We start from the raw sequence: 57,671 nt of genomic DNA, 5'->3' as shown, positions 1-57,671 counted from the left end.
ATTTCTTTTTCTTTTATAAGAATTAACTATTAAGCACTGTAATCTTCTTTACCAATTTCAAAATTTGATCAAACTGTTCTTGGAGTGTTAGATTAGAATTATCTATTTTAATAGCGTCGCTTGCTTTTCGAAGAGGGGAATCCTTTCTAGTACTATCTATATGATCTCTATTGACAACATTTTTTAGAACATCTTCATAGGTTACCTCTTCTCCCCTTTCTTTAAGTTCTAAGAATCTACGTTCTGCACGATCTTTTGCAGTAGCTGTCATAAATAATTTAAGCTCTGCATTAGGAAAAACAACAGTTCCAATATCCCTACCATCCATTACTATCCCTTTATTTATACCCATTTTTTGTTGCTGCTCAACTAGTTTTTTACGAACCTTAGAAACAGCAGCTATTTTACTTACATACCTAGAAACAGCCAATGTCCTTATTTCATTCTCTATATTCTCTTCATTAAGTAACACTTCTGCTAATCCAGTTTTAGGATTAATCATAAACTGAAGATCAATATTAATAAGGTTTTCTTCGAGTTTTTCTATATCAAAATAATCTTCATTAATGTAACCATTACGCATAGCATATAACGAGACAGCCCTATACATTGCTCCTGTATCTACATAAATATACCCTAACTTTTTAGCCAATTGTTTTGCGACTGTGCTTTTTCCTGTCGAGGAATGCCCGTCAATAGCGATTATGATTTTTTTATCTTCCAAATTTATATAAAATAGTACCTTATAGTATATCCCAAAAATACAGTAAACAATCTGGAAAATACTGATTGTTTAAAAAAAGTTATATGTCATAATAGTATATCATACCCAAAATATATCCCATAACATCATTGATTCTATAAGAAAACATATCAAAATCTTATAACACACACAATATTTACGTTTTATCGAAGTTATTTACCTTTAAACCTCTATTGCATGAATATAAGTTACTTTAGTATATCCTAAATCAACATACATTAACCGAAGTAAACACATATCATGGGCTTTTTTGATTTTTTAAACCAAAAAATTGCAATAGATCTTGGCACCTCGAATACACTTATTGCTTATAAAGGAAAGATAGTAATTGACAATCCTTCTATCATTACAATACATCAGATTACGGGAAAAATTATTGCTGTAGGTAAAGAAGCAGGTATGATGAGAGGAAAAGTCAATAAAGATATCAGAACAATCCATCCTTTTAATAATGGTGTTATTTCTAATTTTGATGCTACTAATAAAATGCTAAAGACTTTTATTAAACAGTTATCCTATTTTAATACTACCGTTTTTTCTGCTTCCTATAATATGATTATCTCTATACCTTGTGGAAGTACAGAAGTAGAAATGAGAGCTGTACAGGAGTCTGCAAAACAACTTAATGCAAAAAATATTTTCTTAATACACGAACCTGTTGCAGCAGCCATAGGTGGAGGTATTAATGTATTAGAACCTAAGGGTAATATGATTATAGATATTGGTGGAGGAACTACAGAAATAGCTGTAATTTCTTTAGGAAAAATCATTAGTGGGCAATCTTTAAAGATTGCAGGAAATACCTTTAATGAGGATATCATTCAATCTGTCAGAGAGTCTCGTAACTTACATATAGGAGAATCTATGGCAGAAAAAATTAAAATTAAAATTGGTTCTGCAATAGATAATTTAAAATTTCCTCCTAAAAAAATGAAAGTTGAAGGGAGAGATATCCTTACCGGAAAACCAAAACAAATACAATTATCATATCAAGAAATTGAAAAAAGTTTAAGCAAATCTATTTTACAAATAGAAAATGCTATCATAGAAACACTTTCAGAAATCCCTCCCGAAATTTCTGCAGATATTTATAATTCGGGGATTTATTTAACTGGTGGCGGATCTTTGCTAAGAGGATTAGATGAACGGTTATCTAGAGCTACAGAGTTACCTATACACTTAGGAGATCAACCATTAAAAACAGTAGTAAAAGGTAGCGATATTGTTTTAAAAAATCTAGATTTATATAACGATGTACTTGTTAAAAAAAGGAAATAGCATATCTATAAAAACAAAAATATGGAAGGTCTAAACCCTCCATATTCTTAACTTACATAGTTAGTAAGATATTCCTAGAATCCTAATGATTAGGTTCTATCATCATTTAACTTTTACTTTTTCTAATTTCTTTGCATTCTTAACCTTAGTATTGGTTATTGCTATTTTGAGAACATCTTCCATTTCCTTTACATAATGGAACGTAAGTCCTTTTAGATATTCTGATTTAATTTCATCAATATCTCGTTTATTATCCTCACAAAGTAAAATTTCTTTTATATGTGCTCGCTTAGCTGCAAGAATCTTTTCTTTGATTCCACCAACAGGTAATACTTTTCCTCTCAATGTTATTTCACCTGTCATTGCTAAACTTTTCTTCACCTTACGTTGTGTAAATAATGATACTAAAGAAGTAAGCATAGTTACTCCTGCACTTGGTCCATCTTTTGGTGTAGCCCCCTCAGGAACATGTATATGTACATTATATGCATCCAAAATATCAGGATTAATACCTAGCTCCTCTGCATTAGCTTTAATATATTCCATAGCTATCGTAGCAGATTCTTTCATTACTTTTCCTAAGTTACCTGTAATCGTAAGGTTTCCTTTTCCTTTAGAAAGAATAGACTCTATAAATAAGATATCCCCACCTACACTAGTCCATGCTAAACCAGTTACAACACCTGCTACATCATTATTTTCGTATTTATCACGCTCTAACTTAGGAGTACCTAAAATTTCTATAATATCATCATTACTGATTTTTTCATTATACTCTTCTTCCATTGCAATATTCTTAGCTACATAACGTACCGTTTTAGCTATTTGCTTTTCGAGACCTCGTACTCCTGATTCTCTAGTATATCCTTCAACTATTTTTTCAAGTTGTGGTTTCCCTATCTTAATATGAGATTTATCTAAACCATGCTCTTCTAACTGTTTTGGTAACAAATGTTGCTTAGCAATCTCTACTTTTTCTTCAATAGTATACCCTGTTACATTAATGATCTCCATTCGATCCCGCAATGCAGGTTGGATTGTTCCTAGACTATTTGAAGTAGCTACAAACATAACTTTAGAAAGATCAAATCCCATTTCAAGAAAATTATCATGAAATTCAGAATTCTGTTCAGGATCTAAAACTTCTAATAAAGCAGAAGATGGATCTCCTTGACTACCTATTGATAATTTATCTATTTCATCCAATACAAATACAGGATTACTAGTTCCTGCTTTTTTAAGGCTCTGGATTATTCTTCCTGGCATTGCTCCTATATAAGTCTTTCTGTGCCCACGTATTTCTGCTTCATCACGTAATCCTCCTAACGATATTCTTACATACTCCCTACCTAGTGCCTCTGCTATAGATTTTCCTAATGAGGTTTTACCTACTCCAGGAGGGCCATACAGACATAGTATTGGGGATTTCATATCATTCCGTAATTTTAATACCGCAAGATATTCTATAATACGGCGCTTTACTTCATCTAACCCATAATGATCTCTATCTAAGATTTTTTTTGCTCTTTTTAAATCAAATTTATCTGTACTAAACTCATTCCATGGTAGATCTAAAAATAAGTCTAGGTAATTACGTTGTATAGAATATTCTGCCACCTGTGGATTCATGCGCTGCATTTTGGAAAGTTCTTTATCAAAATGACCTTTCACCTTTTCATCCCACTTTTTATCTTTACTACGCAAACGCATTTCTTCAATTTCGTCTTCGTGTGAAACTCCTCCAAGTTCTTCCTGAATGGTTTTCATTTGCTGATGTAAGAAATATTCTCTCTGTTGCTGGCTCATATCATGCTGAACCTTACTTTGAATAACATTCTTTAGCTCCAACTTTTGAAATTCTACATTCATATATTTCAATGTTGCTAAAGCTCTTTTCTTTAGATCATTAATTTCTAGCAGTTTTTGCTTTTCTTCTACAGGTAAATTTAAATTAGACGATACAAAATTTATAAGAAAAGAATTACTCTCTATATTTTTAATGGCAAATGAAGCTTCAGATGGTATCGTTGGACTTTCTTTTATGATTTCTAAAGCTAAATCCTTTATTGAATCTATTATAGCACTAAACTCCTTATTCTCTTTTGCTGGTCTTGCTTCAGGAACTTCTCTAACTCTTGCTTTAATATAAGGTACTTCTTCTACGACTTCATCTATATTAAATCGTTTTTTACCTTGCAAGATTACAGTAGTATTACCATCAGGCATTTTTAAAACTCTCAGAATACGAGCCACTACACCTACTCCATTAATGTCTTTTAAAGATGGATTCTCAATACTTTCTTCTTTTTGAGAAACTACGCCTATTGTTTTATTACCATTATTAGCCTCATTAAGAAGTTTTATTGATTTATCTCTACCAGCTGTAATAGGAATAACAACACCAGGAAATAACACTGTATTTCTTAAAGGTAAAATTGGTAATATATCAGGTAAATCTTCTTTAGCTATTTCTTCTTCATCTTCTGGGGTCATTAGAGGAATCAATTCTGCGTCTTCATCTATTCCTTGAAATGACAAACTGTCAAGTGTTGTAAATTTGGTTTTCGTCATAAGTATATATCAAAAGTCATTTTGTCATCACAACAAAACTACATTCTTTTTTTTAATTCATTTAAACTAGTTAAAACCTTATAAATCCTAATGATAGAAAGGGTTTATTATAGGTTCTTAATTTACATTTCAATTGTTATGCCATAAGTTCTAAAAAAAATATTCTAAAACTGTAACAAAGTATAGCAATGCATATCTTTATATAAAAGTAAATTATATTTTTTGTCACTAAGCGAATTAAATACAGAACAACTAATAGCTAAATGTCGAGAGCAAGATCAAAATGCGCAGCTCGAAACATATAACCGATACTATAAAGCAATGTATAATACGGCATTGAGAATCATAAAAGATACTGTAAAAGCAGAAGATATTATGCAAGAAGCATTTTTGACAGCATTTACAAAATTAGCAATGCTAGAAAATAATGCTATGTTTGGTGCTTGGTTAAAAAGGATAGTAATCAACGCTAGTTTAACAGAATCTCGTAAAAGAGATATCCATCGCGAAGTAGCTATAGAAACTATTGAATATACGCTTACAGAAGGTAATGGAATTATAGAAGAAGATTTAGCAGCCATAAAAGTAAACACTGTAATAAATACATTAAAACAGTTAAAAGATAGTTATAGCACTGCATTATCACTACACTATATAGAAGGATATGATTATGAAGAAATCTGTCAGATTATGGATATCTCATATTCTAATTGCCGAACACTTATTTCACGTGCAAAAGAAAGTTTACGAAAAAAATTACAACCTGTATGAAAACGAATGAAATAGAAAAGGTGTTTGAACACATGAAAGGAAAATTAGACATACATGAACCCTCTAATGATCATAAAGTAAAGTTTTTAGAAAAATTACAACAACAAAATAAAGTTGTAACAGTACAACAACCTAAAAAAATAAACTGGTATAAATCATTAGCAATAGCAGCTTCAATTGCACTATTGTTAGGAATAACAGTAATGACATATACTTTTAATCCAAAACAAGAGACAGAACTAGCTAATGTTTCTTTGCAAATGCAAGAAACTCAAAGTTTTTTCACCTCTGCCATTCAGGCGCAACTTGAAGAAATTGATAAGGCTTCATCTACAGAAACTAGAGAATTGGTATTAGATGCAATGAATCAATTAAAAAAATTAGAATCTGATTATGAAACACTAAAAAAAGATCTTTTTCATAGTGGAAATGATAAACGTGTAATTAGTGCCATGATTAAAAATTTTCAAAAACGTGCTACCTTATTAGAAGAAGTACTTGAAAAAATGAATACTATTAATGAATTTAAATTACCGAAAAATGAAAACCAAATACTATAATATAATACTCTTACTTCTAATTTCTACTACAATATTTGCTAATAATGGAAACCTAAAAGGGAAATATACAAAAGAAAAAACGTTGAAAAAAAATTTTGTAGTCACTCCTAATGCATTATTAAAAATTAATAATGATTATGGAAACCTTGATATTACTTCTTGGAATGAGGATAGAATTGCTATAGAAGTTAACATTAAAGTAAGTGGTAATAATGAAGAAAGAACTCTTAAAAAACTAGAATCTATAGATGTAGAATTTAGCTCCTCTCCACAACTGGTAAGTGCTAAAACTATTTTTAATAAAAGTAATAGCTCTTGGTGGGACAAATGGACTAACTGGAATGAAGGTGTAAACATGAAAATCAATTATACGATCAAGATGCCAATAACTAATCATATAGATCTTAATAATGATTACGGGAGTATTACTCTTGATAAGATAAAAGGTAATGCAAAAATTAATTGTGATTATGGGCAAATTATTTTAGGAGAATTATTAGGTGACAACAACTATATCAATATCGATTATACCAATAATAGCACAATAGCATATATAAAAAATGGTAAAATTAATGCTGACTACTCTAATTTTGAGGTAGCTAATAGCGAACATATAGATCTTATTGCAGATTATACACAATCTAAATTTAAATCTATAAATACTATAAATTATAACTGTGATTATGGTGGGATTCGTATAGAAAATGGAACTAAAATAACTGGAGATTCTGATTATGTAAATACTAAAATCGGAAATGTATCTAAAGAATTAAGTATAAACTCTGATTATGGATCTATCGATATTCGCTCTTTGCAACCATCTTTTAAAAATGTAACTATAAAAACAGATTATACAGGTCTTACTATTGGATATGAAAATGAATGCACTTTTGATTTTGCTATTAAAAATTCTTATGGAGGTATCAAACTAGATGAAAGTATCAATATCAAAACAAAATATATCAAGGGTTCTAAAAAAGATTACCTAGGGCATTATGGTAATAATACTAGTGGAAATACAATTAACATTACTTCTAGTTACGGGGGAATTAAATTAAGAAAAAATTAATAGCATTAAGAAATCTTAAGCACATCCATCATCCATAGAATTAGTCATTTTCCTTTGTAGAAATAACTATTAACAAATACAACTGTTTATTAATTTACAATATAATGTTACTTAATATAAGAGTTATTTACATTTATAAATCTGTATAGCCCTTAAAAAGATATTAAAGAGTATATATAAAATATCATAAAATTATATGATTATCAGTCAAATTACGTTAATAAATCAATACAAAAATAAAAGTTAGTGCTTATTTAACTATATTAGTTTCTCGCCATTTGTCAGAATTTAATATTTTATAAAATGCATTTACACTACTTTATTGCTTTTTTCTTCTTTTTTATTGGCAATTCATATAGTTTTCAGCAAAAAAAGGAGTTCTTAGAAAAAAATCAAATAGAAACAACTTTAGATTCTATAGAATATTGGATAGAAAATGATTATCTAAAAAATGCTATGGAGATAATTGATAGCACTGAAAGAATAGTTTTAGATAGTAATAATGATAAATATATTGCCCGTATATATCGATTAAAAAGTGCATTATCTCTTTATCTGAGTGAAATAGATGAGTTTAAATCATACCTAGATAAAGCATCTGACTGGCAGAAAAAAGTTAATGATCAATATGGAGCTATCTTTATAAATAACCTCAAAGGAATATATCATGTTGCAATCGAAAATGATTTAGATCAAGCTATTATATACTATACTAAAGCAATTGATCTAGGGAAAAATATTAAAGATGAACAAAAAATGATTGATATTTATTACAATCTTTCAAGTTCTTACTACACAAAAAAGGATTGGGAATCCTGTTATACTACTTCTTTAAAAGGAATTTATCTAGCAAAAAAATATCAAAAAAACTCTAGATTGATGCGACTTTATTATTTCTGTGGCATGTCTAGTGCCAATCTTAAAGAATATGATACTGCTATTGAAATTTTAGAGAGAGCAAGTAAAATCCCAACAATAAAAAATGGTCCTACAAAAATCTCTTATACTCCTATATCACCTATATACCTAGAAGGGCTCGCCCGTGTATATGGACAAAAAAATCAGCATGAAATCTCTAATTCTTATTATAGAAAATATACATCTATATTATCTAAGACGTATAAAGATTTTCTAGATAAATACACTAATAGCCTAAAATACTATAAAGACGTACAAATAAAAGAAAGCGAAAATGAAAAAATCCGTATAGAAAATGAATATCAAAAAAAACAATTAATACTTAATAACTACCTGATACTAGCTGGAACAGCTATCATTTTAGCACTAATTTTTGTAGTTTTCTTACAATACAACAACTCAAAACTCAAAACAGAAAACAACAATTTATTAAAACAAAAAAACGATGAGCTCTTTAATGCAAAAAAAGAAATAGAAGATGCTTATAACCAAAAAATACTATTTATAAATAATATAACTCATGAACTTAGAACTCCTCTACATGCAGTTACAGGAATATCTCATTTATTAAACAGCGAAAAATCTACTCCAGAAGAACAAAAAAAACAAATAAAAATGTTACAGTTCTCAGGAAGGTATCTATTAAGATATATTAATGACATTATAGAAATGAATACATCAGGTAGCTATAATGAAGCTATATTAAAAAAAGGAGATTTTAATCTTACCTCCCTAATAAATGATATTAAAGAGTCTATTGATTTTTTTATTATAGAAAAAAACAACAATACTTTTAGATTTTCTGCTAATGATAATTTACCACAGAATCTCATAGGAGATCCCGAATGTTTATCCCGAATAATAATCAGTTTAATGTCCGGAGTTTCGGATTATTTAAATAACGAAGAAATATGGTTTTCGGTAAAAAATCTAGGAATAGAAAATTCTAAAAACAAAGTTTTATTCTCTTTAAAAAATAAAAAGACACAATTTTCTGATAAAAAATTAAATGAGTTAAGGTATCTACTAAAAGAAAAAGATCCTTCTATTATTTTTAAAGCTATATCAGATAAAAATAGTAATACATCTTTAAAATTTTTAGTAACTAATAAGCTATTATATAAATATCATAGTCATTTACGAATCAACTCTAAAGAAAAAGGGATGGTTTTTGATTTTGAAATAGCTTTTGATGTAGAACCGAATAAAAATATAGAAGTTTATGAAAAGGAGGAAACAGATAAAAGTAACATACGTATTCTAATTGTAGAAGATGATAAAGTCAACCAGCTAATTGTATACAAAATTATTACAGGATTTGGTTATGCTTGTGAAATAGCTTCTGATGGGTATGAGGCAATAAAGAAAAATAAGAAAAATCAATATGATCTTATTTTTATGGATATAATGATGGATGGTATAGATGGCTTTGAAACAACTCGTAGGATTAGAAAATTAGGTATCAAATCACCTATTATTGCTCTTACCGCAATTTCTGAATCTGAAAACAAACATTTTTTTAACGAAGTAGGTATCTTACGAATCGTAAATAAGCCTTTTGAACCTAAAATGCTTTTAAAAGAAATTGAAAATTCACTAGTATAAATATAAAATTATATATACTTACTTAAGTTCAATAATCACAAACTCTATCAAAAAAAAGACTGTCAAAATATTTTGACAGTCTTTTTTTTATAACATATATTATATTTATTCTCCCATTGCCTCTGCTATGGCAGCAGACATACGTTTATATGTTCCATTTTCTAATCTTTCTCGTATCGCAGAAAATGCATTTAATGTTTCTTCTATATCTTCCATAGTATGAGAAGCTGTAGGGATTAATCGTAATAATATTAACCCTTTAGGTATTACTGGATATACTACAATAGAACAAAAAATCCCATGATTTTCTCTAAGATCTTTTACTAAAGCCATAGCTTCTGGAATACTTCCTTTTAAATATACTGGTGTTACACAACTTTGTGTAGTACCTAAATCAAAACCTCGTTCTTTTAAGCCATTTTGTAATGCATTAACATTATCCCATAGTTTAGCTTTTAATTCTGGCATTGTTCTAAGCATATCTAAACGCTTAAGAGCCCCTACAACAAGTTGCATCTGAAGAGATTTAGCAAACATCTGAGAGCGGAGGTTGTACTTTAAATAATCTATAATCTCCTTATCTGCTGCTATAAATGCTCCTGTACTCGCCATAGATTTAGCAAATGTGGCAAAATATACATCTATCTGATCTTGGATACCTTGCTCCTCTCCTGTACCTGCTCCAGTTGCTCCTAATGTCCCAAATCCATGAGCATCATCAACAAATAATCTAAAATTATATTTTTCTTTTAACTCTACAATCTCTTTTAATCTTCCTTGTTCACCACGCATACCAAAAACACCCTCAGAAATCAATAAAATCCCTCCTCCTGTTTTTTCTGCCATTTTTGTGGCTCTCATCAAGTTTTTATCAATACTTTCTATATTATTATGCCTATACGTATAACGTTGTCCTTGGTGTAGTCGAACTCCATCTATAATACAAGCATGCGCATCTACATCATATACGATAATATCATCTTTACTTACCAGTGCATCTATTGTAGACACCATTCCTTGATACCCAAAATTTAATAGATATGATGCTTCTTTATTAACAAATTTTGCTAATTCATCTTGTAATTGCTCATGTAAATCTGTATGCCCGCTCATCATTCTAGCTCCCATTGGATATGCAGAACCATAGGCTTTAGCTGCTTCGGCATCTACTTTACGAATTTCTTCTTTATTGGCTAGTCCCAAATAGTCATTGATACTCCAGGTAATAACTTCTCTGCCTTGAAACCTCATTCTATTTGATATAGGACCTTCTAACTTAGGAAAAACAAAATATCCTTCTGCTCGATCTGCCCATTTTCCTAATGGTCCTTTGTCTTTATAAATTTTATCAAATAAATCTCTCATTTATCAAAAAATTGTTTCTTATAAGTGTGCGAAAATACGTAAAATTGATTTGATGACATAATTATATCTTGTTTGACTTTTAGAAAGTTCTATTTTAACAAAAGAAAAACTTATAACAAATAATTTTGCATCTATTATGTTAAAAAAGAATCGAAATCAAAAACTATTAACCAAAAAAAAGTTCAGTAAGCGTTAGCTTTTTGAACTTTTTTTTATAATTATCATAATAACTATATCTTTTTTTTAGAAATAGTCATTATTTGTTTTCTATTTTATGAATTGTACATCTGTAGCATCAATTTCATTCTTACTATCAAAAAAGCCTTGCTCTGACATCCAATCATCACTAAATACCTTACTCATATATCTTGATCCATGATCAGGAAGAATTACAATAACATTACTATCACTATCAAATTCTCCTTGTTCGGCAAGCTGTTTTATTCCTTGTAAGGCTGCTCCACTTGTATATCCTAAAAACATACCTTCTTTCTTAACTAACTCTCTAGCAGTGTGAGCACTATCTTCGTCACTTACTTTTTCAAACTTATCAATAACATCAAAATCTGTTGCTGATGGAATGAGGTTTTTCCCTAAACCTTCTATTCTATATGGATAAATCTCATCTTTATCTAATTCTCTTGTTTCATGATACTTTTTTAGAACAGAACCATAAGCATCAATTCCTAAAACGCGTATATCCTTATTTTTTTCCTTTAAGTATCTAGCAGTACCCGAAATAGTTCCTCCTGTTCCACAGCATGCTATAAAATGGGTAAGCTTACCATTAGTTTGATTCCAAATTTCTGGTCCTGTAGAATTATAATGTGCATCAATATTTAATTCATTAAAATATTGATTTATGTATACCGATCCTTTTGTTTCTTCATGAAGTCTTTTTGCCACCTGATAGTAAGACCTTGGGTCATCTGCACTTACATGTGCTGGACACACATATACTTTGGCTCCCATATTTTTCAACATTGCGATCTTATCCTTTGAAGATTTAGAACTGACTGCAAGAATACATTCATAACCTTTTATTACACTCACCATTGCTAGACTAAAACCAGTATTACCACTAGTTGTTTCTATAATAGTATCTCCTGGCTTAAGAATGCCTTTTTTTTCAGCTTGTTCTATAATGTAAAGTGCTATTCTATCTTTAGTGGAGTGTCCTGGATTAAAAGATTCTATTTTAGCATAATAATTACCAGGAAAACCTTTCATTATTCTATTTAGCTTTACTAAAGGAGTATCGCCAATAAGCTCTAAAATATTATTATAAGCTTTAATATCTTCTCTCATATAGTTACTTATGTTTTACAGATTTATGAGATCATAAACTCACTAACTGCTACAAAAACGGTACGAAGTTACACTATTTTTTTTAATTACTCTTCTATACGTTCTAAATCTAATAAAAATGCATATTCTTCTGCTACTTCTTTAAGAGCCTCAAACCTCCCCGAAGCTCCTCCATGACCAGTTTCCATATTAGTTTGTAATAACAATATATTATCATCAGTCTTTAATTCTCTAAGCTTGGCTACCCATTTTGCAGGTTCCCAATATTGTACTTGAGAATCGTGTAACCCTGTAGTCACCAGCATGTTTGGATATTCTTGCGGAACTACATTATCATAAGGAGAATAGGATTTCATATAGGTATAATATTTCTCATCATTAGGATTTCCCCACTCGTCATACTCTCCTGTTGTTAGAGGAATACTATCATCTAGCATTGTAGTAATTACATCTACAAAAGGTACCGAAGCTACTACTCCATTATACAATTCTGGAGCCATATTAACTATTGCTCCCATCAATAGACCTCCCGCAGAACCTCCCATAGCGTATAAATGATCTGAAGAAGTATATCCTTGTTCTATAAGAAACTTGGAACATGCTATGAAATCAGTAAATGTATTTTTCTTTTTAAGTAGTTTCCCTTCGTCATACCAAGATCTTCCTAAATACTCACTACCTCGTATATGTGCTATTGCATATATAAAACCTCTATCTAGCAAACTTAATCTTACTGTAGAGAAATATGGATCTATTGTTGATCCATATGATCCATAGCCATATTGTAACAATGGATTTTTACCATCTTTTTTGATTCCTTTTTTATACACTAAAGAAACAGGTATTTTTGCACCATCTTCTGCTATTGCCCATACTCTTTCTGATATATAATTATTCTTATCAAATTCACCTCCGAGTACTTCTTGTTCCTTTTTTATTTCTTTTTCCTTCGTTTCCATATCAAAATCGATTACAGAATTAGGAGTTGTTAAAGAATTATAGGAATATCTAAGAAGTTTAGTATCAAAATCTGGATTAGTACTTACATAAGCCGTATAGGTCTCATTATCAAATGGGAGATAATAATCTGCAGTACCGTCCCATCTTTTTATATTAATTTTATTAAGTCCATTATCTCGCTCACTAATCACTAAGTAATCTTTAAATATTTCTACATCTTCAAGCAATACATGTTCTCGATGTGGTATAACATCTTTCCAGTTTTCTTTGACTGTATTACCTTCAGAAACCTTCATTAGCTTAAAGTTAGTGGCTTTATCCGCATTCGTCAATACATAAAAAGAATCTTCATAATGTGCTATACCATAATCTAGCCCTCTTATTCTTGGTTGAAAAACTGTAAACTCGCCTGTAGGATCGTCAGCTCTTAAAATTCTATATTCAGAAGTAAGTGTACTACTAGATCCAATAACTATATATTTTTTTGATTTAGTTTTATAAACAAATGTGTGAAAAGTATCATCTACTTCATTAAAAACTTCTACATCTTCTGATACTGGGGTTCCTAAGGTATGTCTAAAAATCTTATCTGAACGTAATGTTTCATCGTCTTTAGTAGTATAAAACAAAGTCTTACTATCTGCTGCCCATGTACTTCCTCCTGTAGTAGTTTCTATTGTTTCTGGATATACAACTCCTGTCTCTAGGTTTTTTATTCGTATTGTGTACTTACGCCTACTAATTGTATCTACACCAAATGCTACAAGTTTATTATCTGGGCTAATATTAAGTCCTGATAGCTTAAAATAGCTATGCCCTTCTGCCTCTATATTACAATCAAAAATAATTTCTTCCTTGGCATCTAAAGTTTCTTTTTTTCTAGAATATATAGGGTAATCTTTTCCTTTTTCATAACGAGTTAAGTACCAATACCCATTTAGTTTATATGGAACCGAAGAATCATCTTCTTTTATACGACTCTTCATTTCTTCAAAAAGAACTTTCTGAAATCCTTTTGTATGAGCAGTCATCTTATCATTATAATCATTTTCACGCTCTAAATAGTCAATTACTTCTGGGTTTTCTCGATCATTTAGCCAAAAATAATTATCAACACGTAGATCATTATGTTTTTTGAGATTTGTTGGTTTTTTATCAGCAATAGGAGTTTGAACTTTAGTATTCAATGTCGTCATGGTCTTATTTTTACACGAAGCTGTAAAAATAAGAGATATTAAGAATATAATATAACGTGTTTTCATAATAATCTTGTTAGTTTATTAACAACCAAAATACTAATTTTGTTTTTATAAATTTTAAAAAATATACTATGTTTGGAGACATGATGGGAATGATGGGTAAATTAAAAGAAACTCAGCAAAAAGTAGAAGAAACTAAAAAAAGGTTAACTACTATTATTGTAGATCAAGAAAGTCCTGATGGTTTATTAAAAATCTCACTAACCGCAAATCGAGAAATCAAAAATATCACTATAGCTGATCAATTGCTAGAAGATAAAGAACAGTTAGAGGATTATCTAGTTTTAACTTTAAATAAAGCTATTGCTAAAGCTACGCATGTTAATGAAACAGAATTAGCTGCTGTAGCTAAGGAGGGTATGCCTAATATCCCTGGGTTAGATAAATTTATGGAATAATTATTGTTTAATAAAAAAGTAAAAAATATAATGAACAAAATTTTTATAATTTTTAGTTTTTTAAGTTGTATCGGTTTTTCTCAGGAAACTCAAAAAGAAGATATATGGTTATATGATTTAGAATTAGCTAAACAAGAAGCTAAAATTGGTAAAAAATCAATTCTATTATATTTTAGTGGAAGTGATTGGTGTGCGCCCTGTAAGATGTTAAAAGAAGATTTTTTTGATCATAAAAAATTTAAAAATTATAAAAATTCTTTTGTTCCACTTTTTATCGATATTCCTAGAAATAAGGATCTTCTTACGGATAAGCAAAAAAAACATAATAATGAATTATTAAACAAATATAATAAGAACAAGTCTTTTCCTTTACTTATTGTTTTATCTCCAAAAGGTAAAATTCTTGATAAAATATCTGGTTATAGTTCTCTTAGAGATCCTAAGTTTCATTTTGAATTATTAGATAAATTTTCTAAATAAAAAAATAAAGAGGTTGTGCTTATTAGTACAACCTCTTTGTATTTAGACTATCCTTACTTTTTTATTGAATTAATCTAAATTCTGTTCTTCGATTAGCTGCATGCTCTCTTTCTGTACATGTTACACCATCTGCACATCTATTTTTAAGTCTTGATTCTCCGTATCCATTAGCTACTAAACGGCTTGAATTAACTCCTTTAGAAATTAAGTATGTTACCACCGATTGAGCTCTTCGGTCTGATAAATCCTTATTACTAGTCTTAGATCCTCTCGCATCAGTATGAGAAGCTATTTCCATTTTAGCCCCAGCATTATTTGCTAATACAGGCATTAATCTTGTGTCTATTAAACTTTTTGCTTTAGAAGTTAAAGTAGCACTCCCTAAATTCCAATTAATTGGTAAAGCAGAATATTCTACAAGAGAGCACTCTACTTCTTTCCATGTAGTTAAACCTCCTTTTTGGGTCAATACTTCTTTAGTAACATCTTCAAATGTAGCTGGGATTATTTCTTCTTCTGTATATGCATCTTTAACAAGAACTGTCTTAGTTATTGTTCCATATTCTGCAGGAATAACTTCTTCAATAATTTTTGCTGGTTCGACAACAACTCTCTTTGTATAAGTTCCATTTTGTTCTGATATAGGACTGCTTTGTGTTGATGCATCTGAGCTTAATGTTTTTACAGGAATAGTTGTAAATTCTGCAGGGTATCCCTTATAACACCAGTAACGACAATCATCTGGGTTTCCTGAAGCACAATCAGGAGCTGGTGCACCTAACTCCCATTGAGCAAAAGCGGGCTTTATTTCTACTGTTTCAGAATCATTCCCTAATTTTGCTGAAATAACTTTTAATGCAGAAGCTTTCTGTTTTTTTATAAAAGTTACTGTTGTAGTTTTATATTTTGCAGGAACAACTTTTATTTTTTTTGACTCTTCTTTAATAATTACTTTCTCAGTAATCGTCTTATATTGAGCAGGGAAAGTTTTAAGTTTTTTATACTCTGGAGTAATTTTTACTTGTATTGTTTTATTTTCATAAACATCTGGAGTGGTGCAACGAACATAGCATTTTCCTGGTTTTGGGTTTTCTGGCAAGTCTTGCTGAGCATACAAATTAGCTCCCAAAAAAATTAGGATTGCTCCTAAAGTAATCTTTTTCATAGTTAAAAGGTTTTAAGTTAAATTTATGTGAATTTACTGAATTTAACATTTAATTACGAAATTATATAGTTTTAAAATAAAATGTTTTTTGCGTACATTAAAGAGTTTTATTTTTTCGATAATTTGTAATTTTAATCGATAAAATACCTAGTGATTTTATAATTATAAGAATACTCTAGGTTTTTGTTTTTTCCATTTAATTATATATTTTTAGCAAAAGCGAAAAAATTAATTAAAAACCTTATAGTATGTTTGAACTCAAAAATAAAGAAGGGTCTAGTTATCATTTTACTTTAAAAGCAAAAAATGGGCAAGTAATCTTAAGTAGTGAAGTTTACAATAGTAAATCAGCAGCAGAAAATGGAATATCTTCAATTAAGAAAAATGCTTCTGATGATAATAAATATGAACGAAAAACTGCAAAAAACGGAAAATTCTATTTTAATCTAAAGGCTGGTAACGGGCAAGTAATAGGTAGTAGTCAAATGTATACTTCTGAGTCAGGGATGGAAAATGGAATCAATTCTGTTAAAGAAAATGCTCCTGATGCTAGCACAAAAGAAATTTAATTTTTAAGAAAAGGAAAAAATCTTTAAAAACTATATTTTATAGACAAGGCTCTACATTTGATAGAGCTTTGTTAATTTATTTTTTTCGTAAAATATTAAAAATATTCGTTGTTTAATATATCTAAAAAATATTCATGCATTTCTTGAGTATAGTCTAAATGTGTAACAAACCTTAGTTTTCCTTGCCCCATACTGTAAAAGTGGCAATTTTTTGTAGCCATTTTGGATATAAAATTCATTTCATCTCCATTTATCTTAAAAATAATGATATTCGTATCTATAGGTTCTACTGATTCTACAAAATGTAAGTTTTCTAAAACTTTGCCTATTTCTTTAGCTCTTCTATGATCTTCTGCTAGCCTCGTAATATGATGCTCTAGTGCATATAATCCTGCGGCAGCCAAGTATCCAACCTGACGCATCCCTCCTCCTAAAATTTTTCTTATTCGAATTGCCTTTTCCATAATTGCAGCATCTCCTACTAGAACAGATCCTATTGGTGCTCCTAACCCTTTACTTAAACATACAGAAATCGTGTCAAAAACCTCTCCATATTGTTTAGCTTTCTCTCCTCTTGCTACTAAGGCATTCCATAACCTTGCACCATCTAGATGATACCCTAAATTATGATCGTTACATACTTGTTTTATTTTTTTGATCTCTTCAAAATCATAACAGGCTCCTCCTCCTTTATTAGTTGTATTCTCTATGCACACCAAACTAGTCAGCGGACTGTGATAAAAATCCGGAGGATTAACCGCTTCTTTTACCTGAGATGCAGTAAGCATACCTCTATGACCATTTAATAATTTACACGAGACTCCACTATTAAAAGATACTCCTCCCCCTTCATAATTATACACATGAGCATAGTGATCTGCTATTAATTGTTCCCCTGGTTGTGTATGAAGTTTTATAGCTGCTTGATTCGCCATACTACCTGATGGAAAAAATAAAGCACTATCCTTACCAAACATATCTGCTATCTTTTCCTCCAATACATTCACAGAAAGATCTTCTTTATATACATCATCCCCTACCTCAGCACTCATCATAGCAGCTAACATTTGGGAAGTAGGTTTTGTTATCGTATCACTTCTAAGATCTATTTTCATATTACTTCTAAATATTCTGTTTTATAGTATAATCAACTGAACTGATAAAAATAATCTATTTTAGCAGACGTTATTCATTTATCATCCAAAAAATGGATCTTTTGATATAAAGTTTTATTATGTTTAAATTCTTTTGTTTTTTACCACTACTTCTTTTTACATATTCTTCTTTAATAGCTCAGGTCGAAACCGATTCTTTACAACAAAAGTCATACGATGAGCTTCTAAATTTATATAATCATTACTATGAAACAGATTCATACCTATCAAAAAAAATGATTATTAAATATTTAAAAAAAGCAAAAAAAAACAGAGACACTTTTCATATTGCCGAAGCCTATTATCATTTGTATAATACTACAGATAACCAGTACAAATTAAACTATGCGGATAGTATTATTGATCTCACTAAATTTACACAAAACAAAGATTTTCCGGCAAGAGGTTATTTTAGAAAGGCTCAATTTTTCTTATTCGAAAAAAGAGATATTAAACAAGCATTACTTTTTTTAAATACATCTCGAGAACTTGCCAAAAAAAATTCTAATACAAAACTATTATATAGAATCGAATATTATATTGGGATTATACAAAGCGAACACCTCGATGAGAAAGAAAAAGCAATACAAATTTTTAAAAAATGTGCCAATTTTTATCACAATAAAACTGAAGGCAAATATGCTTCTAGATACTTATACACATTATATGCTATAGCAGAAACCTATATTGGGCTTAAAAAATATGATTCTGCTACATATTATAATATGAGTGGCTACGATAAAGCTTTTAAAAGCACAAACCCTAATCTAAATTCAATAAAAACATACTTCACTCTTTGTGAAGGTATTAATCAATACAACCAAGAGAACTACGCTGCTACTATAGATAGTATTGATATAGCTCTACCAAAAATAGTAGAGGATAAAGATAAATCCAATACTATCGACAGTTATTTCTATTTAGGGAAATCATATTATAATCTTAATAATAAAGAAAAAGCAATCTTCTATTTTAAAAAAACAGATTCTATACTCGAAACTTTAAATTCTATCCCTCAATATAAACATATAAAAACGTATGAGTATTTAAAAGAATATTACAAAAAGATTGATGATATACAAAATCAAAATATATATCTAAATAAGCTAAACTCTGTTCTTGATCAGTATTTAAAAGATCGAGTTTTTATTAGCAGAAAAGTAAAAGAAGATTATGATATTCCTCTTTTATTAGAGGAACAAGAAAAACTTATTAAAAAATTAAATAAAAAAGAAGAAACCTATATCTCTAGTATAATCTTATTAGGTATCATATTAATAATATCAATTGGTCTGATATATTATCAGTATAGAAAAAAAAGAGTATATCGTTCTCGTTTTGAAAAATTAATAAAAAAACAAACTACTATAATCAAAACAACTAATGATATTAAAGTTGTCTCTTCTGATAAAACAATACAAGTACCTGAAAAACATATTACAGATATTATAACTAAATTAAAAGAGTTCGAAACTCAACAACGTTATCTTACACCTGGCATTAGTTCACAATCATTAGCTAATGAAATGAATACTAATGTCAAATATTTATCTAGAGTGATTAATCATTATAAAAATAAAACATTTACATCTTACCTAAATGAATTACGAGTTACTTACGCCATAAATGAGTTAAAAGAAAATCAAACTCTTCGTAAATATACTATTAAAGCAATTGCTCATGAAATGGGATACAAGAGTGCTGAAACATTTTCTAATGCTTTTTATAGACAAGTAGGGATCAAACCTTCATACTATATAAAAAATATTGAAAAAACAGATAAAGTGTAATAACCTAGAAAAAAGAATCTTAAAATTTTATAGAAACACGAAATTCCAGAATTTCGATTAGCAACCTATAAATCTCCATAGTAAAGCTTTCTGTTTTTTATACTTTGCACCTCATTAATTCTTAACTTTAAAAAAGTCATAATGAAAAAACATCCAAAAAAATTAACACTTAAAAAACTAAAAATTTCTAAACTTAATCAGCTAAATACAATATTTGGTGGTGGAGAACCTATAAGAGGAACAAGATCTGATAATGCTATCAATAGTAGTTGTATTTCTATGAATAATTGTACAATAAAACCAAACAATCCTTTTACAAGACCTAATAGAGGTATTTAATTAATAAAAAAGTAAATTATACTCCTAACGCTTTATATTAAAAAATCATTAGGGGTATTTTTTTAAGAAACGAAAGCATTTATAAAGAAACATGTGTGTTTTCAGAATCCAAAACATCTATTAATTGGGATAGTATCAAAAAGTTACATCCTCGATATTTTTTGTGACACACTTAATGAGATAATATCATTCTTGACACTATCTGATATTTTACTTGCATATTTCACAAAATAACATTGTGTCTATTTTTTCTTCATTAAACCGCCACAGCAACACTGGGCATATTAACCTCTGTAAGTTCTCTATTCTGTAATGCTAATACTTGATCCGCCATAGCAATAGTATCTGGTCTATGCGCTACAATAATTCTGGTAATATTTAATTTTTTTACGGTATCATTAACTACAGATTCTAATCCTACATCTAGATGTGAGGTGGCTTCATCCAAAAATAATATTTTTGGTTTCTTATATAGTGCTCTAGCTAATAACAATCGCTGTTTTTGCCCTCCAGACAAACTACTCCCCATATCACCTATTAGTGTATGATACCCCATAGGCATTACGATAATATCTTGATGTATCGCTGCCATCTGTGCACATTGTTCTATCCATTGCTGATCAAACTCTGGGTCAAAAAAACAAATGTTATCTGCTATACTTCCTGATAATAACTGATCACTCTGCATTACTGTACCAATTAAGTTTCGATACGACCGCAGCCCTACCTTACGTACATCATATCCATCTATTTGTATAGAACCTGTTTCTGGGGTAAGTAGTCCTAGCATTATTTTCATTAAAGTAGTTTTTCCACAACCTGAAGTGCCTATTATTGCCACAGAAGTTCCTTGCGCAATTGTATAGTTAAGATTTTTAAACAAATAAGGTTCGTTATCAGAGTATCTAAAACTAATATTTTCTAAACTAAGTTCTCCTTTTACTTGTAGTAATTGTCTCTGACTATCAATATCTTTTTCTTGTTGGGTAAGAATAATATCGCCCAAGCGTTCCATATGTAAAGAAAGCATTTTAAATTGTATGAATTTATTAACCAATGCAGAAGCTTTTTCTGTAAACTGACTTTTATAAGACATAAAAGCATACAGCATACCGATAGTCATCAAACTATCCATCACCAAAGAAGCTGCTAGATAAATTACTACAATATTTTCTACTCCAAATAAAAACCCATTAATAAAGGTATACCCTATGTCTAGTTTTCCTATCCGGATTCCGGTATTCATAGCATCTGCATAATAATTATGCCATACTGTTTGCCGTTGACTTTCATTACCAAATAATTTAACACTCTGGATACCTCGAACAGTTTCCATAAAATTAGAATTCTGCTTAGCATCCGCTACAATGGCTTCTTCTTTTAATTGTCTGTAAGGTCTATACAAAACGAGTCTTACTATACTATACAATGCTACTGCCACTACTACAATAAACCCTAGTGTACTACTATATATAAACATCATCACTAGGAGTCCTATCGCCATAATACCATCTACAATTGCTTCGATAAGCCCTGTAGTCAATAATTGCTTTACATCTTCTAATGACCCAAATCTAGAAATGATATCCCCTATGTGTCTTTTTTCAAAATAATCAATTGGCAATTTTAGCAAGTGCCGTAATAAGTTAGCTGCCATCTGGATATTAAGCTGTGTACTCATATACAGGATCACTACTCCTCGTAGTGCGGTTACAGCCAGACTAATAATTTTCATCAAACCAAAACCTAGTGCTAATATCAATAATAAATCAAAATCTCTACTGATGATAACATCATCAACTGCTAATTGCATATAAAAAGGTGATGCAATAGCAAAAACCTGTAGCAATAAGGATAATACTAAGATTTGTATCAATATTCTTTTTAACCCTGTGATTCTACTCCAAAAATCAGAGAGCTTTGCTTTTTTTATATCTTTTTCGGGTTTAAAGTCCGGTGTTGGAGTTAGTTCTAGAGCTACCCCAGTAAAATGTTTTGAGACCTCAGCCAGTTTTAGTGTTCGGACTCCAACTGCTGGATCATGAATCGTAACTTTATTCCCTTTTACAGATTTAAGCACTACAAAATGGTTCAGATCCCAATGTAGTATACAAGGTTTCTTTAATTGAGAAAGCTCTTCGAGTTCTAAGCGTAATGGTCTGGAACTAAACTGTAAACTATCAGCCAATTTAATCAATCCCTGTAATGTAGCTCCTTTGGAAGATATAGAAAACTTACGCCGTAATCCATTAAGATCTAATCGATGTCCATAATAATTAGCTACCATTGCTATAGAAGCTAATCCGCACTCTGCTACTTCTGTTTGTATGATAACGGGAACTCTTTTTTTCCAACCATACTGTAATAAATCGATAGGGTTTTCCATATTCTTATAATTTTCCTTTTAAACTATAAATTGGTTCTAACAACCATTCTCCTAAACTTCGTTCTTCTAAAATGATATCTGCTGCTATAGACATCCCTGACTGTAATGGGATTTTTTTACCATAAGCATTGATCGATTGTTCTCCCAAAGCTACTTTGACACGATATACAGGTTCTTTTATAGGCATTGGTATCGCTATCTCATTAGGCATAATTACAGTCTCTGCTATTTGTATAACTTTACCCTGATATAAACCATATCGCTGATAAGGGAAAGCATCATAACGAATCAATACTTCTTGTTTTTTTTTTATGAAACCAATAGCCCTAGATGGTAAAAATAATTCTGCATATAGGGTTGTATTTTCTGGGATAATGGTAAGCACTGGCACTATTGAAGATACCTGTTGCCCAATCGTAACTTGGCTAGATGTGATACGTCCATTAACTGGAGCTTTGATAGTATAGGATCTACTATTTTTTAATTCTATAAGACGTTCTTCTAGTTGTGTATATTGATTTTGTAATTCTTTTAAACGGTTGTTTTTTCGAAATGGAGATTGTTCTACTTGTTTCTGTGTGTTTGTAATTTCTGTTTTCTTACTAATTTGCATCCTTTTTGTGGCATTAAAAGATGCCTTAGTACTAAAATAAATGTTTCTTTTGTTACTAAGGTCATCATCAGAAACTAGCCCTCTTAATTTAAGTCCTTTATAGATATTCCATTGCTTTTTAGCAAGTTGTGTTTGTTCTTTTTGATTTTGTAATTGTTGATTGATTTGATAATACTCACTGGTATAATTCGTTAGAATTGCAGATAAGCGACTACCTTCACTATCTAGCACCAATGTTTCATCTTTTATTCGTTGTTGTAGGCTTATGATTTGATCTTCTAATCGATTGATTAATTGCTGATTAACACTAATACTATCTTTAGTTCCTCGTTCTGTAGTAATTTCTAACAAGTTTTGTCCTTTACTTACTTTTTGACCATCTGTGTTATGTTTTTGCTCAATAATTCCATTAAAAGGAGCATATACACGTACTACTCCTTTATCAGGTATTAAATAGCCTGTTACCATTTCCTTACGAGCAAATGTACCAAAAGCTAAAAAAGCCCCCACTATGAGTACGATCATTGTTATGGCTATTATAAATATCCAAAAAGACATTGGTCGTATTAACAGAACATCTCCTAATAACCGTTGTGTATTACTTTGTATCGCTTCTTTTCTAAATAGTGAGGAACTCATATGGTTTATTTTTTTATCTTGTTTTAAACGTTTTATTAGGACCTCCATTTACTACTGGAAAGCAAATACTTCGATCACTTTTTTCTATATTACAAGTCGGAATACAAGAATCCTTTACTCCTCCGGTAACTTGTCTTAATTGAAGATTAGAAATTGTGCTTTTTTTAAGACTCAGTTTTTTTTTATTGTTTTTCATAATGTCTAGTTTTTAAATTAAAAAATGAACAAACAAACTATCTATTTGTAAATAGATAGTTTGCTCATATTCATAACCAACTACTTCTGATTACATCCTTTTTTACTATGGATGTGCTTCGATTTAGCCGCTTGGTCTTGTGCTCCTGCAATAGCACCTGCTGTAACTGCTATTAAAGCAATATCAACAAGAACTGTAGCTATAATAATAGGTATTACACCTCCATTTACTTCCTCTACTTCATTGTTTTTTAAAACTCTCATATTTTTTATATTTTAAATTTTTGAATACAATTATTTTTTACAATCATGATTTCCTTCATGTATTCTTTGTGCTGCTTCACCTGCTACTTTTCCTACAGCATAACCTCCTGTTATAGCTGCACCAACTAGTGCTCCTACCGCAGCAACTGCTTTAACTAAAGGAGGAATAACCAATACTATTGGACCTCCTGATATAGAATCTATTTCTTCAATTTTTAAATTTCTCATTTTTGTAAATTTTAATTATTAAACTTATAATCAATTCTTAGATAAAATTGTATTACTCTGATTTACATGAATACCCAGTTGTAGAGACTGATTTTACATTTTCTTTACCTCCACAAGCTTTTATCGCTGTTTTTGTATTTGCCCTTATTGTTGCAATATCACCATCTCCTCCTCTTACATTTTGTACTTCTTTTACTTCTAAATTTTTCATTTTTGTAAATTTTAATTATTATAGAATATTACCTTCTGATTTCTACTTACATTCGTAACCTTTAGTTGTAACAGACTTAACATTTCCTTGTCCGCATGTTTCTTCTGCTATTTTTGTAATCTCCTTTATTGTGGCTACTTCTCCATCTCCACCTTTTACTTCTAATACTTCTTCAATTTTTAAATTTCTCATTTTGTAAATTTTAATTATTAAACTTATTTGTTTTATCAAAGCGCTTTGACATCAACAAACATAGAACAACAAGTAATTGAAAAACAAATGATTACACTCAGTATTCTGGAATTTCTATTGTTTTTCCAGAATTTCGAGTTTGTTTTTAAAGAAAAAATGAAAAGAAAATATTTTGTCTTTTTTTTTTGTAAAAAAATGATGCTTTTATTAAACTTAAAAATATCTTTTTGACTAGCTGATCATAAGAATTAAGGTTGTATTTCTCAAAAATGATGTTTTTGATTGTGATAAAATAGTCTTCGATATACTGTAGTACATATTATTTTATCCGAATGCAAATCAAAGTTCTTTGGATGTATTTCGTAACTGTTTAGATGCGAATGAATCTTCTTTGGATACGCTTCGCAACTGTTTAGATGCAATTCGTAATTTCTTTGATGCGAATGAATCTTCTTTAGATACGCTTCGCAACTGTTTGGATGCAGTTCATAATTTCTTTGATGCAGATAAACTTTCTTTAGATACGCTTCGCAACTGTTTGGATACAGTTCATAATTTCTTTGATGTAGATAAACCTTCTTTAGATACGCTTCACAACTATTTGGATGAAGTTCATAATTTCTTTGATGTAGATAAATCTTCTTTAGATACAGTTCATAATCACCTAAATTAAATGACTGTTATTGTTTTATAAAATTTTAAAAAAATCATGTTATAAAAAAAACGTCTGAAAATGAATTTTCAGACGTTTTACTATAAACCCTTAATATTAGTCAATTCATCAATTGATTGAGAATCTTGTTAATGTTTTAGTTTAAACACAATATACACAACTAGTAGGTGTATCAGAATAACAGGCACCTCCTCCTCCAACGGGCTGTTCTGAAGGGCGTTTTCCTATATTTAGAAATGGATTGTCGATATTTCCTCCTTTAATAGTACTTAATTGCGTGACATTCATTTTAGTAAGGCTTAACTTCTTTTTGTTTTTCATGATATATGATTTTAAATTAGATAAATATCAAGCGCTTTGATAGCAACAAACATAGTATAATCAACTTGTTTCATACAAATAGAAGTAGTTAGTATTCTGGAATTTCTATTGTTTTTCGAGAATTTCGAGTGTTATTTTCACAAAAAACTTAACGAATCAGTAAACACTCCTCCCACTTTGTATCAAAAGGAGCTAAATAAGAGATGATAGACAATCCAACTCCTGCCACTCCTTCTAATAAACTTATTTCCTTTTTCCATTCTTCGACTTTCGCTCCTCTCCATGCCATATAACCAGCATATCCTTGTTCATGTGTTGCCATAGTAAGTGCCTGCATAGCCCAAAAATCTGAAGCTTCTTTAAACACTGTTTCTTTTGTTTTTCTATATAAAAAATTATAGATAAGAAGTATTCCGTATGCTCCATGACATAATCCTGCATCCATAATACTTGCCTCTTCTAAATCTCTTCGCTTAGTAGAATGTTTTAAAACTATTATTGCTTCTTCATAAAGTTGTGGATCTTCCAACACTTCTCCTGCTCGTAACAAGGATATTCCAATTCCTAAATCTCCATAACACCAACCTAATCTAGATGTTTCTTCTGTTGTTTCTTTATCATTAACAACCCAACTAGGAAACATAGAAGTCACTGAATTATCTTTAAACTTACAACTTAATACATAACGTACAGTTTGTTCTAACAATTCCTGAACTACATCACGAAAATCATCATGCTTCACTACCCTAGAGAAGAAATTAATCATACTAGAAATTCCGTGAGATAAACTTAGGTTACATCCTCTAATCTCTTTTTCTTTTCTTAAATCAGATTCCCACCAAGTACCTCTCTCATCATTTTTAGAAGATTTTTTGAGTGCTAGAATTAACTCTTCTATATATAGTGCATATTCCTTTTTTAGTTTCTCTGAAGTCGTATTCTCATATCGTTTTAAAAAATAATATCCATACCCTATTGCTCCATGTAGAAAATCATAATTTTCTTCTTGTACAGCCCCTCGCATAGCTTCTAATAAATATGGATCCAAATCTGATGATAAAAAATCATCTTCTAACTCTACAAAATCTTCTTCTTTAAGAATTTCTAGTGCCCAACATGCCCCAGCTATTCCTACACAAAAAGTAGGATATGAAAAACCATCATTGATATACTCTACAATCTTAGTAATACTTTCTACCCCTTTATCTGCATGAATATCATCATCTAAAAATTTTGAATAATAAAATTGAAATAAAGCGATTCCTGAAACACCTGACAAAACCCCTACTTCATTATTCTCTGCATCTTCTGTATCTAAAATTTTACTTATTTCTTGTAATTTATTCCTTAACTGAAGTTGTATATCCATCTTGATTTCTTATATGATTATAGCTAATTATCTAAGAGCAAGCTCGCAAAGCATTCCTTTAAATTTAGAGGTTAGCCTCAGAGCATTAGAATCTCGTTTAATGAGTAAATATAAAAAGGAAATCAGTACTTCTTATAGTAACAGCAGTCTAAATTCTAGAATATATAGCAATGTAAATCAAAAATATGATCAAAAATCATCATTGTTTTCTAAAAATCACAGCTATAACTACCAATAGGTGAACCATCTGGGATTTTAGGAGTAATTATGAGTTTAAATTTTTCTGGGCTTTCTAAAAATGCAGTGATTTTATCCACAAAATGCTTGTTATATACATTATCTATACCTTCTTCTTTTGATTTTTTAAGAAAAATAGCTAAATCTTTAATTTTAGCATTTGCAATAGCATTAACTTGGGGATACACTTTTTTATGGACACTTAAATTCATTAAGTATTTTAGAATAGTAGTCCGTACCATATATTGAATCTCTTTATGATAACTATTTTTTATTTTAGTCTCAAAAGAAAATTTAAGCAATTGATCTATTGTTTCTACCAATCCTAATTGATTATGATCTAAACTCTTTTGTTGTACTAATCGCGATGCTCTTTCTGGATGTAATAATAAAGATAAACTCATATCACTTGCTGTAGTAGCTGCGCTTAATGCATCAAAACCAACACCAGTCTTTCCTTTAAAAGACTCTCTAGTCCTATTATACCCAAAAGCTCTTGGTGGAAATAGCTTTAATTTATTCTCAGGAATAGCCAAAACTTCAGGAGCTAATGTTTGTAAAACCTGTGTTAGTGCTTTTTTTTGTTTTTTGGGATCAACTGTCTCTATTATTGTTTGTTGATCTCCTTTAACCGCATAATTATAATTTAATCCTCCAATGAGTTTTACTGTAGCTTCTGTTTGATATCGATGAAAAAAATACAATGGGACAAAAACATCTTCCAAAACTGAATATGGCTCATCATTTCTAATATTATTTGCAGAAAAGTTACGTATAGCAACTTCCCTGATCTTCAATACATTCTCTAATTCTTCTGCCGCACTCTTACCATTATCCCATAAATGTGCTAATTCGTGTGCACCTCCTTTTGGTCTTGCATCACCATCCGAAATAAAACGAAGACCTGATTGATAGGCCATTTTCAAAATTTTATTAAGTGCTTCTTTTTCATTAGCTCCCTTATCAAATTCTGAATAACTATAAGCTACTGTTACCTTATCCCACTCCCCAATATTGGTGTCATAGGCATTTGACAGATCTATTTTATCATTTGCAAGAGCAATTGTTGGATGAGGATAATCCATTACTGATGCTCTATCTTTCGTACTAGCAGCAAAATTATGTGCAAAACCAATAGTATGCCCTACTTCATGAGCTGATAACTGACGGATACGTGCCAATGCCATCTCTAACATAGGTTGATACGTATCGTTTTTTTCTTTAAAAGGCTGATCTAATAACGCTTGTGCTATCAAAAAATCCTGACGTATTCTTAGACTTCCTAAACTCACATGTCCTTTAAGAATCTCTCCTGTTCTGGGATCTATTACAGTCGCTCCATAACTCCAACCTCTGGTAGAGCGATGTACCCATTGTATTACATTATATCTTAAATCCATAGGATCAGCTTCTGGTGGTAACATTTTTACCTGAAATGCATTTTTAAAACCAATAGCCTCATATGCCTGATTCCACCACTTTGCTCCATCTAATAATGCAGATCGTACTGGTTCTGGAGTTCCTGGGTCTAAATAATAAATTATAGGTTCTTTTGCTTCGCTTATTGTTTGGTTTGGATTTTTTTTCTCTAAACGGTGTCTAATTATATAACGCTTAGTTATAGCTTCTTGTATAGGACTTGCATAATCCATATAAGACATAAATAAAGCTCCACTTCTAGGATCAAACTCTCGCTTCTTATAACCATTATCTGGCAACGCTATAAATGAATGATGTTGGATAACAGAAAGATATTTAGAATTAGGAGCAATTGTCTGTATATTATTTCCTGTAGCAGATCCTTTATAGGTAATCAAGGCTTCAAACTCTACATTTTTAGGAAAAGCCTTAGTTCTCTCCATACTTAAACTACTTCTAGAGGTATCAACACTATATACTCCTTGTTTTTGAAATTTTAATCTATCAATTATGCCATGCGCATCTTGCATTAAAAAAGGAGTAAGATCGATAATAAATGAATTTGCCGTTTCTTGTTTAATAGTAAACCCGAATAAAACAGATTTTGCAAAAGCTTGTGATACACTTTTTTGCTCTAGTGTATTATCTGTTATAGCACGATACCTTTGATTAGGTTGAACTAGTAATAGCTTATTTCCTGCCCTTTGAAACTTTACAACTACTCCATCTCCAATCTGACCTCTATCCAGTCCAATATCATTTGATCCCAATCCCGTAGCCAAAGAATGTACATATAAAAATTCAGATTCAAGCTTATTAACTTCTAGATAAATCTTATCTTTTGATTCATTATAATAAAATTTAAAATAACCGTCAAAAGCTAGTAATTGTTCTTGTTTTTCTAAAAACTGAGCCGACATACTACTCGAAAGCATACATAATAAATAAACAAAATAGAGCTTCATAAAAACAGTTATTTTAGAATAAAAAATTTATAAAATCAATAAATCTATAAAATAATCTAAAAATTGCTTCTTACTGAAGTGTTAAATCCTATTTTTGTCAAAAAATTATTAGATTATGATTAATACTGAGACTTTACAAGATCTTAGGGAGCGCCTGGTTGCGTTAAGGAGGTATCTTTGACATTGATGCCAAACTTATAGAAATAGCTAATCAAGAAGAAAAAACCTACGCCCCAAATTTTTGGGATAACGCTCAGGAAGCGGAAAAATTAATGCGTGAGCTAAACGCAGAAAAAAAATGGGTTTCTGATTACCAAAAAGGAGAAACATTAGTTGATGATCTCGAGGTTCTTTATGAATTTTATAAAGAAGGAGATGCTACAGAATCCGAAGTTTCTGAACGATATAATGATACTAAATCACTTATAGAAGGTTTAGAGTTTAGAAATATGCTTAGTGAAGAAGGCGATAGTATGAGTGCTGTTTTGCAAATTACTGCGGGTGCTGGTGGTACCGAAAGTTGTGATTGGGCAAGCATGCTTATGCGTATGTATCTTATGTGGGCAGAAAAACAAGGTTTTAAAGTAAAAGAACTTAACTATCAGGGAGGTGATGTCGCAGGGATAAAAACCGTTACATTAGAAATAGAAGGCGAATATGCTTTTGGATGGCTTAAAGGTGAAAATGGAGTACATCGACTAGTGCGCATATCTCCTTTTGATAGCAATGCAAAACGACATACCTCATTTGCTTCTATATATGTATACCCTCTTGCTGATGATAGTATCGAAATAGATATCAATCCTGCCGATTACGAGATTATTACCTCTAGATCCAGTGGTGCTGGTGGACAAAATGTAAATAAAGTAGAAACCAAAGTACAACTTACTCACTTCCCTACTGGTATACAAATCTCTTGTTCGGATACTAGATCACAACAAGAAAACAGAATAAAAGCATTACAAATGCTTAAATCTCAGTTATTCGAGATTGAACTTCAAAAACAACGCGCACAACGAGATGAGATAGAAGCCTCTAAAATGAAGATCGAATGGGGATCACAAATTCGTAATTATGTGATGCACCCATATAAGTTAGTAAAAGATGTAAGAACGACTGAAGAAACAGGTAATGTAGATGCTGTAATGGATGGTAATATCGATCAGTTTTTAAAAGCTTTTCTTATGATGATGGGGCAAAAAAATGAAGATTAAAATTTTATACAATAGAATATGACAACTATTTATCATAACCCTAGATGTAGTAAATCTAGAGAAGGACTTGCTTTACTCAACAAAACAGCAGAAGAGCTTACTATAATTAAATATTTAGAAACTCCTCCATCTGAACAAGAATTATCTGAAATAATTAAGCTCTTAAAAATTGCTCCAATAGATTTAATAAGAAAGAATGAAGTAGTATGGAAAGAAAATTTTAAGAATAAAAATCTAAATGACAATGAGTTAATCAAAGTAATGTCTGAAAACCCAAAGCTTATTGAAAGACCTATTGTTATCAAAAATAATAAAGCTGTTATAGGGAGACCTCCAGAAAAAATTAAAGATATCTTATAAACAATTATAAAAACAAAAAAGGAAGTCAAATGACTTCCTTTTTCTATATAAACTTTAATTCGTTATGCTTATGATTTAGCATTACGTTTAGCCTCTCTTCTTAATTTAAAATTTTCGACATTAGCTCCTATAATCCAGTAAGGAATTACAAAAGTTAATAAAAAGATCATTAACCAAAATCCTATAGTAAGGATAGTTAAAAAAGCTAAAAAACCAAGGTATTGATCGAATTCAAACATAACGATATTCTAATTTTCAAATTTTGTCAAAGATAGTAACTCTTATTTATATGTCATAGCAGAAATATAATTTATTTTTCAATCTCATATAATTGAAATTTATATTCTAAAAAGTAACCTCTTTTTTCAAAAATAGCTCTACAAATGCTTAAATTTGCCATCTTTAAAAACAAATTATCTTAACAATGGAATATAGAATAGAGAAGGATACAATGGGCGAGGTAAAAGTACCTGCTGATAAGCTTTGGGGAGCGCAAACAGAACGTTCTAGAAACAATTTTAAGATTGGTGCAGTTGCATCTATGCCATTAGAAATCGTTTATGGGTTTGCATATCTAAAAAAAGCTGCAGCATACACAAACTGTGAATTAGGAGTTTTACCAATAGAGAAAAGAGACTTTATTTCACAAGTTTGTGATGAAATATTAGAAGGAAAACATGATGATCAATTTCCTCTGGTAATTTGGCAAACTGGCTCTGGTACTCAAAGCAATATGAATGTTAATGAAGTTATTGCTAATAGAGCTCATCAATTAGCAGGTAAAACTATTGGTGAAGGAGAAAAAACATTACAGCCTAATGATGATGTTAATAAATCACAATCATCTAATGATACATTCCCGACAGGAATGCATATTGCTGCCTATAAAAAAATCGTAGAAGTAACTATTCCTGGGATCACACAATTAAGAGATACCCTTAAGAAAAAATCCGAAGAATTTAAAAATGTAGTAAAAATTGGGCGTACCCATTTTATGGATGCTACTCCTCTTACAATAGGACAAGAGTTATCAGGATATGTTTCTCAATTAGATCACGGTATTAAAGCATTAGAAAATACATTACCCCATATGGGAGAACTAGCATTAGGAGGAACTGCTGTGGGAACAGAATTAAATACTCCAAAAGGATATGCTAAACGTGTATCAGAATTTATTGCTCAATTTACTAGTTTACCATTTATCACTGCCGAAAATAAGTTTGAAGCACTAGCAGCACATGATGCTTTTGTAGAAAGTCATGGAGCTCTAAAACAATTAGCCGTTTCTTTAAATAAAATTGGAAACGATATCCGTATGCTTGCCTCTGGACCAAGAAGTGGAATCGGTGAATTAATTATTCCTGCAAACGAGCCAGGAAGTTCTATCATGCCAGGAAAAGTAAACCCAACACAATGTGAAGCTTTAACAATGGTATGCGCTCAAGTACTAGGTAATGATGTAGCTATTAATATTGGTGGTATGCAAGGACATTTTGAGTTAAATGTTTTTAAACCAGTAATGGCCGCAAATTTATTACAAAGTGCACAATTGATTGGAGATGCATGTGTTTCTTTTGATGAGCACTGTGCTCAGGGAATTGAACCTAACCAAAAGAGAATTACAGAATTATTGAATAATTCATTGATGCTAGTTACAGCTTTAAATACCAAAATCGGATATTATAAAGCTGCCGAAATCGCTAATACTGCCCACCAAAATGGTACAACACTAAAACATGAAGCTGTAGCGTTAGGATATGTAACCGAACAAGAATTTGATGAATGGGTAAAACCTGAAGATATGGTAGGGAGTTTAAAATAAAAAAACTTACTTTAATAATATTAAGCCTCTTAATCCATAATACATAGATTTAAGAGGCTTTTTCTTTTAATATAATCGACTTATTTTATATTTTTTATAAGTATTAATAGATATAATTGTTAAGTTTACGTTAATGAAATTTACTTTATTCTTAATATTATCATTTCTTACGATATCCTCATCCTCTATTGATTCTGATGTATATATAGGAAAATGGGAAATTGTAGGAGGATCTATTATTGAAATCTACAAAGATGGAAATACCTTTTATGGAAAAATTAACAAAAGAGCAGAACGTCCGTTATCTAATCTTAATGGTTTAGACAATAAAAACCCTTTAAAAGAACTTCAGGGACGCCCTTTATTAGGGATGACAATTTTGGATAATTTAACTTATAAAGACGGAGTTTTATCTGGGGGAACCATATATAATGCTGATAGTGGTAAAAGTTATATTGTAAAAGTTTGGATTAACAGTGATGATCTTGATGTATGCTATATAAGGGCCTATAAAAGTTTTTTATTTAAAACATTTATAGCCAAAAGAGTCAAAGACTAAACATACCTTAAACAAATAACAGAATAAAAATTTATAAAAAAGAATAGCAATAGCATAAAAACATTAACAAATAATATTTATAAAGAATTTTATTCTAATTTTGAATTTAAGACTATTCTAGAATTAAAACAATATGGATAAAATCGATCGTTCAATATTACTTCTGTTACAAAAAAATGGAAAAATTACCATTAAAGAAATTGCAGAACGATTACATCTAACCACTACCCCAGTATTCGAAAGAGTAAAAAAACTAGATCGAGAAGGATATATAAAATCTTATAAGGCTATCATTGATCGCAAAAAAGTAGGGTTACAATTAGTGGTATTCTGTAATATTACATTAAATCTTCATCAAACAGATTATCTAAAAAAATTTGAAAAAGACATACAACAATTTCCAGAAGTAGTAGAATGCTATCATGTAGCAGGAATGTTTGATTACCTTGTTAAGATCTATGCCGAAGATATGGAACGCTATCAGGATTTTTTATCCAATAAACTTGCTTCCTTAGAAAACATCTCTAAAGTACAAAGTTCTTTTGTAATGACTGAAGTAAAAGACTTTTTATACCTTCCTATCCCTTAAAAAAATACAATTCTACTTAACAAAAGATTTAGAATTCATAGCGTACCTTTGGTATCCGTACAAAAAAAATGCATCAAATATGGATATTAAAAACGCTAAAGTATTAATCACTGGAGGAAATTCTGGAATTGGTAAAGCTACTGCTAAACTATTAAAAGAAAAAGGAGCACAAGTAATCATCTCAGGAAGAAATGAAGCAACATTACAAGAAACAGCATCTGAATTGGATATAGAATATGTAAAAGCTGATGTAACTATAGAGAATCAGGTTAAAAACATGGTACAAGAAGCTAAAAACAAGATGGGAGGGCTAAATGTGCTAGTCAATAATGCTGGATATGGATATATTGCAAAATTAATAGATATTGAAGCAGATCAATTTACTGATCAGTTTAAAACTAATATACTTGGCGCTACATTATGTGCTAAAGAATCAGCCAAACATTTTATAGCACAAGAGTCTGGTAACATTATTAATATTGGATCCACATCTTCTTTAAAAGGTTCCCCCACCGCATCGCCATATGTAGCTACTAAGTTTGCATTAAGAGGCATGACAGAAAGCTGGAGAAATGAATTACGACCTCATAATATTAGAGTAATGCAAGTGAATCCTAGTGAAGTGATGACCAGTTTTGCAGACAATAGAGTCGGTAAAAATAGTGACACCAAACAATACTCATTAATGGAACAACAAACAAAACTAAGAGGTGAAGAAATTGCACACACCATTAGTAGTCTTTTAGAAATGGATGATCGAGGGTTTATTACTGAAGCAACTGTTTTTGCTACTAATCCTCAATCCTAAATAAAAAATATAATCTAGAGCTGATTTTTAACACCATCAAAAATCAGCTCATTATTTTAACCAAAAGTTCTTTAAGAATATCTCCCTGAGGAAGATTTGCTGCCCCTACTCCTTTACTTTTTATATCAGCATCTCTTAGAAATGCAATAATCCCGCTTACCTTTTTCATAGGATAATTATGCGCAGCATCGGAGTAATCTTTTACAAAATACGGATTAACTCTTAATACAGCAGCTACATTACGCTGTGACTTATCTAATAAACCATGATATTGTAATACCTGAGAAAAATAACTATATAATAATGAAATCGTCACCACTAGAGGATTATCTTTAGGATTCTGTGCAAAATAGTTAATAATAAGATGTGCTTTAACTACATTTCTAGTTCCGATAGCTTTACGAAGTTCGAAATTATTAAACTCTTTACTGATTCCTATATTCTTTTCGATTTGATCCGCAGTAATCTGAGATCCAGAAGGAATTATTAATTTTAATTTTTCTAATTCATTCGTTATCTTATTAAGATCCGTGCCTAAAAACTCTACTAGCATTTGAGATGCCTTAGGTTCAATAGTATACTTAGCTCCCCCTAATACTCTTCTAATCCAGTCTGCAACTTGATTTTCATATAATTTTTTACTTTCATAAATAACCCCATTCTTAGCAACTACCTTATAAAGCTTCTTTCTTTTATCAATTTTTTTATATTTATAGCATAATACCAATACTGTAGAAGGCTGTGGATTCTCTACATAATTAACAAGTTTTTCTATAGTCCTAGATAGTTCTTGTGCTTCTTTAACAATTACAACTTGCCGCTCTGCCATCATTGGATATCGTTTTGCATTTGATACAATATCTTCTATAGTCACATCACGACCATATAATACCATTTGATTAAATCCTTTTTCTTCTTCGGCAAGTACATTTTTATCTATAAATTCAGAAATCTTATCAATATAATAAGGTTCCTCCCCCATTAAAAAATAAACAGGCTTGATATTTCCTTGTTTTATATCGTTTACAATTTGTTTTACTTCATCCATTCAGAAAAAATCATCAAATTTGTGGTATGCAAAAGCTTAACTTTCCAGAATACCAATTCAGGTTCAAAAATAGCGAAAATAAAGTTTCTATTTTTGATCGAATTCGCAAAAAATTCATCATCCTTACTCCAGAAGAATGGGTAAGACAACATACTCTACGCTATTTGATTGAAGAAAAAAAGTATCCTAAAAGTTTAATTAATGTAGAAAAACTAATCAAATTTAATGGACTGAATAAACGTTATGACATTATTATATTTAATCCTGATGGTAGTATTTTTCTTATTGTAGAGTGTAAATCTGCTAATGTAAAGATTACACAAAATGTGTTTGACCAAATAGCAAGATATAATCTTGCTTTAGACGCAGAATATTTAATGATTACTAATGGTATAGATCATTATTATTGTCAGATGAGTTATACTGATAAACAGTATACTTTTTTAAAAAATATCCCTGATTATAATCATAACTAAAATATTCCACTCATTATAAAATTTTTATTTTTTCAGCATTTAGAGTATTCAATCTAGTTATTCGTTTCAATTCTTCGTGCTCCTAAGCTTAGGTTTTAGAATTTTTATCATTATTTCTAACACAATAGATTTGGAACAGGAATAGTGTAAACGCATCTCCTTGATTCTAAAATTGAAATGATATATACTAGTACTTTTAAAATAACTTCGTTACTTTGCACCCATGAATATCGCAGTGGTTATACTAAATTGGAATGGAAGAGCTTTATTAGAACAATTTCTACCATCAATACTACAATACTCTAAGGAAGCTACTATTTATATTGCAGATAATGCTTCTACAGATGATTCTATAAAGTATGTAACTCAGAATTTCCCAAAAGTTAGAATTGTTAAAAACAGTAGTAATGGTGGCTATGCAAAAGGATATAATGATGCGTTAGCAAAAATTGATGCTGACATCTATTGCCTTCTTAATAGTGATGTAGAAGTTACTAAAAACTGGTTAACTCCTATTATAAAAGCTTTTAAAACATACAATGAAGTTGCCGCCATACAACCAAAAATATTAGATTATAAAAAGAAAACTCATTTTGAATATGCAGGAGCAGCCGGAGGGTATATTGATAAATTAGGATATCCTTATTGCAGAGGAAGGATATTTGATACTCTCGAAGAAGATAATGGTCAGTATAATGATAGTACCACTATATTTTGGGCTAGTGGAGCATGCTTATTTATAAGAAAAAAAATATTTGAAAGTGTTGGTAAACTAGATGAAGACTTTTTTGCTCACCAAGAAGAAATCGATCTTTGTTGGCGTATCCAAAACCAAGGATATAAGATATTATATGAAGGCACATCTACTGTATATCACTTAGGAGGAGCGACACTAAATAGCATGAACCCTAGGAAAACATTTTTAAATTTTAGAAACAATCTGTATCTCTTACTTAAGAATGTTTCAGGAAATCAGGTATGGTTCATAATTTTTATACGCATGTTATTAGATGGGATAGCTGCTTTTCGATTTATTATACAAGGAAAGTTTTCACATTTTTTTGCTATCTTCAAGGCGCATTTAAGCTTCTATGCTAATTTTAGGACTTTTATTGTTAAACGCAAAAAACTTTCTAAAACAGGGAAATATTATTCTCTTTTTTCCGTTGTATGGCAGTATTTTATTTTGAAACGTAAACATTTTGATCAATTATAAAGTTATATAATAAATTATTGTTAATACCCCTGTATTACGTCACAATTTTAATAATTTTGAGTTATATAACCAGAATAAGACTAAAACAAATTTTCTAATGAAAAAAGTAATGATTATTGGGGCTTCCCTTGCAATTCTATTATCTTCTTGTGTATCACAAAAGAAGTTTTCTGAATTAGAGGCCAAACACAAAAAAACCGAAGATTTATTAAATTCTGCTACAGTTAAATTAAACGACTGTCTTGAAGAAAAAGCAGGTTCTACCTCTCAGCTTAAAGTACTTCAAGATCAAGTATCAAACCTTAAAAACCAGAACTCTGCTTTATTAAATAATGTTGGAAACTTGGCCACTCTCTCTACCAAAGAAGCTGAGAACTTAGAAAAATCTTTAGAAAGTATTAAAGAAAAAGATTTACAAATAAAAACAATGCAAGATGCACTTACTAAAAAAGATTCTGTAACTCTAGCACTTGTTACAAGTCTAAAAGGAGCTTTAGGAAATCTTGCTGATGAAGATATTCAGGTTAATGTAGAAAAAGGAGTAGTTTATGTATCTATCTCAGATAAATTACTTTTTAAGAGTGGTAGTTATAATGTATCTCCAAGAGCTCGTGAAGTACTTGGTAAAGTTGCTAAAGTAGTTAATGACAAACCTGATATCGAATTCCTAGTAGAAGGACACACAGATAATGTGCCTATCAAGAATAAAGTACTTTTAGACAATTGGGATCTTAGTGTAAAACGTGCTACTTCTGTAGTAAGAGTATTACAAAAAGATTTTAAAGTAGATCCAAAACGTATGACTGCAGCTGGTAGAAGTCATTATGTTCCTGTAGCTGACAATAGCTCTTCTACTAATAGAGCAAAAAACAGACGTACAAGAATCGTTGTATTACCAAAACTTGATCAATTCTATAATATGATCGAAGATGGTATGAAAAAAGCTTCTCAAGGAGGAGGTAACTAAACATAAAGTTTTTATTACATATACAAGACTGTCTGAAAAGGCAGTCTTTTTTGTTGTATATCATCTAATTGTTATCATTAAAAGAACAATCTATCTGTATATAAAAATTATCTATATATTTGCCAGCATTAAAAAAACCAAATCTTAAAATGAGAAAAATTTTATCCATAGCATTATTACTGCTTTGTGTAATCTCTGCAAAATCCCAATCTTATATTGGATTTCTAACAGATAATTACAGTGGTGTTAATAGTGTTATCAATAACCCAGCAAATAGTGTAGACTCTAGATTTAAAGTTGATATCAACTTATTAGGTGCCAGTAGTTTTATTGGCAACGATTATTATGGAGTGAAGTTCAATGATATTTTTGATAATAAATATGAAATTGAAAAAGACGCTAAGACTTTTCCAAAAAACAAAAATAATGCCCTAGGGAATACTGATATTTTAGGACCATCTATTATGTTTAATATTAACAAAAAAAATGCTATCGCAATATATACAAGAGCAAGAGCATTTTATCGTTTAAACAGTATTAACGGACAAACTTATGAGAATATAATCAATGACTTTAATCTAAAACAAGATTTTATTGTTAATGAAGGAGATGTGTTCGCAAGTGCGCATGCATGGGCAGAATTAGGAGTATCATACTCTAGAGTTATTATAAATAAAAAACAGCATTTTATTAAAGGAGGAATTACTCTAAAATACCTACAAGGTCTTGGAAATGCTTATGCTACAGGAAAAAATCTAACCATAGATTACGATGCAGATGGCACTGAATTACCATCAAATGTAAGAGTTGGTAGTGTACAGACTACTGGTGAAGTAACTTATGGATATAGTGAAAATTTAGAAGGTAATAAAGACGATATAAAAGTAGTTAATGGAGCTACAGGTATTGGAGCAGATCTTGGTTTTATATATGAATGGAGACCAAAATATAGCGAATACACTTCTGTCGATAGCAAAGGAGTAGCATATTCTCCTAAAGATATTAATAAATATAAGATAAAATTAGGAGTATCTATTACTGATATAGGTTCAATATCATATGATAATGGTACTGAAAAAAGGTACGACATTACCAATACACTTGATCAAAACACTTTTCAAAACATTGATGACCTTGATGATTTAGACTTATTATATAGAGTTATAGATCGAGAAAATTCAAATAAAGCAGTATTACCAACAGCATTACATGTAAATACGGATTGGAATATAAATCAAAAGTTTTATCTTAATCTAAATACAGATCTTTCTCTTACTGCCAAAAACAAGATTAATAGAAGTAAGATCGCTAATACACTATCCCTTACACCTAGATTTGAAACCAAATGGTTTAGCTTTTACTCTCCATTAAGTATTATACAACATACTGGTTTTCAATGGGGAGCAGGACTTAGAGTTGGTCCTCTTTATATTGGTTCTGGTTCAATAGTATCAGTACTTATTAATAATGAAATTAAAGGAGCAGATGTATATGCTGGTTTGAAAATTCCTGTATATCAATCTAGACCAAAAGATAAAGATGAAGATGGTATACTTGATAAAGTAGATGAATGTCCAGAAATTAAAGGACCTGAAGAAAATTTTGGATGCCCATGGCCAGATACTGACGGAGATACAATATTAGATAAAGACGATCAATGCCCTGAAGAAGCAGGAGAAGTAGAAAATAAAGGATGTCCTTGGCCTGATACTGATGGAGATACTATATTGGATAAAGACGATGATTGTCCACAAATAGCTGGACCTATAGAAAATAAAGGATGCCCATGGCCTGATACTGATGGAGATAGTGTATTGGATAAAGATGATAATTGTCCTAACATAGTAGGAACTGTTGCTAATAATGGATGTCCTGAAGTTACAGCAGAAGTTCAGAAAACACTTAATGAATATGCAAAAACTATTCTTTTTGACTCCGGTAAATCTTCTATCAAAAAAGAATCTAATCAAGTGCTTAAGGATATTATAAACATCCTTAATGAATATTCTACAGCTAAATTTACAGTAGAAGGACATACAGATAGTGCAGGGAGTAATAAATTAAACCAAAGATTATCTGATTCTAGAGCTAACTCTGTAAAAAATTATTTAATAGAAAACGGGATTGATCAGTTTAGACTATCCGCTATAGGATATGGTGAAGACAGACCAATTGCAAGTAACAAAACTAGAAAAGGTAGAGCTCAAAACAGACGTGTAGAAATCAATCTTGTCAATTAATAAAATTTAGACAAATACATAATTTTAAAGCAAAATAATCCTTAAGATATACACCTCTTAAGGATTATTTATTTTTATATATCATTATTAGTTTTTGATAAAATATAAGATTTTGGGGTATGCCCTGTATATTTTTTAAATGCAGTAGAAAAATATTGAGACGAACTAAATCCTAAATCAAAAGCTACACTAGTAATCGTATCTTTTTTTAATAAATCAATCTTTGATTGTTCTATTTTTAATCTATTTACATATTCTTTTGGTGAAATCCCTACAATTTTCTTAAACCAAGATTTAAAATATCCAACTGAGACATTAGAAATAATAGCTAATTCATCAACATAAATTATACGATGCATATTATTTAAAATATACGTATCAATAGCATTTAATTTTTTCGAAGGAGGGCTATGTTCATTTCTTTTAGACAAACTCAAGACCTCTAGTAAAATCTGAATGATTAGTTGATTTATTATAATTTTAGATAAAATATAGTCACTTGTTCTTAATTCATTCAATAGTTTTTCAAGGATAAATTTAACCTGAAAAGCTCCTTTAAAAACTCGTTTTGAAACTTTTATTAATTTTTCTAAAAGATGAACAGATTGATCTATAGGCAAATTGCATAGCTCATTTTCATTATCAAAACAGACGATCTGCAACCAAAACAACTCTCCTTTATCCTCTGGGTAATCCCCTGTACTATGTTGCTGATTTGGAGGAATAATAATAATATCATTCCCAGATAATCGAAATAGCTCATCATTAATCACATAATGTTGTTCTCCATTAATACAAAAACAAATCTCTATAACATTAGAATGCTGATGTACTGGTAACTTAGGTTGTACTTTTGAGTATTTATAATACCCAAATTGCAAACACCTATGAATACCATGATCCGGTAAAAAATATACAATACGCTCTTCTGAATTCATCTTTATTTTTGTACAAAAAAGTAAGGTAGTACAAATTTAGAAGATTTACTAAAATAGTTTGCTCATCTTTGAACAAAAGTGATGACCTAAAAACAAGTACTATGAAAGATCTATTTTTAAAAAACGGATATATTAAAATTGATCAGCTTTTTGATACTAAAGAAGTTAAAGAGCTTCAAAATATCTATACTAAATTATTAGAAGATAAAGAAAGAACAGCACATTTAAGAAGTGATCTAGCAGGAGGTAATAACAATAACTCTAAAACAACGGAGCGAATAACCCAAATCATGAGACCAAGCTCAGTAGAACCTATATTATTACAACATGATTCATATAAAAAAGCGCTACAACATGCTCAAGAATTATTAGGCAATGATATGGAACTAGATTTTGATATGCTTATCAATAAAGCCCCTCATACGAATACTCCAACACCTTGGCACCAAGACGCTGCATATTGGATAGATTTGCCCGATAAACGAGCTGTAAGTTGTTGGATAGCATTAGATAATGTATATAAAGAGAATGGATGTATGTGGTTTCTTTCTGTCAAAAATCAACAGGTATTAGAACACCACAATCTACCTAGTGGAGGAGCTCTATATTGCAATACAGATACAACTAATGCAATACCAATACCTCTAAACATTGGTGGATGTACTTTTCATGATGGTTTTACATTACATTACAGTAAAGGTAATAGTACTGATAGTCAACGAAGAGCTTTAATATTAAACTTTAGACCTAAAAAAATGATTGCATTAGAAAGAGCACAAGGAATGGATCATACAGGAACTAGAAAAAAACGATCATAAATGGTATAAGGTCAAAAAAGAATTACAAGCTTTAATTTTTTAGAATAGATAAGCTATGATTTATTTTTAAGTATTTTTTTGATATGAAAAAAAAACTTAGCCTAAGACTAAAATTCATAAAAAAATATCAATACATACTAGATAATATCTATAGTTCCTTTACCTTCTCTCACCAATACAGGAATTCCGCTGGTAAGATCTATAATTGTAGAGGGAACATTATCCCCATAACCCCCATCAATTACTAGATCTACCCTATTCCCCCATTTTTCTAAAATCAATTCAGGATCTGTTGTATATTCTATAATTTCATCTTCATCATGTATAGAAGTAGATACTATAGGATTACCTAATTCTTGCACAATAGAGGTACAAATTGTATTTTCAGGAACACGAATACCGACTGTCTTTCTTTTTTTAAAAACAGTTGGTAAATTATTATTCCCAGGTAAAATATATGTGTATGGTCCTGGAAGTGTTCTTTTTAATAACTTAAATGTCGCATTATCAATTTGCTTCACATAATCAGAAAGATTACTCAAATCTTTACAGATAAATGAAAAATTAGCTTTCGCTAATTTTACTCCTTTAATCTGCGCTATACGTTCTAATGCTCTATTATTTGTTATATCACAACCTAACCCATAGATAGTATCTGTAGGATAAATAACTAGCCCTCCACCTCGTAAACAATTGACTACTTTTTGTATTTCACGAGGATTAGGATTCTCATTATATAATTTTATGAACTCTGCCATATAAAATGATTATCAGTATATATCAAATAGTAAGGATACCTTAAATATACTTACGTTTGGATTTAGTACTTCACAAATTTACCGTTATATTTTTATTTATAACTGTTAAATTATAAATTGGTACTTCTTAATTAAGCACAGTACTTATACAAATACACATAATTCTGTATACTTTTTTTAATCAAACGGAAGTAAATCAGGTTCTAAAAACTTAATTTTAGCTTTATCAGAATTATAAACATCAAATCCATAATGAGATGCTATTAATTCTTTAAAATTATTCTTCAATCTCGGAAATTCGGTTATAAAATCTTTAAAATTAAATGAATTAGATTTAAGCATAAAATGGTAAACGACTTTTATCGCTGCAATTGTTAAAGTTATATTATATTTATCTTTTGCTCCAATGAATTCAACATATTTTTTTAATTGAAATAATATGTTTTTTTCAGCTTGTTCTATTCCATATGTATAAATAGTAATCCATGCCAACCTCAGGTGAGCTTCATGATTAAATAATGAAGGGGCTATTTCACAATTTAAAAACTGTTTTTCAAACTCAGAATCAGTTAATTCAAAACGTTTTTCCATATTTATTTAGGCAATAAAAAAACAGTATCTAATATAAATTATCAAAAACTAAAAAACTCTTTTTACAACAATCCTTCTCTCTTATTATCTTTTTTCACAAATAAAAAACCCTTTAAATCGAAACCTGATTATAAAACTTTTAGTTTAGCAAATCGAAGTAATAATTTCTTAATCCCTCCTTTATCAAAGTGGATTTCGGCTTTTTTATCTTGCCCTACTCCATCAATTTTAATAATTTTTCCTCTACCAAATCTCATATGCTCTACTGCTGTCCCTGGTGCAAGATCTCCATCAGAAAAACTTGTATTAGTCAGATCAGTATCAGTTTCACTGTTAGTAAGAGGCCTAAGTTTTCTTAATTTACGTAATTGTTCCTCAGTAGGTTTATGTGCTAAAGGTGGAGCCCCTGAAGATGGTTTTTTAAGTCTTAGTTTACTTTTATCAACTTCTCCAAAAATATCATTATCAACTAATGGTTTATATCGATAGCTTTCTATAGGGGTAATATATTCTATATATTTTTCATCTATTTCCTCTATAAATCGACTAGGCTCTGCATCAACAAGTTTCCCCCATCTATAGCGGGATTGTGTATAGGTAAGGTATGCTTGTTTTTCTGCTCGTGTTAATGCCACATAAAATAGACGTCGCTCTTCTTCTAATTCACTACGAGTATTCATACTCATCCCTGATGGAAAAAGGTCTTCTTCCATCCCTACAATATAAACATAAGGAAACTCTAAGCCTTTAGCTAAATGAATAGTCATTAACGCTACCCTATCATCATCTCCTGTATCTTGATCTAGATCTGTAGCCAAAGCTACATCTTCTAAAAATTCTGCTAATGCTCCTCTAGCATCTACGACTTCTTTCTGTCCTTCTACAAAATCACGTATCCCATTAAGTAATTCTTCTATATTTTCTATACGAGCAATTCCTTCTGGTGTACCATCTTTTTTGAGTTCTTGTAATAGCCCTGTTTTCTTAGCTACCATTTCAGACAATACAAATGCATCAGAAGTCTCATTAGTGATTTGAAAACTTTTAATCATCATTACAAAGTTTTCTAATCGTGTTTTGGTACCACTATTAATTTTTAAGTTAATACGGTCTAAGTTTTCGATTACTTCAAAAATAGAACGACCGTAGTGATTTGCAGCAACTACCAATTTATCTACTGTAGTTGCACCAATTCCTCTTGCTGGATAATTGATTACTCGCTTTAGTGCTTCTTCATCCTTAGGATTAATTACCAATCTTAAGTATGCGAGGACATCTTTAATTTCTTTCCTTTGATAAAAAGATAATCCACCATAAATTCTATATTTTATATCTCGTTTACGTAATGCATCTTCAATAGCTCTGGATTGTGCATTGGTTCTATATAATATTGCAAAATTTCCATTCCCTAATTGGTATTGCATTTGATTTTCAAAAATCGAACTTGCAACATATCTCCCTTCATCTCCATCTGTTAATAATCGATTTACTAAAATCTTAGGTCCATCATCATTAGCTGTCCAAACTACTTTATCTAATTTTGTTTTATTTTTATCTATAATAGAGTTTGCTGCTTCAACAATATTCTTTGTAGACCTATAGTTTTGTTCTAGTCGATATTGTTGTACATTATCATAATCTTTTTGAAAATTAAGGATATTATTAATATTTGCTCCACGAAAAGCATAAATACTTTGTGCATCATCACCTACTACACAAATATTTTGAAATTTATCAGATAGAGCTCTTATAATAAGATACTGCGAATGATTTGTATCTTGATACTCATCTACCAAAATGTATCGAAATCGATTTTGGTATTTAGAAAGAACCTCCGGAAATCTATTCAACAACTCATTAGTTTTTAATAAGAGATCATCAAAATCCATTGCACCTGCTTTAAAACATCGATCCACATAGTGTTGATAAATCTCTCCCATACGTGGTCGTTTTGCCATAGCATCAGCTTCTACCAATTCTGCATTCTGAAAGTATGCTTTTACCGTTATTAAACTATTCTTATAAGAAGAAATACGAGAATATACCTGTTTATACTTATAGATATCTTTATCAAGCCCCATCTCTTTAATGATAGAAGCTATTAATCGCTGAGAATCCTGAGTATCATAAATTGTAAAATTAGAAGGATACCCTAATTTATCAGCTTCGAATCTAAGTATTTTAGCAAATATAGAATGGAATGTTCCCATCCATAAGTTTTTAGCCTCGCTAGAACCAACAATATCAGCAATACGTTTTTTCATTTCACGAGCAGCCTTATTTGTAAACGTAAGTGATAATATATTAAATGAATCCACTCCCTTATGCATCAAATAAGCAATACGATACGTAAGCACACGAGTTTTACCTGAACCAGCACCTGCTATTACAATCATAGGTCCATCTATTTGAAGTACCGGAGCCCGTTGCGCATCATTTAACTCTGCTATATATTCTTCCAAAGTAACAATCTTTATTTAAAAGTGAAATTTAAGGAAAGAACAACGGTTATGGAAATGTCCTTTAGCTTTTTTGTAAACAAATTACAGTCAATAACTTTTACGTTATATACTTAACACAATTCTCTATATACATTTACTAATATTGATGTTAAAATTTCTTACAATATTTAATTTTGTTAATAAATTGTTAGATAAAATACATTATTAAAGGATTAAATACACTATTTTTGTTAAACCCAAAATATAAAACTAATTCTATGGCCCCAAACATGAATATACAAATAGTGCAAAAAGAAGAAATTAAATTTTTAAAATTCCCCAAAAAAGATGTCCTAGATAAAAGAAAAGATCAAATAGAACGATTCTTAGAATTACAAAGAGCTCTTTTTTTAGGAAACTTAGAACATCAAAAAGTACGAATTATTTTTGTAGATAATGAAGGAATAAAAAAAGTAGAAACTACTATATGGGGAATAACTGATAAAGAAGTTATCTTAAAACAATCTACAATCATCCCCTTAGAAAGAATTATCAATATTATATGATTTTAATATGATGATAAAAAAACTCTTTTTTATAAAAAGAGCACCATACAGTTTAATATACCCTCTATAGAATAGCATAAATGTATCTAAAATATATGTTTATGCTATTTTACTAGTTTTATTATACACCCAAATTATTATTCAATTTTACAACACTATTCTAATTTAAATCAATATTAGTTTTTTAAAATTTAAAATAGTATGTTACCAAAAGTATTGTCAGAAATTTATTACTTAAAAAAAGCAAGCTCAAAATGAAAATGAAATTACTGAAGTGCTTACTTCTTTCTATTAGTATAGGAGGAGCATATAGCACTTATGCCCAATCTACTGAACCTCAACTAATAGCTAATGATCAACAACAATTTATAAATACCCTTATTAATTCTAAAAAAAGTACTCCCCCCTCTATTAAAATTGGTACTAATGAATCTTTTTCTTTTAAACTTAATGTAAAGAAACAAACAAATCAAAGCCTTACTTTAATAGGAACTGTTAATGGCCAAAAATTATCTTCCTTTTCTTTTTCAAAAACCAATGATAATCTAAAAGGAACCATTATATTATACAAAGCAAAAAAAGCATATACCTTATATTCTGAAACTGATGATCGAGTATTTATTAAAGAAACTGATATTGATAAAGTTCTTTGTGTAGATTTTGAGAAGGTAAATACAGAAAAAAAACAAAAAGAAGTTATACATAGTAAATCCTCTAAAACTTCATTACGATTAGAAAGTTTACCCGGTGCCCCAGGGATTATTTATCTAGATTTTGATGGAGAATTAGTTCAGAATTCAAACTGGGCAGGAGGTGCCACGATTAATGCTCAATCGCCTAATTTTTCTGACGAAAAGATAACAGAGATATGGAAAATTATGGCCGAAGATTTTCGACCATTTAATCTAAATATAACTACTCGTAGAGATCTTTTTGACGCTGCTCCAAAAAATCGTAGAATGATGTGTATTTTTACTCCTACAAATGATGCTGCACCAGATGCTGGAGGAGTAGCTTTTCTAAACTCTTTTTCATCAAACATAGATGATGATCCATGTTGGATTTATAATTTATCAACCAGAGCCGCAGGAGAAACAGGATCTCATGAAGTAGGACATACCTTAGGTCTTTCTCATGATGGACAAAACTCTACAGAATACTATGAAGGTCATGGTCAATGGAGCCCTATTATGGGGTGGAGCGCAGACAGGCCTATAGGGCAATGGAGTGCTGGTGAATATACTGACGCTACATCTAAACAAGATGATATTGCGATAATTTCTAATAACAGAAATGGAGTTGGTATTCAGAACGATGACCATGGTAATAATATTAATAGTGCTACCCCTATAACAGTAACACCATCTGGAGTAGTAAACGCTAGTCAAAATTTTGGTTTGATTAGTACTAGAAACGATAAAGATCTATTCTCTTTTGCCGTTGAAACAGGAAATGTATCTCTTAATTTTGATCCTGATCCTGATTACCCTAACTTAAATATCAAAGCTAGAATTCTTAATGAATTAGGGCAAGAGATTTTTGTATCTGATCCAAGTGGACTCAATGCATCAATTAATCAAAATCTTAGTGAAGGGATTTATTATATAGAAATAGATGGTGTAGGTGAAGGAACAGTAAACAATGGATATTCTGATTATGCTTCTTTAGGTAATTATACTATATCAGGAAACTATACCCCTGGAGATGATAAAAACCCTCCTTTATCAGATTTTGAAGCAATCAGAAATTGTTTTGTAATTGACTTTAAAAACAAATCTACTAATAAAATTAACTCCTATCAATGGGATTTTGGTGACGGTAATACTTCTACAGAAGAAAACCCTAGTCATACATATAGTAAAAAAGGAAATTATACGGTGTTCCTTAAAACCATTAATGATTCTGGTGAAAATACAAAAACAAAAACAGATTTTATAATTATAGACTTTCCAGAGCAACCTATTGTTAGTAATCAAAATGTTTGTAGTGGAGAATCTGTAACGATAGCCCCAAAAGGAAACAGTGACTATAAGTGGTATACAACTATAAGTGGAGGTACTAGTATTGCTTCTGGAAAAACTTATCAGACACCAGCACTTACAAATAACCAAACTTATTACATCGAAGGAGTCCTGAATGGCTGTAGTACAAGTACAAGAACTAAAATAGAGATAAACGTAATGCCAAATCCTGATCAACCTATTGCTACTGATCAAACTATATGTAAAGGAGAATCCATAACCCTATCAGCATCCGGAAATAGCGAATACAAATGGTATGAAACCTCAACAGGAGGAACTAGTATATTCTCAGGAGCAACATTTAAAACCCCTGTACTTGATGCTACCAAAACATATTATATAGAAGGTGTAGTAGGTAATTGTACTACAAAAACAAGAACCGAAGTAAAAGCAATTGTATTACAAAGTCCTGAACAACCTAAAGTATCTAATCAAAATAGTTGTGTCGGAGAATCTGTAACAATAGTAGCATCAGGGAGTAGTAACTACAGATGGTACAACACCTCTTCTGGAGGAACTAGTTTTTTCTCAGGTAAATCATATAAAACACCAGCACTTGATGCTACCAAAACATATTATGTAGAAGGAAGAATAGGAGATTGTGTTACAACACCAAGAACCGAAGTAAAAATTATTGTATCCGAACAGCCAGAGCAGCCAATAATAAACATTGATCAAAATAAAAATTTAAATACTACTCCTAAGTTTGCTAATTATCAATGGTATTACAATGAAGAAATAGTTACAAATGCTAATCAGGCAGAATTTTCACCAACAAAGGTAGGAGAATATAGCGTTGAAATATTTAATGAAGCAGGCTGTAGTAAAACATCTAAAACTTTTAGTGTTGATCAATCGTTACTTAATTTTGGAAAAGAAAAGAAAATATTTAAGTATTATCCAAATCCTGTAAATAGTGATGAATTATTACATATAGATGGTATTACTATAGAAGAATATTCTATAACCATTGTTAATACTCAAGGACAAATAGTTATTGAGTCTACTCCTTCTTCCCTAATAGATACCTCTATCTTATCAAAAGGTTTATATATATTATTAATCGATAATAAACCTATAGGAAAGTTAGTAAAAGACTAATTAACAAAAAGAGGCTGTCTGAATATTTTTTAGACAGTCTTTTTATTTATATACTTTAAACCGCGTAGGTTCTATTACTTTCTTTTAAATTTTAAAACTAAATCTCTTTTAATCCTGTTGATTAAATAGTATTTTTAACTATACATTTATAGATTTTTGAATATCTTTAGATGCCAAAATTGAAAGCTTGAAAAATACAATAGTACCTTATATTTTTATCCTATTACCAGTATTTATTTTTGCTCAACAAAAATCTAAACATGGTAAAATAATCCATGATTTTGGAAAAATTTATACTGTTAAAAACCCTGATTTTAAAACAAATAGTGAACAAAACTTAAAAGCTGTTTTTGATATTGGGAGAACTTTTAAGGACAGTTCTAAAATAAACCCTCTTTTTAATACTGCTGCTCGATACCTTAATATGCATTTTGATGCAGGAGTTACATTAGATAAATTAAATGTAGTATTAGTCATTCATGGCTCCGCTGCAAATGATATCTTAAACAATACTGCTTATAAAACTAAGTATAACGTTACTAACCCTAATACTCCACTTATCGAAGCTTTAGTAAAACAAGGTGTTCAACTCATCTTATGTGGACAAACTGCAGCACATCGTAATATCTCTAAAAAAGATATACATCCTGAAATAAAAATTGCATTATCTGCTATGACAGCATTAGTGCAATTACAAAACGAAAATTACAGACTTATTAATTTTTAAACCTAATGAAACTAATAAAGATATCTATTTTATGTAGTCTACTAATTAACATTTGTTCACTACAAGCACAACAAATTGATTCAGAAATTAATAAATCCGCAATACAAGTAGAGTCAAAAGTAATTGAATGGAGGCGAGATTTTCATCAGAACCCTGAACTTTCTAACCGAGAGTTTAAAACTGCTAAAAAAATTGCAAAACATCTTAAAAGTTTAGGGCTAGAAGTAACCGAAAATGTTGCAAAAACAGGTGTTGTAGCTATTCTTAAAGGAAAAACAGAAGGAAAAACAGTAGCACTTAGAGCAGACATCGATGCATTACCCGTAACAGAAAAAACAGACGTTCCTTTTAAATCAATAGTAAAAACTACTTTTTTAAATACAGAAGTGGGAGTTAGTCATGCATGTGGACATGATACTCATACTGCGATATTAATGGGAGTTGCAGAAGTACTTACAAAGCATAAAAATAAAATAAATGGTACCGTTAAATTTATTTTTCAACCAGCAGAAGAAGGTCCACCACCTGGAGAAGAAGGAGGTGCTAAACTAATGATAAAAGAAGGAGTATTAAAAAAACCTGATGTAGATGCAATATTTGGACTACACATTAATTCTGGAACAGAAATCGGTAAAATTAGATATAAACCAGGCGGAACTATGGCAGCTGTAGAACGATTTGTTATTAATGTAAAAGGAAAACAAACTCATGGTTCTGCACCATGGTCAGGAGTTGACCCTATATTAATCTCTGCCAAAATCATTGATGGCTTACAAACTATTATTAGCAGAGAAGCTCCCCTAGTAAATGAAGCAGCAGTAATTACTGTAGGAAAAATTACGAGTGGTGTACGATTTAATATTATCCCTAATAATGCAGAAATGATCGGTACAGTGCGTACTCTAGATCCGTCTATGAGAGCATTAATCATTAAGCGTATGAATGAAATGGTGCCTTCTATAGCAAAAACTTATGGTGGAGAAGCAACTATAACATTTCAGAATAATACATCTATAACCTATAATGACCCTAATCTTGTCAAAAAGATGTTACCTACTTTATACAATATAGCTGGTAAAAAAAATGTTTTTTTATCAAAAGCAACTACTGGAGGTGAAGATTTCTCTTTCTTCCAAGAAAAAGTACCTGGGTTTTATTTCTTTTTAGGAGGAAAATCTCCACAAACACATAACGCTCCATCTCATCATACACCAGAATTTTATATCGATGAACGTGGTTTAGTATTGGGTGTTAAAGTAATGTCTCAGCTTGCAATTGATTACCTTAATCTACAATAGATAATAAAATGGAAAGTATCCTTAATTTTTTAAACTCAATATCCTGGTGGATATGGATTATCATTATACTCACTCTAGTAGTAATCCGTGATATATATTTTAATAAAAAACATACTATTAGCCATAATTTTCCATTAATAGGACATCTTAGATATGTATTAGAAAGTATTGGTCCAGAAATAAGGCAATATTTTGTAGCCAATAATCGAGAAGAGCTTCCTTTTAATAGGATTGAAAGAAGTTGGGTATACGCTTCTTCAAAAAATGAAAATAATTATGAGGGATTCGGTACTGACAGAGACATCTATCAGCACCAGCATGTTTTTATCAAAAACTGTATGATCCCATACAGAATGGATAAAAATCACCCTAATAGAGAAGATAAATCTTTTCTTCCTTGTGCCAAAGTAATGGGTATTTATAATAAACGAGAAAAGCCATATCGTCCTGGATCTGTCATTAATATTTCTGCTATGAGTTTTGGATCTCTTTCTGCTCGTGCTATAGAATCTTTAAATATCGGCACTCAAAAAGCAAATGCTTATCATAATACAGGAGAGGGAGGTCTTTCTCCATATCATAGCAACGGTGGAGATGTAATCTTTCATTTTGGAACAGGATATTTTGGAGTGCGTAGTGAAGATGGAAATTTTTCAATGCAAAAAATGAAAAATTTAATATCCAAAAATCCTTTTATAAGAGCCATCGAAATTAAATTATCACAAGGAGCTAAACCAGGAAAAGGAGGTGTCCTACCAGGAGCAAAAATCACTCCTGAAATTGCTGAAATAAGAGGTGTTGAAGTTGGTAAAGATGTACTATCACCTTCTAGTCATACAGCTTTTAATACCGTTCCTGAATTATTACAATTTATTGAAGATATCGCAACAGAAACTGGGCTTCCTGTAGGAATCAAAGCTGCAATTGGTAAAACTGAACAATGGGAACTATTAGCAGAATTAATGGTAAAAACCAATCGAGGTCCTGACTTTATTACCATAGATGGTGGTGAAGGCGGTACAGGAGCGGCTCCTCCTAGTTTTGCTGATCATGTATCATTACCTTGGATATATGGATTTTCTGCTATTTACAAGATATTCCAAAAACATAATCTTACAGATCGGGTAGTTTTTATAGGTAGTGGAAAACTAGGTTTTCCTGCAAAAGCGGCTATGGGTTTTGCTATGGGTATTGACTGCATCAATGTAGCGCGCGAAGCCATGATGAGTATTGGTTGTATACAAGCACAAATATGCCATACCAATCGTTGCCCTAGTGGAATAGCAACACAAAGTAAATGGCTTCAAAAAGGAATTAATATCCCTCTAAAATCTGATCGTTTAGCTCAGTATTTTAAAACATTTAGAAAAGAATTTACAGAAATTACTCATGCTGCAGGTTATGAACATCCTTGCCAATTTACCATGCAAGATATCGATCTTAATGTAGATGATGGAGAACTTACCAAAACACTTGAAGAATCTTTTAAATATACTAAAACTGCTGTAGAATACACCTGTAATAAGGATTTAAAAGAATGTACATACCTTGGTGGGTATTATAAAAATAAATCATAATATATAATCACAGTAATTTTGCACTATAAAAATCAAAAATGATCTGGTTAACGTTATTACAAGTATGCACCTTTAGTATATACTCTAAATTATAAAAAATCATATCTGACTATCAAAAAATAATAAAAAGAAACACATGAAAATTGAGATTATTCCATTAGTTATTTCCTTAGTACCTGCAATGCTAATAACAATGCTTGCAATATATTTTTTTAAACTCCATACTACAAATGAAGAAAAACGTCGTAGGTATCTTTTGCACAAAGAAAATCAAAAACAATCTTTGCCACTTAAGCTCCAAGCATATGAACGCTTAGTTTTATTTTTAGAAAGAATTTATCCAGGTAAGCTACTTACTAGAATGACTCCTAATGGAAACGATAAGAAAGATTACGAATCTTTATTAATACAAACAATAGAACAAGAGTTTGAACATAATCTTACTCAGCAAATTTATATCTCTGATGAATGCTGGAATACAATCAAAGCTTCTAAAAACGCAACTATTACATTAATTAGAAAAGTAACTTTACAAAAAGAAGTAGACACCGCAGATAAAATGAGAGAAGTAATACTTACTGAACTTATAGAAAAAGGAGCCCCTAGCGATGCTGCCCTTGCATTTATTAAAGAAGAAATTAGTGATGTATTTTAATCGTTCTTATAAATAAAATATCGTATCAAAAACCTATGAAGTATTATTTATCTTCATAGGTTTTTGGAAACAAAATCGAGGCTCTAAATAAAACTCAGTGGTTTTGATGAATTATTCCCTTCTTTAATCCAAAGAAAAGATTTTTTATACGGAAGCTATAGTGCAGGAATATGTATTCTTTCTGAGTCATTAAAACCAATAGATAGAGTTGATGATCCTAATAATTTCCCTTATCTAGGGATAAACAAAACAATTTACAAAGGATTGGGAGTATTTAACTACTCCTTCATGCCCCATTACAACTCTGACCACCCTGAATCTGCTATCATCAAAAAAGAAATGCAGCAATGTATCGATCATAAATGGTTATTTAAAACTTTACAAGATGGAGAAGTAATCATCATATAAGTTACCTAATTGCATCCACTTTAATTACAATAAAAAATAGTCAATAAAAATAAAATTATGGAATACCAATTATCTCTTGAAGAAGAACTATTATACAGTTTTTTTACTCAGGTGTATCCAATAACAAAAGAAGAATTTAAACCAATAGCAAAAGTAATCAAGAAAAAATCTTATCGTAGAGGTGACTACATTCTAAATATAGGTCAGATAGAAACTAAAACAAGTTTTGTAATCAAAGGTATTGTACATCAATATGTAATTATAGAAGATAATTCATTTACTATAGATATTTCTCTTGCAGGAATGAGTTTTAATTGCTTTACTAGTTTTATTGAAAGTACCCCTTCCAATCAGATTCAACAAGCAGTTACAGATGTTGAAATTATTTATTTAGAAAAAAAAGACTCCGAAAAATTGCTGTTAGATAGTAAACCTTTTTGTTATATCTATACAAAATTGTACGAACAAGTACATTTAGAAAGAGAAAAACGATCTTTATTACTCCAATATAAAAGTGCATATGAAAGATATAAGCAGTTCTTAGCAACTATAGTAAAATCAAAACAGTTTTTAGAAGAAGTACCTCAAAAAATGATTGCAGACTATTTAAGCCTCACTCCTGAAACATTTAGTAGAGTTAAAAGAAAATATTTAACCAATACTATTTCTTGATTTAAAATAAGTTTTTGTTACTATTATTTTTTCATTTTTGAATTTATTATTAAACAATAACACAAAATGAAAAAAATACTACTTACCTTCTTATTCATACTTATACTGATAAGTTGCGAAAAAGAAGATTTGGAAATTATCGGTACTACAGAAAATTTTTCATTAACTTCTACTTATGTTAATGATGAATATAAAATATATGTCTACCTACCTCCTACATATGGAAAAACTTCTTCTAATGATCAATTAATTATTGGATTAGATGGAGATTTCAATTTTAATGAAATTGCTAGTATTATTTCAGAAAAAACAAAGAATAATACAATAGAGCCATCAATATATATTGGTATTGGTAATTCTGGCGCTAGAAATAGAGACTACACACCTACAGCATTTAAACATGGTACTGGTGGTGCCAAAAAATTCTACAATTTTATAATTAAAGAATTAATTCCTGAAATAGCATCTCGATATAATATAGACAGTAATAATACTAAAACTCTAATGGGACATTCATTCGGGGGGCTTTTTACCCAATATGCTATGTTTCAAGAAAGAGCTACTAATCCTTTTGATAAATTTATTGCAGTAGGGGTATCGTACTGGTATGATTCAGGTATTATCTTCGAATACGAACAAGAATATGCCGACATTAATACAGATTTACCGATCACTTTTTTTAATGGTATGGGAACCTTAGAAGGTGGTGTATCGCTTGCCTCTTTTGAAGAAATGAATGAACGTTTAAAAAGTAGAAACTATGGTAATTTTAAAATCAAACATGAGTGGTTAAAAAAGAAAGGGCATAGTGAATCAGATTATATTGGATATAAAAAAGGATTAGATTATGTATTTAGCAACTAAGATTAGTAGTATTGTTATTTGTATATTTTTATGCTCTAATACGATACTAGCACAAGAAGAAATAAAAAACCGAAAATCTTTAGAAATAGGATTAAATGTAGCAGGAGATGAAGTTCTTTATTATGGAGGTTATGGAAAATATATAGTACCATTATCTCATAAAAAGCATCATTTTATCGTCGGACTAAATTTAACGATGTATTTTGATTTTAGAGGAGAATCCGAACCTAAAGCATATCTTAAAAATGATGTGGATATGCGTGTAATTACTGCAATACATATAGGGTATTCTCTAAACTATAAAAAAGCACAATTGAATTTTGAATTACCTGTAGGAACTAGTTTAGCCATTACAAAAGGTACTTTGGTAAACGAAAGGATTGGTTTTACAAGAGATTTCTCAAATACAGAATTATTATGGCACTATGGAATAGCTTTTTCTCCAAAATATAGGCTGCATAAAAAACACCTAATTGGATTAACTGGTTTCTTTCCTTTAGCTAAAGACAAAACATGGTCTGGTTATATGATAGGTATTGGGTGGACTAAGAATTTTTAAAAAATATCGCCTCGGAGGAAAAATATCGAAAAATTGTACCCATCAAGAAACAATCAAATCTTAAGCTTATTATCCTCTGCTTGCCTTGCTTTTTTAGCAGCATACTCATATCCTTGTCGCCACCAATTACCCATTAGTTTTTTATCAAAAATTAATGAATTCTCAGTAAGTTTAGAAGGAGTATAATATAAATTTAAAGGAACATCTTTATTAATCGCAGCTAATTTACCAACTACAGTATCATGTCCTTCGACTTGATCTAGCATAAAACTAAACAAATTAACCATTAAAGAAAATGGATTTTTCCCCAATACTTTATTATGTTCCATATTTTCAGACTCTAA

The 57,671-nt window shown here is 30.4% G+C and carries 55 protein-coding genes (1 of these 55 only partly in view); 31 read left to right on the top strand and 24 right to left on the bottom strand.

The window, feature by feature from the left end:
• Nucleotides 1-22: 22 nt before the first annotated feature.
• The gene (gene cmk, locus N456_RS07000; RefSeq protein WP_062055327.1) at nt 23-724 is read right to left on the bottom strand and encodes a (d)CMP kinase; all 702 of its coding nucleotides are present in this window, start codon (nt 722-724) and stop codon (nt 23-25) included.
• A 279-nt stretch (nt 725-1,003) separates the two neighbouring features.
• Here cmk and mreB point away from each other — a divergent pair, with 279 nt between their 5' ends.
• The gene (mreB, locus tag N456_RS06995) at nt 1,004-2,041 is read left to right on the top strand and encodes a rod shape-determining protein (protein ID WP_062055325.1); all 1,038 of its coding nucleotides are present in this window, start codon (nt 1,004-1,006) and stop codon (nt 2,039-2,041) included.
• Nucleotides 2,042-2,143: 102 nt separating this feature from the next.
• On the opposite strand, the gene lon is transcribed toward mreB, so the two are convergent.
• The gene (lon, locus tag N456_RS06990; protein WP_062055323.1) at nt 2,144-4,612 is read right to left on the bottom strand and encodes an endopeptidase La; all 2,469 of its coding nucleotides are present in this window, start codon (nt 4,610-4,612) and stop codon (nt 2,144-2,146) included.
• Between the two features lie 222 nt (nt 4,613-4,834).
• Here lon and N456_RS06985 point away from each other — a divergent pair, with 222 nt between their 5' ends.
• From N456_RS06985 to N456_RS06970, 4 genes are all read left to right on the top strand, one after another.
• Nucleotides 4,835-5,383 carry an RNA polymerase sigma factor gene (locus N456_RS06985; protein WP_062055321.1) on the top strand — a complete coding sequence of 183 codons (549 nt, stop codon included), beginning with the start codon at nt 4,835-4,837 and terminating at the stop codon, nt 5,381-5,383.
• Nucleotides 5,380-5,943 carry a hypothetical protein gene (locus tag N456_RS06980; protein ID WP_062055319.1) on the top strand — a complete coding sequence of 188 codons (564 nt, stop codon included), beginning with the start codon at nt 5,380-5,382 and terminating at the stop codon, nt 5,941-5,943. The genes N456_RS06985 and N456_RS06980 overlap by 4 nt, the downstream gene beginning before the upstream one ends.
• A complete protein-coding gene (locus tag N456_RS06975; protein WP_062055344.1) occupies nt 5,924-7,012 on the top strand; it encodes a hypothetical protein in 1,089 nt (362 codons plus the stop codon). Before N456_RS06980 ends, N456_RS06975 begins: the two co-directional genes overlap by 20 nt.
• A gap of 303 nt (nt 7,013-7,315) precedes the next feature.
• A complete protein-coding gene (locus N456_RS06970) occupies nt 7,316-9,535 on the top strand; it encodes a response regulator (protein WP_062055317.1) in 2,220 nt (739 codons plus the stop codon).
• A gap of 105 nt (nt 9,536-9,640) precedes the next feature.
• On the opposite strand, the gene capB is transcribed toward N456_RS06970, so the two are convergent.
• The 3 genes from capB to N456_RS06955 form a co-directional block, all read right to left on the bottom strand.
• Complete coding sequence (capB, locus tag N456_RS06965) at nt 9,641-10,900, bottom strand: cysteate-C-fatty acyltransferase (RefSeq protein WP_062055315.1); 1,260 nt, start codon at nt 10,898-10,900, stop codon at nt 9,641-9,643.
• Nucleotides 10,901-11,167: 267 nt separating this feature from the next.
• Complete coding sequence (capA, locus tag N456_RS06960) at nt 11,168-12,208, bottom strand: cysteate synthase (RefSeq protein WP_062055312.1); 1,041 nt, start codon at nt 12,206-12,208, stop codon at nt 11,168-11,170.
• Between the two features lie 86 nt (nt 12,209-12,294).
• Complete coding sequence (locus N456_RS06955; RefSeq protein ID WP_062055310.1) at nt 12,295-14,430, bottom strand: S9 family peptidase; 2,136 nt, start codon at nt 14,428-14,430, stop codon at nt 12,295-12,297.
• A 68-nt stretch (nt 14,431-14,498) separates the two neighbouring features.
• Here N456_RS06955 and N456_RS06950 point away from each other — a divergent pair, with 68 nt between their 5' ends.
• Both N456_RS06950 and N456_RS06945 read left to right on the top strand, forming a co-directional pair.
• Complete coding sequence (locus N456_RS06950) at nt 14,499-14,825, top strand: YbaB/EbfC family nucleoid-associated protein (protein ID WP_062055308.1); 327 nt, start codon at nt 14,499-14,501, stop codon at nt 14,823-14,825.
• Nucleotides 14,826-14,855: 30 nt separating this feature from the next.
• The gene (locus tag N456_RS06945) at nt 14,856-15,305 is read left to right on the top strand and encodes a thioredoxin family protein (protein WP_062055306.1); all 450 of its coding nucleotides are present in this window, start codon (nt 14,856-14,858) and stop codon (nt 15,303-15,305) included.
• A 61-nt stretch (nt 15,306-15,366) separates the two neighbouring features.
• On the opposite strand, the gene N456_RS06940 is transcribed toward N456_RS06945, so the two are convergent.
• Nucleotides 15,367-16,470 carry an OmpA family protein gene (locus tag N456_RS06940; protein ID WP_062055304.1) on the bottom strand — a complete coding sequence of 368 codons (1,104 nt, stop codon included), beginning with the start codon at nt 16,468-16,470 and terminating at the stop codon, nt 15,367-15,369.
• A gap of 248 nt (nt 16,471-16,718) precedes the next feature.
• Here N456_RS06940 and N456_RS06935 point away from each other — a divergent pair, with 248 nt between their 5' ends.
• Nucleotides 16,719-17,039: a YegP family protein gene (locus N456_RS06935; RefSeq protein ID WP_062055302.1), complete on the top strand. Its 321-nt coding sequence runs from the start codon at nt 16,719-16,721 to the stop codon at nt 17,037-17,039.
• A gap of 95 nt (nt 17,040-17,134) precedes the next feature.
• Here the strand turns inward: N456_RS06935 and N456_RS06930 are convergent, their stop codons facing one another.
• Nucleotides 17,135-18,154: a threonine aldolase family protein gene (locus N456_RS06930; RefSeq protein WP_062055300.1), complete on the bottom strand. Its 1,020-nt coding sequence runs from the start codon at nt 18,152-18,154 to the stop codon at nt 17,135-17,137.
• A gap of 119 nt (nt 18,155-18,273) precedes the next feature.
• Here N456_RS06930 and N456_RS06925 point away from each other — a divergent pair, with 119 nt between their 5' ends.
• Both N456_RS06925 and N456_RS06920 read left to right on the top strand, forming a co-directional pair.
• Nucleotides 18,274-19,983 carry a helix-turn-helix domain-containing protein gene (locus N456_RS06925; RefSeq protein ID WP_062055297.1) on the top strand — a complete coding sequence of 570 codons (1,710 nt, stop codon included), beginning with the start codon at nt 18,274-18,276 and terminating at the stop codon, nt 19,981-19,983.
• Between the two features lie 141 nt (nt 19,984-20,124).
• Nucleotides 20,125-20,322: a hypothetical protein gene (locus N456_RS06920; RefSeq protein WP_062055295.1), complete on the top strand. Its 198-nt coding sequence runs from the start codon at nt 20,125-20,127 to the stop codon at nt 20,320-20,322.
• A gap of 256 nt (nt 20,323-20,578) precedes the next feature.
• On the opposite strand, the gene N456_RS06915 is transcribed toward N456_RS06920, so the two are convergent.
• The 7 genes from N456_RS06915 to N456_RS24290 form a co-directional block, all read right to left on the bottom strand.
• Entirely contained in the window at nt 20,579-22,708 is a 2,130-nt protein-coding gene (locus N456_RS06915) for a peptidase domain-containing ABC transporter (RefSeq protein WP_062055292.1), read from the bottom strand.
• Between the two features lie 4 nt (nt 22,709-22,712).
• Entirely contained in the window at nt 22,713-23,960 is a 1,248-nt protein-coding gene (locus tag N456_RS06910; protein ID WP_158447842.1) for an HlyD family secretion protein, read from the bottom strand.
• A gap of 13 nt (nt 23,961-23,973) precedes the next feature.
• A complete protein-coding gene (locus N456_RS06905; protein ID WP_062055288.1) occupies nt 23,974-24,156 on the bottom strand; it encodes a class I lanthipeptide in 183 nt (60 codons plus the stop codon).
• Between the two features lie 80 nt (nt 24,157-24,236).
• On the bottom strand, nt 24,237-24,419 hold the full coding sequence (locus N456_RS06900) for a class IIb bacteriocin, lactobin A/cerein 7B family (RefSeq protein WP_062055286.1): 183 nt from the start codon (nt 24,417-24,419) through the stop codon (nt 24,237-24,239).
• A 30-nt stretch (nt 24,420-24,449) separates the two neighbouring features.
• A complete protein-coding gene (locus tag N456_RS06895; RefSeq protein ID WP_062055284.1) occupies nt 24,450-24,647 on the bottom strand; it encodes a class IIb bacteriocin, lactobin A/cerein 7B family in 198 nt (65 codons plus the stop codon).
• A gap of 52 nt (nt 24,648-24,699) precedes the next feature.
• Complete coding sequence (locus N456_RS24295; protein ID WP_158447841.1) at nt 24,700-24,858, bottom strand: hypothetical protein; 159 nt, start codon at nt 24,856-24,858, stop codon at nt 24,700-24,702.
• A 42-nt stretch (nt 24,859-24,900) separates the two neighbouring features.
• Nucleotides 24,901-25,050, bottom strand: a complete 150-nt coding sequence (locus N456_RS24290) for a hypothetical protein (RefSeq protein ID WP_158447840.1) — start codon at nt 25,048-25,050, stop codon at nt 24,901-24,903.
• Nucleotides 25,051-25,399: 349 nt separating this feature from the next.
• Between N456_RS24290 and N456_RS06885 the strand changes: the two genes are divergently transcribed.
• A complete protein-coding gene (locus N456_RS06885) occupies nt 25,400-25,723 on the top strand; it encodes a hypothetical protein (RefSeq protein WP_062055280.1) in 324 nt (107 codons plus the stop codon).
• Between the two features lie 141 nt (nt 25,724-25,864).
• Here N456_RS06885 and N456_RS06880 read toward each other — a convergent pair whose 3' ends face one another.
• The 3 genes from N456_RS06880 to N456_RS06870 form a co-directional block, all read right to left on the bottom strand.
• Nucleotides 25,865-26,044, bottom strand: coding sequence for a hypothetical protein (locus tag N456_RS06880; protein WP_062055278.1), 180 nt, complete (start codon nt 26,042-26,044; stop codon nt 25,865-25,867).
• Between the two features lie 148 nt (nt 26,045-26,192).
• Nucleotides 26,193-27,413 carry a lanthionine synthetase C family protein gene (locus N456_RS06875; RefSeq protein ID WP_062055276.1) on the bottom strand — a complete coding sequence of 407 codons (1,221 nt, stop codon included), beginning with the start codon at nt 27,411-27,413 and terminating at the stop codon, nt 26,193-26,195.
• Between the two features lie 209 nt (nt 27,414-27,622).
• Complete coding sequence (locus N456_RS06870) at nt 27,623-30,034, bottom strand: zinc-dependent metalloprotease (RefSeq protein ID WP_062055274.1); 2,412 nt, start codon at nt 30,032-30,034, stop codon at nt 27,623-27,625.
• A gap of 115 nt (nt 30,035-30,149) precedes the next feature.
• Here N456_RS06870 and prfB point away from each other — a divergent pair.
• Together prfB and arsC are read left to right on the top strand one after the other, a co-directional pair.
• Nucleotides 30,150-31,248, top strand: a protein-coding gene (gene prfB, locus N456_RS06865) for a peptide chain release factor 2 (RefSeq protein WP_148639221.1) whose coding sequence is annotated in 2 segments (ribosomal slippage) — nt 30,150-30,212 and nt 30,214-31,248 — 1,098 coding nt in all. Because the reading frame shifts where the segments join, the coding sequence is not laid out codon by codon here.
• Between the two features lie 18 nt (nt 31,249-31,266).
• Nucleotides 31,267-31,608 (top strand): arsenate reductase (glutaredoxin), encoded by a 342-nt coding sequence (gene arsC / locus N456_RS06860; RefSeq protein ID WP_062055270.1) that lies wholly within the window; start codon nt 31,267-31,269, stop codon nt 31,606-31,608.
• Between the two features lie 68 nt (nt 31,609-31,676).
• Here the strand turns inward: arsC and N456_RS24765 are convergent, their stop codons facing one another.
• Entirely contained in the window at nt 31,677-31,847 is a 171-nt protein-coding gene (locus tag N456_RS24765) for a hypothetical protein (RefSeq protein WP_062055268.1), read from the bottom strand.
• Nucleotides 31,848-32,032: 185 nt separating this feature from the next.
• Here N456_RS24765 and fumC point away from each other — a divergent pair, with 185 nt between their 5' ends.
• The 4 genes from fumC (at nt 32,033) to N456_RS06835 (ending at nt 35,386) form a co-directional block, all read left to right on the top strand.
• On the top strand, nt 32,033-33,430 hold the full coding sequence (fumC, locus tag N456_RS06850) for a class II fumarate hydratase (RefSeq protein ID WP_062055266.1): 1,398 nt from the start codon (nt 32,033-32,035) through the stop codon (nt 33,428-33,430).
• A gap of 133 nt (nt 33,431-33,563) precedes the next feature.
• Nucleotides 33,564-33,989, top strand: coding sequence for a DUF2147 domain-containing protein (locus tag N456_RS06845; protein WP_062055264.1), 426 nt, complete (start codon nt 33,564-33,566; stop codon nt 33,987-33,989).
• Nucleotides 33,990-34,122: 133 nt separating this feature from the next.
• Nucleotides 34,123-34,578: an Lrp/AsnC family transcriptional regulator gene (locus N456_RS06840; protein WP_062055262.1), complete on the top strand. Its 456-nt coding sequence runs from the start codon at nt 34,123-34,125 to the stop codon at nt 34,576-34,578.
• A gap of 79 nt (nt 34,579-34,657) precedes the next feature.
• Nucleotides 34,658-35,386, top strand: a complete 729-nt coding sequence (locus N456_RS06835; protein WP_062055260.1) for an SDR family oxidoreductase — start codon at nt 34,658-34,660, stop codon at nt 35,384-35,386.
• 43 nt (nt 35,387-35,429) lie between these two features.
• On the opposite strand, the gene holA is transcribed toward N456_RS06835, so the two are convergent.
• Nucleotides 35,430-36,434 (bottom strand): DNA polymerase III subunit delta, encoded by a 1,005-nt coding sequence (gene holA / locus N456_RS06830; RefSeq protein ID WP_062055257.1) that lies wholly within the window; start codon nt 36,432-36,434, stop codon nt 35,430-35,432.
• Nucleotides 36,435-36,460: 26 nt separating this feature from the next.
• On the opposite strand from holA, the gene N456_RS06825 reads away from it, so the two are divergent.
• The 4 genes from N456_RS06825 (at nt 36,461) to N456_RS06810 (ending at nt 41,333) form a co-directional block, all read left to right on the top strand.
• Nucleotides 36,461-36,910 (top strand): type I restriction enzyme HsdR N-terminal domain-containing protein, encoded by a 450-nt coding sequence (locus N456_RS06825; protein WP_062055255.1) that lies wholly within the window; start codon nt 36,461-36,463, stop codon nt 36,908-36,910.
• 223 nt (nt 36,911-37,133) lie between these two features.
• Nucleotides 37,134-38,126 carry a glycosyltransferase family 2 protein gene (locus N456_RS06820; RefSeq protein WP_062055253.1) on the top strand — a complete coding sequence of 331 codons (993 nt, stop codon included), beginning with the start codon at nt 37,134-37,136 and terminating at the stop codon, nt 38,124-38,126.
• Between the two features lie 97 nt (nt 38,127-38,223).
• Nucleotides 38,224-39,093, top strand: coding sequence for an OmpA/MotB family protein (locus tag N456_RS06815; RefSeq protein ID WP_062055251.1), 870 nt, complete (start codon nt 38,224-38,226; stop codon nt 39,091-39,093).
• A 149-nt stretch (nt 39,094-39,242) separates the two neighbouring features.
• Nucleotides 39,243-41,333, top strand: coding sequence for a DUF5723 family protein (locus tag N456_RS06810; protein ID WP_062055342.1), 2,091 nt, complete (start codon nt 39,243-39,245; stop codon nt 41,331-41,333).
• A gap of 74 nt (nt 41,334-41,407) precedes the next feature.
• On the opposite strand, the gene N456_RS06805 is transcribed toward N456_RS06810, so the two are convergent.
• The gene (locus N456_RS06805) at nt 41,408-42,271 is read right to left on the bottom strand and encodes an AraC family transcriptional regulator (protein ID WP_062055249.1); all 864 of its coding nucleotides are present in this window, start codon (nt 42,269-42,271) and stop codon (nt 41,408-41,410) included.
• 101 nt (nt 42,272-42,372) lie between these two features.
• Between N456_RS06805 and N456_RS06800 the strand changes: the two genes are divergently transcribed.
• Nucleotides 42,373-43,089 carry a phytanoyl-CoA dioxygenase family protein gene (locus N456_RS06800; RefSeq protein WP_082422460.1) on the top strand — a complete coding sequence of 239 codons (717 nt, stop codon included), beginning with the start codon at nt 42,373-42,375 and terminating at the stop codon, nt 43,087-43,089.
• Between the two features lie 137 nt (nt 43,090-43,226).
• Here the strand turns inward: N456_RS06800 and N456_RS06795 are convergent, their stop codons facing one another.
• The 3 genes from N456_RS06795 to N456_RS06785 all read right to left on the bottom strand — a co-directional run bounded on the left by N456_RS06795 (nt 43,227) and on the right by N456_RS06785 (nt 46,900).
• Nucleotides 43,227-43,847 (bottom strand): L-threonylcarbamoyladenylate synthase, encoded by a 621-nt coding sequence (locus N456_RS06795; RefSeq protein ID WP_062055247.1) that lies wholly within the window; start codon nt 43,845-43,847, stop codon nt 43,227-43,229.
• Between the two features lie 177 nt (nt 43,848-44,024).
• A complete protein-coding gene (locus N456_RS06790) occupies nt 44,025-44,438 on the bottom strand; it encodes a hypothetical protein (protein ID WP_062055245.1) in 414 nt (137 codons plus the stop codon).
• A gap of 128 nt (nt 44,439-44,566) precedes the next feature.
• Nucleotides 44,567-46,900, bottom strand: a complete 2,334-nt coding sequence (locus tag N456_RS06785; RefSeq protein ID WP_062055243.1) for an ATP-dependent helicase — start codon at nt 46,898-46,900, stop codon at nt 44,567-44,569.
• A 269-nt stretch (nt 46,901-47,169) separates the two neighbouring features.
• Here N456_RS06785 and N456_RS06780 point away from each other — a divergent pair, with 269 nt between their 5' ends.
• From N456_RS06780 to N456_RS06740, 9 genes are all read left to right on the top strand, one after another.
• Nucleotides 47,170-47,445: a hypothetical protein gene (locus N456_RS06780; RefSeq protein WP_240315495.1), complete on the top strand. Its 276-nt coding sequence runs from the start codon at nt 47,170-47,172 to the stop codon at nt 47,443-47,445.
• A gap of 260 nt (nt 47,446-47,705) precedes the next feature.
• Nucleotides 47,706-50,567: an Ig-like domain-containing protein gene (locus N456_RS25120; RefSeq protein ID WP_158447839.1), complete on the top strand. Its 2,862-nt coding sequence runs from the start codon at nt 47,706-47,708 to the stop codon at nt 50,565-50,567.
• A 187-nt stretch (nt 50,568-50,754) separates the two neighbouring features.
• Nucleotides 50,755-51,294, top strand: coding sequence for a DsrE family protein (locus tag N456_RS06770; protein ID WP_062055238.1), 540 nt, complete (start codon nt 50,755-50,757; stop codon nt 51,292-51,294).
• Nucleotides 51,295-51,299: 5 nt separating this feature from the next.
• Entirely contained in the window at nt 51,300-52,592 is a 1,293-nt protein-coding gene (locus N456_RS06765; RefSeq protein ID WP_062055236.1) for an amidohydrolase, read from the top strand.
• Nucleotides 52,593-52,600: 8 nt separating this feature from the next.
• The gene (locus N456_RS06760) at nt 52,601-54,169 is read left to right on the top strand and encodes an FMN-binding glutamate synthase family protein (protein WP_062055234.1); all 1,569 of its coding nucleotides are present in this window, start codon (nt 52,601-52,603) and stop codon (nt 54,167-54,169) included.
• A 136-nt stretch (nt 54,170-54,305) separates the two neighbouring features.
• Nucleotides 54,306-54,824: a DUF7935 family protein gene (locus tag N456_RS06755; protein WP_062055232.1), complete on the top strand. Its 519-nt coding sequence runs from the start codon at nt 54,306-54,308 to the stop codon at nt 54,822-54,824.
• Between the two features lie 465 nt (nt 54,825-55,289).
• Nucleotides 55,290-55,904, top strand: coding sequence for a Crp/Fnr family transcriptional regulator (locus tag N456_RS06750; RefSeq protein ID WP_062055230.1), 615 nt, complete (start codon nt 55,290-55,292; stop codon nt 55,902-55,904).
• 66 nt (nt 55,905-55,970) lie between these two features.
• Complete coding sequence (locus N456_RS06745; protein ID WP_062055228.1) at nt 55,971-56,768, top strand: alpha/beta hydrolase; 798 nt, start codon at nt 55,971-55,973, stop codon at nt 56,766-56,768.
• Nucleotides 56,752-57,327, top strand: a complete 576-nt coding sequence (locus N456_RS06740; RefSeq protein WP_062055226.1) for a hypothetical protein — start codon at nt 56,752-56,754, stop codon at nt 57,325-57,327. Before N456_RS06745 ends, N456_RS06740 begins: the two co-directional genes overlap by 17 nt.
• A 53-nt stretch (nt 57,328-57,380) precedes the next feature.
• Here the strand turns inward: N456_RS06740 and N456_RS06735 are convergent, their stop codons facing one another.
• Nucleotides 57,381-57,671, bottom strand: the final stretch of a protein-coding gene (locus N456_RS06735; protein ID WP_062055224.1) for a patatin-like phospholipase family protein. 618 nt of this gene lie beyond the right edge of the window; only the last 291 of its 909 coding nucleotides appear in the window; its start codon lies off the right edge, out of view; it ends in the stop codon at nt 57,381-57,383.

Origin of the sequence: Aquimarina longa SW024 (genome assembly GCF_001401755.1) — a bacterium.
Lineage (GTDB): Bacteria > Bacteroidota > Bacteroidia > Flavobacteriales > Flavobacteriaceae > Aquimarina > Aquimarina longa.
Note: the sequence above shows the minus strand (reverse complement) of the source record. Positions and strands in the feature narration are given on the sequence as shown.

Coding starts and splice junctions, on each gene's coding strand:
- mreB (WP_062055325.1), top strand. CDS start 1,004: ATGGGCTTTTTTGATTTTTTAAACCAAAAAATTGCAATAGATCTTGGC.
- lon (WP_062055323.1), bottom strand. CDS start 4,612: ATGACGAAAACCAAATTTACAACACTTGACAGTTTGTCATTTCAAGGA.
- N456_RS06980 (WP_062055319.1), top strand. CDS start 5,380: ATGAAAACGAATGAAATAGAAAAGGTGTTTGAACACATGAAAGGAAAA.
- N456_RS06975 (WP_062055344.1), top strand. CDS start 5,924: ATGAAAACCAAATACTATAATATAATACTCTTACTTCTAATTTCTACT.
- N456_RS06970 (WP_062055317.1), top strand. CDS start 7,316: ATGCATTTACACTACTTTATTGCTTTTTTCTTCTTTTTTATTGGCAAT.
- capB (WP_062055315.1), bottom strand. CDS start 10,900: ATGAGAGATTTATTTGATAAAATTTATAAAGACAAAGGACCATTAGGA.
- capA (WP_062055312.1), bottom strand. CDS start 12,208: ATGAGAGAAGATATTAAAGCTTATAATAATATTTTAGAGCTTATTGGC.
- N456_RS06955 (WP_062055310.1), bottom strand. CDS start 14,430: ATGAAAACACGTTATATTATATTCTTAATATCTCTTATTTTTACAGCT.
- N456_RS06950 (WP_062055308.1), top strand. CDS start 14,499: ATGTTTGGAGACATGATGGGAATGATGGGTAAATTAAAAGAAACTCAG.
- N456_RS06945 (WP_062055306.1), top strand. CDS start 14,856: ATGAACAAAATTTTTATAATTTTTAGTTTTTTAAGTTGTATCGGTTTT.
- N456_RS06940 (WP_062055304.1), bottom strand. CDS start 16,470: ATGAAAAAGATTACTTTAGGAGCAATCCTAATTTTTTTGGGAGCTAAT.
- N456_RS06935 (WP_062055302.1), top strand. CDS start 16,719: ATGTTTGAACTCAAAAATAAAGAAGGGTCTAGTTATCATTTTACTTTA.
- N456_RS06930 (WP_062055300.1), bottom strand. CDS start 18,154: ATGAAAATAGATCTTAGAAGTGATACGATAACAAAACCTACTTCCCAA.
- N456_RS06925 (WP_062055297.1), top strand. CDS start 18,274: ATGTTTAAATTCTTTTGTTTTTTACCACTACTTCTTTTTACATATTCT.
- N456_RS06920 (WP_062055295.1), top strand. CDS start 20,125: ATGAAAAAACATCCAAAAAAATTAACACTTAAAAAACTAAAAATTTCT.
- N456_RS06915 (WP_062055292.1), bottom strand. CDS start 22,708: ATGGAAAACCCTATCGATTTATTACAGTATGGTTGGAAAAAAAGAGTT.
- N456_RS06910 (WP_158447842.1), bottom strand. CDS start 23,960: ATGAGTTCCTCACTATTTAGAAAAGAAGCGATACAAAGTAATACACAA.
- N456_RS06905 (WP_062055288.1), bottom strand. CDS start 24,156: ATGAAAAACAATAAAAAAAAACTGAGTCTTAAAAAAAGCACAATTTCT.
- N456_RS06900 (WP_062055286.1), bottom strand. CDS start 24,419: ATGAGAGTTTTAAAAAACAATGAAGTAGAGGAAGTAAATGGAGGTGTA.
- N456_RS06895 (WP_062055284.1), bottom strand. CDS start 24,647: ATGAGAAATTTAAAAATTGAAGAAATAGATTCTATATCAGGAGGTCCA.
- N456_RS24295 (WP_158447841.1), bottom strand. CDS start 24,858: ATGAAAAATTTAGAAGTAAAAGAAGTACAAAATGTAAGAGGAGGAGAT.
- N456_RS24290 (WP_158447840.1), bottom strand. CDS start 25,050: ATGAGAAATTTAAAAATTGAAGAAGTATTAGAAGTAAAAGGTGGAGAT.
- N456_RS06880 (WP_062055278.1), bottom strand. CDS start 26,044: ATGAAAAACAAAAAGAAGTTAAGCCTTACTAAAATGAATGTCACGCAA.
- N456_RS06875 (WP_062055276.1), bottom strand. CDS start 27,413: ATGGATATACAACTTCAGTTAAGGAATAAATTACAAGAAATAAGTAAA.
- N456_RS06870 (WP_062055274.1), bottom strand. CDS start 30,034: ATGAAGCTCTATTTTGTTTATTTATTATGTATGCTTTCGAGTAGTATG.
- arsC (WP_062055270.1), top strand. CDS start 31,267: ATGACAACTATTTATCATAACCCTAGATGTAGTAAATCTAGAGAAGGA.
- N456_RS24765 (WP_062055268.1), bottom strand. CDS start 31,847: ATGTTTGAATTCGATCAATACCTTGGTTTTTTAGCTTTTTTAACTATC.
- fumC (WP_062055266.1), top strand. CDS start 32,033: ATGGAATATAGAATAGAGAAGGATACAATGGGCGAGGTAAAAGTACCT.
- N456_RS06845 (WP_062055264.1), top strand. CDS start 33,564: ATGAAATTTACTTTATTCTTAATATTATCATTTCTTACGATATCCTCA.
- N456_RS06840 (WP_062055262.1), top strand. CDS start 34,123: ATGGATAAAATCGATCGTTCAATATTACTTCTGTTACAAAAAAATGGA.
- N456_RS06835 (WP_062055260.1), top strand. CDS start 34,658: ATGGATATTAAAAACGCTAAAGTATTAATCACTGGAGGAAATTCTGGA.
- holA (WP_062055257.1), bottom strand. CDS start 36,434: ATGGATGAAGTAAAACAAATTGTAAACGATATAAAACAAGGAAATATC.
- N456_RS06825 (WP_062055255.1), top strand. CDS start 36,461: ATGCAAAAGCTTAACTTTCCAGAATACCAATTCAGGTTCAAAAATAGC.
- N456_RS06820 (WP_062055253.1), top strand. CDS start 37,134: ATGAATATCGCAGTGGTTATACTAAATTGGAATGGAAGAGCTTTATTA.
- N456_RS06815 (WP_062055251.1), top strand. CDS start 38,224: ATGAAAAAAGTAATGATTATTGGGGCTTCCCTTGCAATTCTATTATCT.
- N456_RS06810 (WP_062055342.1), top strand. CDS start 39,243: ATGAGAAAAATTTTATCCATAGCATTATTACTGCTTTGTGTAATCTCT.
- N456_RS06805 (WP_062055249.1), bottom strand. CDS start 42,271: ATGAATTCAGAAGAGCGTATTGTATATTTTTTACCGGATCATGGTATT.
- N456_RS06800 (WP_082422460.1), top strand. CDS start 42,373: ATGAAAGATCTATTTTTAAAAAACGGATATATTAAAATTGATCAGCTT.
- N456_RS06795 (WP_062055247.1), bottom strand. CDS start 43,847: ATGGCAGAGTTCATAAAATTATATAATGAGAATCCTAATCCTCGTGAA.
- N456_RS06790 (WP_062055245.1), bottom strand. CDS start 44,438: ATGGAAAAACGTTTTGAATTAACTGATTCTGAGTTTGAAAAACAGTTT.
- N456_RS06780 (WP_240315495.1), top strand. CDS start 47,170: ATGAATATACAAATAGTGCAAAAAGAAGAAATTAAATTTTTAAAATTC.
- N456_RS25120 (WP_158447839.1), top strand. CDS start 47,706: ATGAAATTACTGAAGTGCTTACTTCTTTCTATTAGTATAGGAGGAGCA.
- N456_RS06765 (WP_062055236.1), top strand. CDS start 51,300: ATGAAACTAATAAAGATATCTATTTTATGTAGTCTACTAATTAACATT.
- N456_RS06760 (WP_062055234.1), top strand. CDS start 52,601: ATGGAAAGTATCCTTAATTTTTTAAACTCAATATCCTGGTGGATATGG.
- N456_RS06755 (WP_062055232.1), top strand. CDS start 54,306: ATGAAAATTGAGATTATTCCATTAGTTATTTCCTTAGTACCTGCAATG.
- N456_RS06750 (WP_062055230.1), top strand. CDS start 55,290: ATGGAATACCAATTATCTCTTGAAGAAGAACTATTATACAGTTTTTTT.
- N456_RS06745 (WP_062055228.1), top strand. CDS start 55,971: ATGAAAAAAATACTACTTACCTTCTTATTCATACTTATACTGATAAGT.
- N456_RS06740 (WP_062055226.1), top strand. CDS start 56,752: ATGTATTTAGCAACTAAGATTAGTAGTATTGTTATTTGTATATTTTTA.